35 protein-coding genes and 1 tRNA gene (2 of these 36 running past the window's edge) are annotated in these 57,671 nt (G+C 37.1%); 10 read left to right on the top strand and 26 right to left on the bottom strand.

The window, feature by feature from the left end; genetic code table 11:
• The 5 genes from sov to AC2A1G_RS17680 all read right to left on the bottom strand — a co-directional run.
• Nucleotides 1-1,850 carry the beginning of a T9SS outer membrane translocon Sov/SprA gene (sov, locus tag AC2A1G_RS17700; RefSeq protein ID WP_484048217.1) on the bottom strand. It extends 5,191 nt beyond the left edge of the window, so only the first 1,850 of its 7,041 coding nucleotides appear in the window; the start codon lies at nucleotides 1,848-1,850; its stop codon lies off the left edge, out of view.
• A 6-nt stretch (nucleotides 1,851-1,856) separates the two neighbouring features.
• A complete protein-coding gene (ruvA, locus tag AC2A1G_RS17695) occupies nucleotides 1,857-2,441 on the bottom strand; it encodes a Holliday junction branch migration protein RuvA (protein WP_484048216.1) in 585 nt (194 codons plus the stop codon).
• Between the two features lie 273 nt (nucleotides 2,442-2,714).
• Nucleotides 2,715-5,003 carry an NADP-dependent malic enzyme gene (locus tag AC2A1G_RS17690; RefSeq protein ID WP_484048215.1) on the bottom strand — a complete coding sequence of 763 codons (2,289 nt, stop codon included), beginning with the start codon at nucleotides 5,001-5,003 and terminating at the stop codon, nucleotides 2,715-2,717.
• A 13-nt stretch (nucleotides 5,004-5,016) separates the two neighbouring features.
• Nucleotides 5,017-5,868 (bottom strand): ATPase, encoded by an 852-nt coding sequence (locus AC2A1G_RS17685; RefSeq protein ID WP_484048214.1) that lies wholly within the window; start codon nucleotides 5,866-5,868, stop codon nucleotides 5,017-5,019.
• A gap of 84 nt (nucleotides 5,869-5,952) precedes the next feature.
• Complete coding sequence (locus tag AC2A1G_RS17680; protein ID WP_484048213.1) at nucleotides 5,953-6,216, bottom strand: hypothetical protein; 264 nt, start codon at nucleotides 6,214-6,216, stop codon at nucleotides 5,953-5,955.
• A gap of 233 nt (nucleotides 6,217-6,449) precedes the next feature.
• On the opposite strand from AC2A1G_RS17680, the gene AC2A1G_RS17675 reads away from it, so the two are divergent.
• From AC2A1G_RS17675 to AC2A1G_RS17630, 10 genes are all read left to right on the top strand, one after another.
• The gene (locus tag AC2A1G_RS17675; protein ID WP_484048212.1) at nucleotides 6,450-6,908 is read left to right on the top strand and encodes a GtrA family protein; all 459 of its coding nucleotides are present in this window, start codon (nucleotides 6,450-6,452) and stop codon (nucleotides 6,906-6,908) included.
• On the top strand, nucleotides 6,901-7,635 hold the full coding sequence (locus AC2A1G_RS17670; RefSeq protein WP_484048211.1) for a lysophospholipid acyltransferase family protein: 735 nt from the start codon (nucleotides 6,901-6,903) through the stop codon (nucleotides 7,633-7,635). The genes AC2A1G_RS17675 and AC2A1G_RS17670 overlap by 8 nt, the downstream gene beginning before the upstream one ends.
• Before the next feature lie 40 nt (nucleotides 7,636-7,675).
• Nucleotides 7,676-9,439, top strand: coding sequence for an MFS transporter (locus AC2A1G_RS17665; RefSeq protein WP_484048210.1), 1,764 nt, complete (start codon nucleotides 7,676-7,678; stop codon nucleotides 9,437-9,439).
• Between the two features lie 3 nt (nucleotides 9,440-9,442).
• Nucleotides 9,443-10,489, top strand: a complete 1,047-nt coding sequence (locus tag AC2A1G_RS17660) for a DUF3810 domain-containing protein (RefSeq protein ID WP_484048209.1) — start codon at nucleotides 9,443-9,445, stop codon at nucleotides 10,487-10,489.
• Nucleotides 10,490-11,196: 707 nt separating this feature from the next.
• Entirely contained in the window at nucleotides 11,197-12,600 is a 1,404-nt protein-coding gene (locus AC2A1G_RS17655) for a glycoside hydrolase family 28 protein (RefSeq protein WP_484048208.1), read from the top strand.
• Nucleotide 12,601: 1 nt separating this feature from the next.
• Entirely contained in the window at nucleotides 12,602-16,165 is a 3,564-nt protein-coding gene (locus AC2A1G_RS17650) for a DUF4450 domain-containing protein (protein ID WP_484048207.1), read from the top strand.
• A gap of 388 nt (nucleotides 16,166-16,553) precedes the next feature.
• Nucleotides 16,554-18,689, top strand: coding sequence for a hypothetical protein (locus tag AC2A1G_RS17645; protein ID WP_484048206.1), 2,136 nt, complete (start codon nucleotides 16,554-16,556; stop codon nucleotides 18,687-18,689).
• Nucleotides 18,690-19,067: 378 nt separating this feature from the next.
• Entirely contained in the window at nucleotides 19,068-20,114 is a 1,047-nt protein-coding gene (locus AC2A1G_RS17640) for a GntR family transcriptional regulator (protein ID WP_484048205.1), read from the top strand.
• Nucleotides 20,115-20,239: 125 nt separating this feature from the next.
• The gene (locus AC2A1G_RS17635; RefSeq protein WP_484048204.1) at nucleotides 20,240-20,683 is read left to right on the top strand and encodes a nuclear transport factor 2 family protein; all 444 of its coding nucleotides are present in this window, start codon (nucleotides 20,240-20,242) and stop codon (nucleotides 20,681-20,683) included.
• A 138-nt stretch (nucleotides 20,684-20,821) separates the two neighbouring features.
• Complete coding sequence (locus tag AC2A1G_RS17630; RefSeq protein WP_484048203.1) at nucleotides 20,822-21,397, top strand: hypothetical protein; 576 nt, start codon at nucleotides 20,822-20,824, stop codon at nucleotides 21,395-21,397.
• A gap of 20 nt (nucleotides 21,398-21,417) precedes the next feature.
• Here AC2A1G_RS17630 and AC2A1G_RS17625 read toward each other — a convergent pair whose 3' ends face one another.
• From AC2A1G_RS17625 to AC2A1G_RS17525, 21 genes are all read right to left on the bottom strand, one after another.
• Nucleotides 21,418-22,827, bottom strand: coding sequence for a glycoside hydrolase family 140 protein (locus tag AC2A1G_RS17625; protein WP_484048202.1), 1,410 nt, complete (start codon nucleotides 22,825-22,827; stop codon nucleotides 21,418-21,420).
• A gap of 421 nt (nucleotides 22,828-23,248) precedes the next feature.
• A complete protein-coding gene (locus AC2A1G_RS17620) occupies nucleotides 23,249-24,400 on the bottom strand; it encodes an alpha-hydroxy acid oxidase (protein ID WP_484048201.1) in 1,152 nt (383 codons plus the stop codon).
• Nucleotides 24,401-24,521: 121 nt separating this feature from the next.
• Entirely contained in the window at nucleotides 24,522-25,907 is a 1,386-nt protein-coding gene (locus AC2A1G_RS17615; protein ID WP_484048200.1) for an FGGY-family carbohydrate kinase, read from the bottom strand.
• A gap of 343 nt (nucleotides 25,908-26,250) precedes the next feature.
• Nucleotides 26,251-27,528: a sugar isomerase gene (locus AC2A1G_RS17610; protein ID WP_484048199.1), complete on the bottom strand. Its 1,278-nt coding sequence runs from the start codon at nucleotides 27,526-27,528 to the stop codon at nucleotides 26,251-26,253.
• A 241-nt stretch (nucleotides 27,529-27,769) separates the two neighbouring features.
• A complete protein-coding gene (locus AC2A1G_RS17605) occupies nucleotides 27,770-29,872 on the bottom strand; it encodes a bifunctional aldolase/short-chain dehydrogenase (protein WP_484048198.1) in 2,103 nt (700 codons plus the stop codon).
• A gap of 639 nt (nucleotides 29,873-30,511) precedes the next feature.
• Nucleotides 30,512-32,575, bottom strand: a complete 2,064-nt coding sequence (locus AC2A1G_RS17600) for a RagB/SusD family nutrient uptake outer membrane protein (protein WP_484048197.1) — start codon at nucleotides 32,573-32,575, stop codon at nucleotides 30,512-30,514.
• 19 nt (nucleotides 32,576-32,594) lie between these two features.
• Nucleotides 32,595-35,645, bottom strand: coding sequence for a SusC/RagA family TonB-linked outer membrane protein (locus AC2A1G_RS17595; RefSeq protein WP_484048196.1), 3,051 nt, complete (start codon nucleotides 35,643-35,645; stop codon nucleotides 32,595-32,597).
• Nucleotides 35,646-36,083: 438 nt separating this feature from the next.
• Entirely contained in the window at nucleotides 36,084-39,083 is a 3,000-nt protein-coding gene (locus AC2A1G_RS17590; protein ID WP_484048195.1) for a DUF4982 domain-containing protein, read from the bottom strand.
• A gap of 10 nt (nucleotides 39,084-39,093) precedes the next feature.
• The gene (uxuA, locus tag AC2A1G_RS17585; RefSeq protein ID WP_484048194.1) at nucleotides 39,094-40,275 is read right to left on the bottom strand and encodes a mannonate dehydratase; all 1,182 of its coding nucleotides are present in this window, start codon (nucleotides 40,273-40,275) and stop codon (nucleotides 39,094-39,096) included.
• 86 nt (nucleotides 40,276-40,361) lie between these two features.
• A complete protein-coding gene (gene rhaM, locus AC2A1G_RS17580; protein ID WP_484048193.1) occupies nucleotides 40,362-40,676 on the bottom strand; it encodes an L-rhamnose mutarotase in 315 nt (104 codons plus the stop codon).
• Nucleotides 40,676-41,764 carry an L-rhamnose/proton symporter RhaT gene (gene rhaT / locus AC2A1G_RS17575; protein WP_484048192.1) on the bottom strand — a complete coding sequence of 363 codons (1,089 nt, stop codon included), beginning with the start codon at nucleotides 41,762-41,764 and terminating at the stop codon, nucleotides 40,676-40,678. The genes rhaM and rhaT overlap by 1 nt, the downstream gene beginning before the upstream one ends.
• A 642-nt stretch (nucleotides 41,765-42,406) precedes the next feature.
• Nucleotides 42,407-43,564 carry a glycoside hydrolase family 88/105 protein gene (locus AC2A1G_RS17570; RefSeq protein ID WP_484048191.1) on the bottom strand — a complete coding sequence of 386 codons (1,158 nt, stop codon included), beginning with the start codon at nucleotides 43,562-43,564 and terminating at the stop codon, nucleotides 42,407-42,409.
• A gap of 216 nt (nucleotides 43,565-43,780) precedes the next feature.
• Nucleotides 43,781-44,557 (bottom strand): rhamnogalacturonan acetylesterase, encoded by a 777-nt coding sequence (locus AC2A1G_RS17565; RefSeq protein ID WP_484048190.1) that lies wholly within the window; start codon nucleotides 44,555-44,557, stop codon nucleotides 43,781-43,783.
• A gap of 219 nt (nucleotides 44,558-44,776) precedes the next feature.
• Entirely contained in the window at nucleotides 44,777-46,651 is a 1,875-nt protein-coding gene (locus tag AC2A1G_RS17560; RefSeq protein ID WP_484048189.1) for a rhamnogalacturonan lyase, read from the bottom strand.
• 259 nt (nucleotides 46,652-46,910) lie between these two features.
• Nucleotides 46,911-47,714 carry a DUF4350 domain-containing protein gene (locus AC2A1G_RS17555; protein WP_484048188.1) on the bottom strand — a complete coding sequence of 268 codons (804 nt, stop codon included), beginning with the start codon at nucleotides 47,712-47,714 and terminating at the stop codon, nucleotides 46,911-46,913.
• Between the two features lie 8 nt (nucleotides 47,715-47,722).
• Nucleotides 47,723-50,497, bottom strand: a complete 2,775-nt coding sequence (locus AC2A1G_RS17550; RefSeq protein ID WP_484048187.1) for a glycosyl hydrolase — start codon at nucleotides 50,495-50,497, stop codon at nucleotides 47,723-47,725.
• A gap of 363 nt (nucleotides 50,498-50,860) precedes the next feature.
• Complete coding sequence (locus AC2A1G_RS17545) at nucleotides 50,861-52,183, bottom strand: rhamnogalacturonan acetylesterase (protein ID WP_484048186.1); 1,323 nt, start codon at nucleotides 52,181-52,183, stop codon at nucleotides 50,861-50,863.
• A gap of 1 nt (nucleotide 52,184) precedes the next feature.
• Nucleotides 52,185-55,040: a glycoside hydrolase family 2 TIM barrel-domain containing protein gene (locus AC2A1G_RS17540; protein ID WP_484048185.1), complete on the bottom strand. Its 2,856-nt coding sequence runs from the start codon at nucleotides 55,038-55,040 to the stop codon at nucleotides 52,185-52,187.
• On the bottom strand, nucleotides 55,037-56,416 hold the full coding sequence (locus AC2A1G_RS17535; protein ID WP_484048184.1) for a rhamnogalacturonidase: 1,380 nt from the start codon (nucleotides 56,414-56,416) through the stop codon (nucleotides 55,037-55,039). The genes AC2A1G_RS17540 and AC2A1G_RS17535 overlap by 4 nt, the downstream gene beginning before the upstream one ends.
• A 153-nt stretch (nucleotides 56,417-56,569) precedes the next feature.
• Nucleotides 56,570-56,643: transfer RNA gene (locus AC2A1G_RS17530), tRNA-Met, on the bottom strand.
• Between the two features lie 44 nt (nucleotides 56,644-56,687).
• Nucleotides 56,688-57,671 carry the 3' portion of a peroxiredoxin family protein gene (locus tag AC2A1G_RS17525; protein ID WP_484048183.1) on the bottom strand. The gene runs 300 nt beyond the window's last position, so 984 of the gene's 1,284 nt are visible here — the last part of the coding sequence; its start codon lies beyond the right edge, outside the window — the gene reads right to left on this strand; it ends in the stop codon at nucleotides 56,688-56,690.

Below are 57,671 nucleotides of genomic sequence, written 5' to 3'. Positions count from 1 at the left end.
TCTGAAAATACATACTGAGGATCGTTAGTTCCCAAAACCGACTGCATGTGACTACCGAATGGCTGTGCTTTGGTAAAAATCAGTTTCCCGAATTCAGGTCTTACTGTAATTCCGCTTACGAAATCGAAAATACCATCCCCTAAAACACCATTGCTTGACTGTAAATCGCCATTCAGGTTGAGTCTGTCCCAGTTTAATAATTTTAATAAATTGATATCTGCAACAGTTGTCCCCGGCAGATAATTTACCTTACCTCCAGTTTTTGGATCACGGTACAAAACATTTAGGATAAAACCGTCCTGATCCACCTGACCTGCATCCAAAGCGTAGATGTTTTTCATCATCAAATTCCACATTGGAGATGTTGTTCTTACAGAATTATTCGGTTTAAGTAATTTCGTGACTAAAACAGGACTTTCTTCTGAAAATTCGCCGACTTTATATACCTGGCTGCTGCCGTTTAATGTATAGGAATATGATACAGCCAATAACTGTTGCTCATTGAGTTTCTGATTTAATGAAATATAACCTAACTGTGGATGAAAGCTATACTCGTTACTATTAAGTCTTCTTGCTTTTTTATTAAAAATAAATTCCTCATCATTGGCATAAGGTGTAGTACTTCCCGGAAAAGTCTGACCTATTAGTATATCACTGTAGTTATTTGCAGGATCTCTGGGTGCACCCATAGCACCAGTAATTGCCTGATAGAGACCATTTTGAGAATTATCTGGAGTTCCAGACGCGCCTTCTCCCAAATCTCTGATTCCGACTATACTTTTCTGATACGCAAGATTAGAATTTCCCTGATCTAAAACCCAGACTTCCATTCTTGCAATGTTAATTCTTGAGTTGATTTGAGGATAATTTAATAAAGCATTATCATAATTATTAAGAAAATACTGCCCAATATAGTAATGCTGATTTTCTTCGTAATCAATGGCGTTTATTTTAAACGTATTCATCACACCGCCACCCTGTACAACGATGTTTCTTGCTTCACCCTGCTGCTGAGACATCACCACCGTTCCAAAAGTTTTGCCGAGCTGAAATTCAGATTTTATCCCGAAAAGAGACTCTGAACCTCTGATTAAACTGGTAGAAAGCGGCATATTGACATTACCAAACTCTATCCTTTTGATAATCTTGTCTTCACCTCCGGCATTTGGTTTGTTGACGTCATTTAATCCTTTGGTTTGAAGATCTTTCCAGGTTCCTTTTGCCTGCCAAACGAGGTTCATTCTGTTTTCGAAGGCAAAACCACTTTGGGTATCATAATTGGCTTTTAACTGAAGATTTTCACCCACTTTCCCAATTAAACCCAATTGAATTCTCTGATCGATATCGAAAGTAAAACTTGTTCTGTTTTGAGGCAAAATTAATGGATTATCAATTTTTTGATACAAACCTGCGAAATCAAAAGACGCATATCCGGAAGGTATAATTTCAATTTTATTGCTTCCAAAAAGCGTTTCGAAAAGCCTGTTATTGATTGTTAAAGAAGGAATCAAACCTAATCTTTCTGCCTCTGCTTTATCTTTACGGAACATCAGACTGTATCGGTTTGATTTGTCTTTGTAATACTCCTTTGCCTGCTGGGCATCCATGAATTCTTTGTAATCCTGAGGCGACATTGCTACGTATGGCCCGGTAATGGTATTGCCTACCTTAGGATAGACGAAATACATTCCGGTTTTAATGTCGTAATAGGCTTCGTAATAGGTAGGATCTTCTACCTGCCAGTCTTTTTTTATGGTAAAACCTGTGGGTTCTTGTTGCGCAAAAACGCTACCCGAAACCAAGAGGAAAAGTAAGACTGAAAATATATTGAGAAAATTAATCTTTTTCACCAAACGTTAAATGTTTTTTAAAATTTGCTTTACTAGTTCTTCCGTTGTGATCTCTGCATTCTGCTTGATCATGCGGTCTGCGATTTTCTCGCTCATCCTTTTTGGAATTCCCAAAACTTCTAATGCTGATAACGCATCTTCCTTGGTTTTATTATTCACCACAGCTGAAATCTCTTCGCCTTCAACTTTGAATTTCTGAACTTTATCTTTAAGGTCTACGATGATTCTTTCAGCGGTTTTTGCCCCGATACCTTTGGCTTTTTGTATCAAAGCACTGTTGGCAGACAAGATTGCTGTTGCAATTTCTTCAAGATTTAAAGTAGATAAAAGAATGAGTGCTGAAACGGCTCCTACACCATTCACGCTGATGAGGAGATTAAACATTTCCTTCTCTAAACGGGTATGAAACCCAAAAAGCAAATGGGCATCTTCGCGGATAATCTGCTGAATAAATAGAAAAGATTCTTTGTTGTGAACCAGTTTTTGGGAAGTCATCAAGCTTATGCCGACATAATACCCCACGCCCTGCACATTGAGTACGGCATAGGTGGGACTAAGTTCCTGAACGGCTCCCTGTAAAGAAAATATCATTATCAATTTTTATAACTCCCAAATATAGTAAATTAAACTAAGTAATAAATTCATTTAACACACGAATGACATTTAACTTTTTTTGTCATCACAACGGCAATAATTTAGGTTAAAAACGAAAAACTCCAAAATAAATTTGAAAAATTAAAAACCTTAGAAAACAAAAAGGCGAGCAGAATTCTATAAATTCTGTTCGCCTTTTTTATTACGCTTACTGATAGGATTTCATCCTATCCTTTATTAAATCGTTCCTTTGGGACTTTTAAATGACCTTTATTTTTTGCTTTCTCTTCTTTGTGCATCTAAAACTGCAACCGTCGCAAGATTCACAATTTCGTCTACGCTTGAACGCATCTGCAGAACATGAACCGGTTGTTTCAGTCCCATCAAAATTGGTCCGATTACCTGAGCAACCTTCATTCCTCTTATAATTTTATAAGAAAGGTTTGCAGATTCAAGATTTGGGAATACAAATGTATTTGCAGGTGTAGTTCCTAATTTTGAGAACGGATAATCACTTAAATGATCAGAATTCATAGCAAAATCCGGCTGAATCTCTCCATCAACAATCATTTTCGGGAATTTCTCATGGAGAATACTTACTGCTTTTGCTACTTTTTTGGAAGTATCAGAAATTGCCGCAAAGTTTTCGAAACCTAACATCGCAATTCTAGGTTCGATAGCAAAGTGTTTTACGGTGTGCTCTGCCATTTTAGCAATATTTACCAAATCTTCAGCCGTAGGATTTTGATTGATTGACGTATCTGCGAAGAAAATAGGTTTCTTTTCAGATAAGATCATCATCATTGCCGCAACTTTATCAACTCCTTTTTCTTTTTCAATTACTTCTAAAACCGGTCTGAGTGTAGAAACATAGTTTTTAGAAAAGCCAATAATCAATCCATCAGTATCTCCATGCTTGAGCATCAAAGGACCAAAATAATCTCTTTGGCGAACATATCTTTTCGCTTTGTACTCGTTCATCCCTTTTCTCTGACGAAGTTTCCAAAGTGTTTCTCTGTATTTTTTTCTGTTTTCTTTCTGGTCGTCATCACTAGGATCGATAATCGGAACATCAATATTGATTCCGAATTTTTCCATCTGTTCTTTCACATATTTTTTGTCTCCCAAAAGAATAGGATGAGCAATTCCTTCTTCGTATAAAATCTGTGCAGCTTTCAGAACATTGTATTCCTCAGCATTTCCTAAAGTAATTCTCTTAGGATTTGCTTTTGCACGGTTTTGCATCATTCTCACCAACTTCTCATCTCTTCCCATTCTGTCGAGAAGCTGAGTTTCGTATTCGTCGAAATCTGTTATCGTTTTTCTGGCAATTCCGCTGTCAATTGCTGCCTTTGCAACGGCGCTTGACACTTTTGTAATTAATCTGTTATCAAAAGGTTTCGGAATAAAATATTCTCTTCCAAACTGTAAATTCTGAACATTGTAAGCTAAAATCACCGCTTCCGGAACTGGTTCTTTTGCCAAATCAGCAATCGCATGAACGGCAGCCAGCTTCATTTCTTCATTAATTCCTTTTGCCTGCACATCCAAAGCTCCACGGAAAATATACGGAAAACCAAGAACGTTGTTTACCTGGTTAGGATAATCACTTCTTCCCGTTGCCATAATCACGTCTTTTCTAGTAGAAAGAGCCAAATCATAAGCAATTTCAGGATCCGGATTGGATAATGCGAATACAATCGGGTTTTCATTCATGCTCAACAACATTTCCGGAGTCATTACATTTCCTTTAGATAAACCGATGAACACATCTGAACCCTTGCAGGCATCTTCTAAAGTTTCAATATCAGTTTGAGCAATAAAATCTAATTTTTCAGGCGTCAGGTTTTCTCTTTTGTGATTGATAACGCCTTTACTGTCGCACATCAAGACATTTTCTCTTTTTAAACCAAGAGAAATATAAAGATTCGTACATGCAACAGCAGCAGCTCCAGCTCCATTGACCACCATTTTTACCTCATCTATATTTTTGTTGGCAATCTGAAGTGAATTAATCAATGCTGCAGCAGAAATAATCGCTGTTCCGTGCTGATCGTCATGCATCAAAGGAATATCTAATTCTTCTTTTAGTTTCTGTTCGATATAAAAAGCCTCAGGAGCTTTGATGTCTTCTAGGTTGATTCCTCCGAAAGTTGGAGCAATACCTTTTACAATCTGAATAAATTTATCCGGGTCTTTTTCGTCAATTTCAATATCAAAAACATTGATGTCTGCGAAAATTTTAAATAAAAGACCTTTCCCTTCCATCACAGGTTTTGAAGCTTCAGCACCAATATCTCCCAAACCAAGAACTGCTGTTCCATTTGAAATTACAGCAACCAAATTTCCTTTTCCTGTGTAGTCATACACTGTTTCCGGCTTATCGTGAATCTCCATACACGGCACGGCAACACCCGGAGAATATGCCAAAGACAAATCTCTCTGCGATGAGTGAGGTTTTGAAGGGATAACTTCAATTTTTCCTTTGGGTTCAGCTTTATGATAATCTAGCGCGGCTTGATTGAAATTTTTTTCGTCGCGTTGGGTTTTACTTGACATAGAATTTTCTTTTTTAGAGTATATATTTAATGTGGTAATCAACCAGACTTTCGATTGGTTTCTGTACAATGTGCCCCACATTCAAATTGAGTTCTGACGCAGCAGAACGTAAAATATTTTCGTAGTAATAAGCAATAGAGCCTATGAAATTGATTTCGGCATTATGTGATTCTTCATAAGGAAGAACCTGGTAATCGAAGAAATTTTTCATTTCTTCCAAAACCATAGCCTGAAAATAAGGATGATCTTTTCTTTCGACAACAAATTTGTTGAAATCTGCCAGATAGGCGTTGGGTCTTGTTTTGTGATACATGTTTTGCAATGCTTCATCAATTGTCAACCCATAAATTTCTTTGAATTCTGAATGTAAATCCGGAGGAAGTTTCTGCATGAAGAATCTTCGCACCAATTGTTTTCCGATGGCACTTCCGCTCCCTTCGTCGCCCATGAGATAACCTAAGGAAGGAAGTTTTATCTTTAAATTTTCTCCGTCAAAATAACATGAGTTTGATCCTGTCCCCAAGATACAGACAATGGTTGGTTTACCATTATAAGCAGCATAAGCAGCAGCATAAAGGTCTTCTTTTACAATAATCTGTGCATGGGTAAAAACTTTACCAATTTCCTGCTCAATGGTTTCGCAGTTTTTTCTCACACCACAACCAGAACCGTAGAAAAAAATCTTGGTAATTGAATTTTTAAGTGATGTCAAACTGTGATTTTTCTCAATCTCTGGTACAATGAGTTCTTTGCTGATAAAATTGGGATTGAAACCAATGGTTTCGGACTTTAAGAAAACATTTTTGAATTCATCTAAGATTACCCAGTCAGATTTAGTAGAACCACTATCAACAATAGCAACCATATTTTACAATTTCATTTAAAGATGCTAAAGTATGAATTTATCTTGAAAAAGTAGGGTAAAGAACGATGACATTATTCACAAAAATTAAGGATGTGCCTCATTTTGCGAAGTATTATATTGATGTAGCCAATCTTCAATTTCGTCTTCGAGATAAGAAGTCTGAAGGATCATCGCATCAAGGAAATCATCTGGTACTGCCTGACCTTCTGAATTTTCTAAATCCCAAAGATCATCTGACATATTTTCATACTCAGAATACACTCTTTTGAAGCGTGAGCTTTGTCTTTCTAAATCTTCAATTTTCTTTTGCTGAAGCTGAAATTTTCTGTATTTGTTTTGACGTTCCATACAAATATTTTATTGTTTGATGTGAATTTAGTTGAGTGAATTATGCTGTAAACAAGCACTACAAGATAGATAAAACTCCAATCCCAAAAGATTGAAAATTAAATAAATACCAGGTATCGATTCTTCAGTTCTGAAAATTAAATTTAGAAATAATTTTCAATGGAGAAAAAAAATTAACAACTTTTTTTACTGTTTAACATATAGTTATAACTTTGCAGCAATTGATCAATTTGATGAAAGATATCCTAATAAGGCAGAAACAGGTACTTTTTTTTATTATTGCAGGTGGCCTGAGTGCAATTGTAGAAATAGGAAGTTTTAAGATTTTCAGTTCTTACTTACCTCAGCTTTTTGCAGAAGAGACAAATTTCCATGGAATACATTTTCCCTTAAGTAATATTTTTTCAACCTCATGCGGGATTATTACCAATTACTTTCTGAGCATCTGGTTTGTATTTGAGCGAGGGAAACATTCTAAAAAAAGAGAGTTTGTCTACTTTATGGCGGTTTCCGTGATTTCCACATTATTCAGTCTTATTTTCTTTCAGATATTCTATAGTTTTGTATTCAAAGATAATATCGATTTGATTGTTTATACTTTAAGTCCGGAAATATTAAGTAAAATATCTGCGATTCTTCTGGTTTCGATTCTGAATTATTCCGTTAAGAAAAAAGTAATATTTAATGGATAAACTTAAAAAGATTCTCAATTATCTCTGGCGTGGCTGGCTGATTATTCTTGCGTTTGTTTTAACGATAATTTTCGGAATTCCTGTTTACATTTTTTCTTATAATCAGAAACATTATAAATATGCTTATAAATTTATCCGATTTTGGTGCTACGGAATTTTCTACGGAATGGGTCTTCGCTACGAACTCATCAATCTGACAGACAAAAAAATTGATAAAAACCAGCAGTATGTTGTGATATCAAACCATACTTCAATTATGGATATCATGCTTCCGTGTATTTTATTTCCAGATCATCCGCTTTGCTATGTCGGAAAAAAAGAACTGGAAAAAATTCCGATTTTCGGAACAATCTACAGAAGAATCTGCGTCATGGTAGACCGCAGCAGCGCCAGAAGCCGTGCCGACGTTTACAGAAGATGCGCCGAAAAGATGGAAGAAGGCAACAGCATTGTTCTTTTTCCGGAAGGTGGTGTTCCCGATGACACTTCAGTGGTTTTAGATGAATTTAAAGACGGTGCGTTCACACTCTCATCAAAACACAACTCTCCGATTGCTGTTTTCACTTTTGTAGGTTTAAAAGAAATTTTTCCTTTCGACAACTCAAAAGGGCATCCAGGAAAAGTAAAAGTATATTTTAATGACATCCTCGAGCCGACTACCACTCCTAAAGATTTAAAATTGTCTGCTTTTGAGACAATAAAAAAAACGCTTGCGGAATACAGTTAATTGCATAAATAAATTATATTTGTGTAATTAAAAAAACAAAATGGATTCAAACCCGCAACAGACCAAATGGTCTCAATTTCTCTCACTCATTGTAGTGTTCTTTTTCTGGGGCTTCGTAGCCGCAAGTAATGATATCCTAATTCCCGTATTCAAAAAATGGTTTGTACTTTCACAGGTGCAAAGCCAATTGGTAGCCTGGGCATTTTACGTGGCTTATTTTGTAGGTTCGGTAATATTTTTCCTTGTTTCAATTAAAAGTGATATCCTTCAAAAATTCGGTTATAAAAAAACATTGGCAGTTGGGCTTGTACTTTCTGCTTTAGGTGCATTCTTATTTGTACCAGCTGCTGCCTCAGCTAATTTCTGGTTTTTCCTTACGGCTTTGTTTATAGTAGGACTTGGTTTCTCTGTTCAGCAGATTGTTGCCAATCCTTTAGCCATTAAAATGGGCAGCCCACAGACAGGAGCTCACCGTTTAACACTTGCCGGAGGAATCAACTCTTTGGGAACCACCATCGGACCTATCCTTGTAGGTATTGCCCTTTTCGGTATGGGTAATGATAAAGAAACTACACCATCTGACAAAGAACTATCTAAAATTGAAATCGTTAAAAACGAGTATATCACTCACAGAGACGAACTTGTAAAGAACATCACATCTCTGAAGCAGGATTCAAAAGATGATCCTACAACTGTAGCAACAGCTGTAAGCACTGTTCAGCAGAATGTAGATGCTTTAGATACAGAAATCAACCAAATGAACAATCTTGCTACAGCAAGCGATTTGCAGGTAGACGATTTTTCTGATAAACTTGGGAAAATTAAAGAAAAAACTTCCGCAATCAACTATCCTATTGAGTTTGTAAAGGAAAACCTGAAACTGGTAAAAGGTCCGTTTATTGTCTTAGGAATTGCCTTTATTTTAGTCGCGGTATTTATGCTTTTCTCTAAAATTGAAGATCCTGCGAAGGATGAGGAAGAAACTATTGAAGAAGGAAGTTCAAAATTCAGCATTTTCAATTATCCACAATTGTATTTGGGAATGCTTGCCATCTTCATTTACGTTGGTGTTGAAGTTTCTATTATATCAAATCTTCCAGCCTTGCTTCACACTAAAGAATTTGGCGGCGTTTTGGAACACAATATCGCTCCTTTTGTTTCTCTGTACTGGGGAAGTCTGATGATTGGAAGATGGAACGGTAGTATCAATGTTTTCAATTTTTCTAAAACTACGGTTAACATTTTAAAATTTGTCGTTCCATTTGTAGCATTTGCAATTATTATTGTTGCGAATACGCTCAGCGGAAAAGACGTTTCTTCGTTCTACATCTACGGATTCTGGATTTTAGCTTTCATTGTTATGAGTTTCGTGGGCGGAAAAACTGCAGGAAAAACCCTGATGATTTTCGGAATTGCCGGTATATTAATGATGTTAATCGGTTTGGTATATCCTGATAAAGAAATGGCAAAATATTTCTTCATTTCAGGTGGTCTTTTCTGTTCCATCATGTGGCCTTCAATTTTTGACCTTGCCATTGCTGGATTGGGTAAAAACACAGGTAAAGCTTCATCTTTCCTGGTAATGATGATTTTAGGCGGTGGTATCATCCCATTGCTTCAAGGTTATATTTGTGACTTCGACAAAGTAAATAAGGAAGGAATTTTCGGAATTACATGGACACATTTCTCTTATGTAATCCCGGTTTTATGTTTCGTATATCTGGCATTCTACGGATTTATCACCCCAAGAATCCTGAAAAAACAAGGTATCGAAATGGGCGAATCCACTTCAGCAGGTCATTAAAACATGAGTATTTTACTACATAAAAAAAGATTTTGGGCAGGTATTTTACTTGCCCAATTTGTTTTGTTCTTTATATTTTCAAAATTTGGATTTTGGATTGTCTTTTTTGAAAAACTGTATGACTTTCAGAAAAACATTCACATCAGAATATTTAGTTGGATTCCTTTTTCAGCAGGTGATGTATTTTATATTTTAACAGGAGTTTTCTTAATTTTTCAATTGATTCAAATTTTTAGAAAAAACCTGAGAAAAAAGGCTCTTCTCCGGATTTTAATATTTTTAAACATCATCTACTTCAGTTATCAGATTTTCTGGGGAATGATGTATTTTCAGACTCCTATCATCAAAAAAATATCGTCTAAAGAGAAACCAAATATCGAAAAAGCAAAAATTTTAGCTTTGAAATATCTGGATAAATGCATTGCGACAAGACAGCAGACCAAAGAAGATAAAAATGGCGTTTTTATTATTTCAAATCGAAATACATTGATTGCTGAAATTATAAATCAGGAACAGGCAATCCCTAAACTAATAAGTTCAAAAAAAACACTGTCAACAATATCGGTAAAAAACAGTTTATTTAGTGAAATTATGAGCTACACCGGAATTTCTGGTTACTATAATCCGTTTACTGCCGAGAGTCAGTTTAATTCAAATCTTCCCAATTCTATAATCCCTTTTACGATTGCTCATGAAACTTCTCACCAGCAAGGCTTTGCCCGTGAGCAGGAAGCCAATTTCATCGCCTACTTAAAGGGAATCAATTCTAAAAACATAGAATTGCGTTACAGCACAGAATTTTTTACACTGAAAAGTTTATTGAGATACATTAATAGTGAAGATTCTGCCTTCGTAGAAAATATTATCAAAAACTATTCTTTGGGAATGAAACGAGACCGTGCTTACGAAAGAAACTTTATGATAAGCCATGAAAGCAAACTTGAAGATTTTTTTGGTTTCACCAATGATCTTTTCCTGAAAAGCAACCGCCAAGAAGGCTCAGTTACTTATTCTTACTTCGTAGATCTTCTTCTGAATTATGAAAAATAAAAAAAAGAACCGTATCAGGCGATACGATTCTAAAAACACAAATGATGAAAAAAAATTTATTACCTTGACTTGTTCCCTCATTCAAGGTGATGTAAAAGTACAACAATATTTTAATTTCCAAAATACCTACCACCTTTTTTTACAAACTTTAGTACAAATTTAACAAATAAGGCGTCGTAATTTACGCATTATCACAATAATAAGAATTAACAGTACATTAATAAAACTGCTTAATAATTATAATAATTACTTTAAATCTAATATACATTGCTTCAAAATGAATACAATATCCTTTATTAATTATTAAAAAAATCAACTATTAAAAACATTCAGAATGTTAAATTTTGTTAAATTCAAATCTTTTCTTTGTTTTCAGATAATCAAAAACACTTAACAAAGTACCATAAATAAAGACATTTCCATAAAAAAAAGAGCTCATAAAATTTTAAATTTCCCGCTAATTCATCTTGATAAATCACTTTTTTTCATGAAAAACAAGAGGAAAGGCTCTTCAAGAAATTATTTTATAATTATAATGTGTTATATGAAAACCTTTAAAAATTGCGAGAATTAAAATCAAAATAGTATTAAATTTTCCTCACAACACAATCATTTTGCAAAGTACCGACAGTGCAGGATAATTTTTCTTCGCATTAATATTAGTTTGCAATACAAGAAATTGTTTTAAAATTTGAATCTAAATCATTATGAAAAAATATATTCTAGTTCTATTCGCTTTGGCGTTGTCAGTTTCAGCATCGGCGCAATACAAACCGTGGACTTCCGCAAAACAGCCTTTAAAAGAAATCAAAGCTTTAAAGAAGCAAATCAAAAAACCGGAATTCAGAAAAGTTGATTATTTAATTACAGATTTCGGAGCAGTTGGAGACGGAAAAACGAAAAACACGGAAGCTTTCAAAAAAGCGATTGAAAAGTGTAGCGCTGAAGGTGGCGGAAGAGTTGTTGTTCCGAATGGCATTTTCTTAACGGGAGCAATTTATTTGGAATCTAATGTTAATCTTCATTTAACCGACGGTTCAACAATTTTATTCAGTCAGGACAGCAACGACTACCCCATCGTTTTCACGCGTTGGGAGGGTATGGAATGTATGAATTATTCCTCTTTGATTTACGCTTATGAGGAAGAAAATATCGCCGTTACCGGAAAAGGTACTTTGGATGGAAATTCAGATTTGGATAACTGGTGGTTTTGGTGCGGTGCTACAAAATATGGCTACAACGCATCCCGTCCGGGAAGACAAAATCCTGCGAGAGCGAAACTTCATGAATATATGGCCAACAGAACGCCTGCAAGAGAAAGAATTTTTGGGGACGGATGGTATTTAAGACCGAATTTCGTACAGCCTTACAAGTCTAAAAACTTTTATATGGCGGATGTTTTGGTGAAAAATTCTCCAATGTGGAATTTGAATCCTGTTTTGTGTGAAAATGTTTTAATTGAAAGGGTAAAAGTAATCAGCCACGGACCAAATAACGATGGTTTCGACCCTGAAGCGTGTAAAAATGTCTGGATTAAAGATTCCTATTTCGACACAGGAGACGACTGTATCGCCATCAAATCCGGAAGAGACGAGGACGGAAGAGATATCGGAAGACCAGCCGAAAACCACATCATCGAAAACTGCGAAATGAAAGACGGTCACGGCGGTGTTGTAATCGGAAGTGAAATTGCAGGTGGAGCAAAAAACATTTACGCCATCGGAAACGTGATGGACAGTAAGAATCTTGACCGTGCTTTAAGAATTAAAACCAGTTCAAGCCGTGGCGGAACCATTGAAAACGTATTTTTCTACAATACAAAAGTAGGCGCATACAAAGAAGCGGCAGTGCGTTTCAATATGCATTATGAAAAGCCAGGAAATCACATCCCGACCATCAGAAATATCTGGGTTGAAAATTTAACTGTTGACAAAGGTGGAAAGTATGCCGTATTTTCTGACGCCTACGAATCTTCTCCGGTAACGGATTTCACAATGATTAATGCTAAAATGGTTGGCGTTCAGATTCCTTACAAAGTAGATTATTTAAAAAATGTGACTTTAAAGAACGTAACCGTTAACGGACAGCCATTAACTGAGTTAAAACCATAAAATGCGAAGAAAAACCATTTTCGCCGGACTTCTTGTCTTGTCGGCATTTTCACATTCGTTTTCCCAGTCGAAACACTGGCATAATAACGAGCGTGAACTGCATTACAAAGAAGACATAGGCGATTTTTTATTGGTCAACGGAAAGTACAGATTCAATCGTGCTTTGTACGGAGATAATCGTGCATCGAGAGTTGAAGCCGGAGATTTACCGGAATTTGCGTTGTATCTTCCGGGAATGGGTGGGAATCTTCAATTTGTTATTCAGAAGGGAAATTCAATTAAACAATTAATAAAGGCTGATAAAATTGAAACACGTTACCGACCGGGAACGATGCTGTATGAAATCAAAGACCCGATTTTGGGTAACGGAAGTTTAAAACTAACTGTTTTAGCACAGGCTAAGGAAGAGGGTTTGGTTTTAAAAATGGAAACTTTCAATATAGATTCATCAACAAAAATCTATGCAGTTTTCGGAGGTGCGAGCGGAACGACTTTCAGCAGAAATGGTGACATTGGTGCAGACCCGGAATCCGGATTTTATCTGTTGCCTGAATATTGTCTGAATAATCAATTTCAGATTAATAAAAATCAGTTTCAGCTTAATTATTTAAATAAGAAAAAGGAAAGTCAAACGGTCAGCGGAAGTTTTTCAAATGTCGGTTCTTTACAGCAAACCGATGCGACGACTTTAGAAAAACTGTCTGAGTTTAATCAAAATAAAACGGACAAATCTCCGATTGTTTACGCTTCTTATTCTTCACAAAAACAACCTGTTTATATTCAGGTTGCCAAAGGAAAATCAGATAAAATTTTTTCGGATGAAGATTTAAAAAACATATTTAATGAAGCTGAAAAAGTTCGTTTGACATTAACGAACAGAATTCAGCTAAAAACTCCGGATGCGGATTTGAATAATTTCGGAGCCAATTTAGCCGTTGCAGCCGACGGAATTTGGGAAAGTCCGACATTCCTTCACGGTGCAGTGGCGTGGAGAATGCGGTTGAATGCGTGGCGTGGCGCTTACACAGCCGATGCTTTAAGCTGGCACGACAGGGCAAAAGAACATTTTGAAAGTTATGCGAATTCACAGGTTTTAAAACCGGATTTTGCACCCGTTGAAATGGATACGATGCGTCATCTTGCCCGTCACGAAGAGAAAATGGGAACTTCTGTTTTTTCAAGCGGATATATTTCCAGAAATCCGAATGACAATACAAAATCGCATCATTACGATATGAATCTGGTGTTTTTTGACCAGATGTTTTCGCATTTCAATTACACGGGAGACAAAGAATTTCTCAAAAAAATGTGGCCAACGATGGTTCGCCATATGGATTGGGAAAAGCGAAATTTCAAGCGTGGTGATTTGTACGATGCCTATGCTGCCATTTGGGCGAGCGATGCGCTTCAATATTCGGGTGGAAAAGTGACGCATACTTCAGCTTATAATTACAGAGCCAACCGTGAGATGGCGAAACTGGCGAAAATAATCGGTGAAAATCCGCAACCTTACGAACAGGAAGCTGATGCAATTTTAAAAGCAATGAAAAATCAGCTTTGGATAAAAGACAAAGGTTATTTCGCTGAATATAAAGATGCTTTGGGCAATCAAATCGTTCACGACAAACCGGGAATCTGGTCTATTTATCACGTTTCGGATGCTTTTATCTTGAATGAATTTGAAGATTATCAGAATTTACAATACATTACTAATCACACACCTAAAATTCCGATTACGGTAAAAGGTGCGGACAATAAAGACTATTTTACCTTAGCGACGACCAACTGGCAACCGTACGACTGGTCGATAAACAATGTGGCTTTGGCGGAAAATTTACAGACTGCTTTGGCATATTGGCAGGCTGGAAGAAATGAGGATGCGTACCAACTTTGGAAAGGAAATCTGGTTGAATCGATGTATTACGGTATCAGTCCGGGGAATTTTGAACAGCTTTCTCATTACGATGCTTTTCGTGGAGAATTGTACCGAGATTTTGCTGACCCAATTGGGGTGGCTTCAAGAACTTTGACGGAAGGACTTTTCGGAGTTTATCCGAAATTACTGGAAAATAAAATCAGCATCAAACCTGGTTTCCCGAAAGACTGGAATTCTGCAGAATTGAAACTTCCGGACTGGGATTATCAATTTAAAAGAAATTCAAAGAAAACTGAATATTTTTTCACTTCAAAATATCAGAATCCTGTTTCGTTAGAAATGCAGATTCCTGTTAATTATTCCAACATCAAGTCGGTGAAAGTGAATGGTAAAAAAGTGGATTGGAAAATTAAACCGAATTCTATTTTGCAACCTTTTGTTCAGTTTGAAACGCTGAAAGGAAATGATTTTAAAATAGAAATCAGTTATTCCGGAGAAGAAATCAAAAATGAGCAAACCAATTATATCAATTATATTTCTGAAAATCTTCAGTTGACTTTTGATTCAAAAAAGAAAATTAAAGATATTCTCGACCCTCAAGAATTAATTAAAAATCGAAATGGAAATCAATTTAACTTGGTTCAGGAAGAAAGAAAAGGAACTTTCTTCGTTCAGGTCGAGCAAAATGGAACAAGTTGGTGGCAGCCTGTGAATGTTGATATCCATTTTCCTTTAGAAACAAAATGGGTGAATAAGAAACTACAGATTCAGTCAAAATCAGCAAATCCAATCAATGGAAAACTTTCTGTCAATGGTTTAAATAAAACTTTTTCTATTCAAAAAAATCAAAGTTCAACCATTGAAATTCCTACAAATTATTTAAGCAAAGGAACAAATTCTATCACGCTTGATTATAACGGAATTAAACAAAATATTGAAATTACCGATTGGGAAATTGAAAATCAAGGTCAGTTCAACATTATTTCATTAGCATCAAAATACAATGAAAAAGTCACTGAGATTTTCAATCAGAAATACCTTTCTCCGAGACTGGAAGTTCCGACTTTACAGCTTCCGTGGCAGGGAATCGGAAATTGGTGTTATCCGTTAATCACCGCGCAAATTGATGACAGTGGATTGATGAATAAAAGAAAAAACAATAAAGTTGAGTTTCTTGGAGTTCCATTTTTGATTGATAAAACAGATAAAAACATTGCGTTTGTAAGTCAGTGGGATAACTATTCAGATTCTCTTGAAATTCCGGTTTCAGGGAAAGGAAAGAAAATTTATTTTCTGATGGCGGGAACTACCAACCCGATGCAGTCTCAGATTGTGAATGGAAAAATTACAGTTCAGTATGTTGATGGTTCAACTTCAGAATTAGAGTTGAAAAATCCAACAAACTGGTGGCCGATTGAGCAGGATTTGTTTGATGATAATTTTGCGTTTGAAATTCCGGATGACAAAATTCCGTATCGTGTAAAACTAAAGACCGGAGAATTGTATAAAGGTGGAACTTTAGATAAATATTCAAGCATCAAAGGATTTACAGACCGTCAGGTGGATGGTGGTTCTGCTACGATTCTGGATTTGCCGATTGACCCGAACAAAGAATTAAAATCGATAAAACTAACCGCAGTGAGCAACGATGTTGTCATCGGAATGATGAGTGCGACTGTTTTGAAATAGGATTTGATGCCACGAATGCACGAATTAAAATATGTTTAAGATTATATAAAAATAAAATTTTCAAAACATTTTTCTTTTCCCCAACCCTAAAGGGTGGAAAAATGTTTTGAAAATTTCATCAGAATTACTCCCTTTATGGTCGGGGAAATAATTCTGATGAAATTTGGACAGGCTTTAGATAAAATATTCGTGAATTCGTGGCAGATAAAATAAAAATAATTAAATCATTTAACCGCAAAAGCCACAAAAGAACTGTTTGCGATAAAGGATTTCAAAAGTTTGCAAAATGTAGAATTTACCATTAACATTTTGCCGTCTTTTGAATATCTGATTACGCTGGAAAATCTTTTGTCTCTTTTGCGGTAAAGAAAAATTAAATAAATTTAAAATGAAAAAAATTACAATATATCTTGGGATTTTCCTGATGGGATTTTCTTCAGTGAATGCCCAGAAAATCGACCGAAAAAAGGTCGTTCAACGACATAACATTGTCAACACAAAAGCCGATACGCTTTCCACTTTTACGGTTGGAAACGGAAAATTTGCCTACACAGTTGACATTACCGGAATGCAGTCGTTTCCTGAATATTACAAAAACGGTGTTTCTCTCGGAACACAGTCTGAATGGGGTTGGAACAGTTTTCTGAATAAAGAAAATTACAAGTTTGAGGAAACTTTAAAACCTTATGATTTCAATAACGACGGGCGAAAAGCTTTATACTCTGTTCAAATCAAAGAACCGGAAAGAAATAAAGGTGCTGTGGAATATTTCCGTGTGAATCAACACCGTTTGCAATTGGGAAATATCGGGATTGAACTGACGAAAAAAGACGGTCAGAAAGCGAAAATTTCAGATTTAACCAACATCAATCAGAAAATTGATTTGTGGACTGGAATTATCACGAGTGAATTTTCTCTGGAAGGAACTCCGGTAAAGGTCTGGACGGCTTCTTTCCAAAATTCAGATAAAATCGGGGTGAAAATTGAATCTGATTTGGTGGCTAAAGGAAAGCTTAAAGTTTTTGCCAAATATCCACATCCCTCGGGACAGTTTTTGGATGACGCGGCGTTTTACGGAAGAGAAAATGAACATACGACGAAGATTATTTCTTCACAGTCGACGCAGGGTCTGATTCAGCACAAATTACAAAGCACAGAATATTTCACTCAATTCAATTTTACGGAAGGAAAACTTCGTGAGGCAGAAAAACATTATTTCGTTTATGAGCCTTCTTCGAAAAATAAAACCGTTGAATTAAGTGTTGAGTTTTCAGCTAAAAGTCCGAAATCCGCTAGAACATTATTCACTGATGCTGAAAAAGAAAGTGCTTCCGGCTGGAAAAACTTCTGGGAAAGCGGTGCTGCAGTGGATTTTGAAGGAAGTACAGACCCGAGAGCCAATGAGCTGGAGAGAAGAGTTGTCTTGTCAGAATACTTAACTAAAGTTCAGTGTGGAGGAAGCAATCCGCCTCAGGAAACGGGTTTGACCTTCAACAGCTGGTACGGAAAACCGCACACAGAAATGCACTGGTGGCACGGCGTTCACTTTGCACTTTGGGGAAGACCGGAAATTTTGGAGAAGCAACTGGATTATTATTTCAGGTCGTTTGACAAAGCTAAAAAATTAGCCGAAAGACAAGGTTACAAAGGTGTTCGTTGGATTAAAATGTCTGATAACGAAGGCAATGAAAGTCCGTCTTCTGTTGCAGCATTTTTGATTTGGGAACAGCCACACATTATTTATATGACCGAACTTTTGTACCGAAACAGTAAGGACAAAAAAGTACTGGAAAAATACAAAGATTTGATTTTTGCAACGGCAGATTTTATGGCTGATTTTGCGACCTATGATAAAGAGAAAAACCGCTACAACTTAGGTAAGGGAGTGATTCCGGCTCAGGAAGTTTTCCCTGCTAAAGACACTTATAACCCGACTTACGAAGTTGCGTACTGGGATTGGTCACTGAAAATTGCTCAGCAATGGAAAGAAAGATTAGGACAGCCTAGAGATAAAAAGTGGGATGATGTCATCAATAAACTAGCTCCACTTCCTGTTCAGGATGGTGTTTATTTATCGACAGAATCAGCGAAAGATTCTTTCACATTTCCAAAATGGATGACCGACCACCCTGCTGTTTTAGGAGCATTGGGAATGGTTCCGGAATCTCCGAAACTGGATAAAAAAATAATGAAAAACACGTTGGATATCGTTTGGGAAAGATGGAACTGGGAACACACCTGGGGATGGGATTTCCCGATGACAGCGATGAACGCAGCTAGACTGGGACTTCAAAATAAAGCGTTGGATGCTTTGTTTATGAACATTCAAACCAACACCTATCTGAAAAACGGACATAATTTCCAGGACAAACGATTGAGAATTTATCTTCCAGGAAATGGTGGTGTTCTGACCACCGTTGCGATGATGCTGGAGGGTTGGGACAACTCGACCGGAGAATTCCCTGGTTTTCCAAAAGACGGAAGCTGGAAAATAAAAGCAGAAGGTTTTAAGAAAATGCCTTAAAAAATTTCACATTCATATAGTTTCTGAAGTCTGCTCTGAAAAGGGCAGGCTTTTTTTGTGAGAGGGTTTTTGCGTTGTAGGGTTTGGGAGTTTGAGAGAAGTTTTTTTGAGGGGTTGAGTGTTGGAGTGAAAAGTGAAATATGCTAATTCTTTAGGCTTTTGAAAAACTTGAAGGTCGATATGGGAGTTTTGAATATTTAAATAGTTTTTACAAGAAATTTATAAACTATTGATAATTAAGAGTTTTCAACTATCTCCGTTATTAAAAACATTCATCATTCCGTTACTTCAAATTTTTGTATCTTGTTTTCAGCAATTAATCGCTTTTGATTATTGCTTTTATTTTTAACTGAACTGCGTTCCTATCTGTAAAATATCATGGCCGAAACATTAGAAATAAACATCAATGAAAACTCCAGAGTTCCGAAATACAAACAGATTGTAGATTCTATTCTGAACGGAATTGATGGTGGACAAATAAAAATCGGAGAAAAAATTCCTTCAATTAATGAACTCAGCGAGTCCTGCTTTCTCTCCAGAGATACTGTGGAAAAAGCCTACAAAGAGCTTCGCAAAAGGCAGATCATTGAATCTGTGAAAGGGAAAGGCTACTACATTTCCCGAATCAACAAGAACGATATCATCAATATTTTCTTTCTGATCAATAAACCGAGCACGTATAAAATGATGATTTATAATTATTTCGTCAATGCAATCGGTACCAAAGGAAATGTGGAAATGTACATCTACCACTGCGACGAAACGCTTTTCATCAATGCCCTAAAGAAAAACCTTGGCGGATTTGATTATTACGTAGTAATGCCTCATTTCCGTGATGAACAGTCGAAACATACGAGTTCTACGCAGGAAGTTTTGGATATTATCGAACAGATTCCGAAGAATAAACTTTTACTTTTAGATAACACAAAACCTAATATTTCCGGTGAATATGGATCTATTTTTCAGGATTTTGAGCACGATATTTATGAAGCTTTAAAGGAAGGTTTAGATAAAATAAAAAACTACGAAAAAATAATTCTGGTCTATCCCGACAAGTCGATTCATCCCTACCCTTTCCGTATCGTTCGGGGATTTGAGCAGTTTTGCAGAGATTTTAAACTCGACTACGAAATTCTGGATGAAATCTATCCCGACATGGAACTGCAGGACAAAGATATTTTCATCACTATTCGTGAACGTGATTTGGTGAATTTAGTAAAACAAATCCGTCAGAAAAATCTGAAACTGGGTGAAGACATCGGAATTATCTCCTACAACGAAACACCTTTGAAAGAATTGCTGGGAATTACCGTGATTACCACTGATTTTAAGGCAATGGGAGAATCTGCTGCTTACATGATTTTAAAGAATAAAAAGGAGCAGGTGAATAATGTTTTTAAATTTATTCAGAGGGAATCATTATGATTGATGATTGATGATTGATGATTGATGATTGATGAAAATTATGTTTTAATAAAGGAAAGTCCAAATATTTATTGGAAATAACTTGAAATTTTTCACAAAATTTCGACAAAAAATATTTAATTAAAATGATTAGAAGATTAATTTTTGCCGTGAGTTTTTTAGTGGCAATCACTGTTTTCGGACAGAAAAAAAATGATATTCAAGCTATAGCGGATGCAGCAGAAAAACTGAGAGCAGCAATGATCAGCGGAGAAAAATCTGCTTTGGAATCATTAATTGTTCCGGAACTTACTTACGGACATTCGGGAGGTCATATTGATGATGCAAAAGAATTTGTAGAAAAACTGGTCAGTAAAAAATCTGATTTTTTAACGATTGACATTTCTAATCAAAACATACAGATTGTTGGTAATACAGCCATTGTCCGTCACCATTTTTACGCTACGACTGCTGACTTGGGGAAAGCTCCGGGCGATGTGACTTTGGATATTTTGCTGGTTTGGACTAAGGTGAAGAAGGATTGGAAATTGCTGGCGAGGCAGGCAGTGAAGTCGGAAAAGAAAAAGTAAATAATAAAATTTTGATTTATATAAATTCGTGGAGGTAGCTTTGCGAATTTTTTTTTTAATTTAAAAATCATTTACAAAATAAAGAAATGGGAAAACTTTTATTATTTTTCGTTATTATAATTTTTAAACATGAGTTGCATGAGTAAAAAAATTATTTCGCCAAAAGACGATGAAAAAGATTACAATGGAAAATTATATTTCGCAACCTATAATGAAAATGAATATCCTAGAGATACAATTAGAAATGGTCCGAACGACTCGCTTTCGTTATTCGTAAACAAATGGTATTCAAAACATTTGAATTCACTTAAAGAAGTATCTCTTTTTGATAAAAAAAACGAAAATTTAAAAATTATTAGATATACAAATTTAGGAACGTGGTCAAATCCCTTTGTTTATAAAATGGAACTTCAAAATGACCAAACAATTTTAACCTATAGGCAAAGTGATGGATTAGGAGGATATCAAACAGGAAAAATAATAAAAGAGTACACAAAGAAAATCAGTGTAGAAAAATGGAATAAGTTAATTTCAAAAGCAAATGATATTAATTATTGGAATATGAGAACACATGATCCAAATATCGTTTTGGATGGAGAAGAATGGATTTTGGAGATTTTGGTTGATGGTAAATATCATTTAGTTACTAGAAATAGTCCTGAAAATAATAATGATCAAAAATTCGCTGAATTGTGTAAATTACTTACTAATTAGTATAATACAAAAGAGTGAGATTAATTATTCAAATAATTTTTAGAATCATCCACCGCTACAAAAACAAAATCCTTCGCCTCGTCGTTTTCTTTCTCAGGAGTGATCTGTAAAATTTTCTTACCATCTATCTCACCGATATATTTGAATTCACCTGTTCTGGGATTGTACCACCAACATTTTTTCTGCTTTCCGGTGATCTTGGATAAATCGATTTCCATATTTCGACCACTATAATTGTAGACCAATAAATAATCATTTCCGCGTGTGGCAATGAGTCTGTCATGACGTTCGCCAGCGTTTCCTTTGATGATACTTTGGTCGGGAATTCTTTCGAAATAAGGAAATTTCAACATCAGATTTTTTAAATGTTGCATCTGAACAAAACCCGAATCTTCAAGGCAATCATACCAAGGGCGGTTCGCTCCATAAGCCGGAGACAAACCCTTCCTGTAAAACTGCATAATGGAATTGTGACCGTACGTATGCCCAAAAGAACCTGCAAAGACCGACCAATAGGCATATCGTCTTACATCGTTATCTTTCCATCTCGGTTCGCTGGCATCATGCAGTCCTTGCGGAATATCTTCGTAAGACGGTTCTCCATCGATGATGGGTTTCAAAGGTTTCTTGGTAAGCGCCTTTTCTACATATCTCCAGTTGTCTTCTTCGGTATCGGCGATTTTCTTTGCTTCGCCGTCGCCTTTTCGCTGTCCGTATCTTCTGTGACCGCTTTGAAACATGTTGAAGTCTAACCAATCAGCATCATTAAACCAATCAACGGAACTTGTAGCACCAAATGGATGATACGTCATCAGATGGTTTTTATCAACGGACTTTATGCTTTTGGCTAAAGCTTCCCAAACTTCTGTTTTGATGTCGCCTCTTAAATCACCTCCAATAAACCAGATGATATTTGGAGAATCTTTATAACGTTCAGCCAGAAATTTACCGTAACTTTTTGCCTCTTCCACATTCATTTTTCCGCTTTTTACCAAGCCGCCCCAAATGCAGACCATGCCAATGTAAATTCCGTTTTTCTCGGCAGTTTTTACAATATAATCCATGTGATCCCAGTATCCATAAACTCCTTTCTGATTGATGTTTGTGAAATCAAAACCGTCAGTCATCGAAGGTTGCCCATATTTATTGTAAGCCGGAACTGCATTGATCGTTTGTACCTGAACGACATTGTACCCGTTTTTTGCGCATTGGCTTAGATAAAAATCAACTTCATCACGATCGGTACGCTCCGGCAGAAGCCAACCGGTTTCTCCCAACCAGAAAAAAGGTTTTCCGTTTTTGTGCTGTAAATATCTGTTGTTTGAACTGACCTGTAAAGCTCCGTTTGACCATGGTAATTCCTGTTTTTTGTTTTGAGAAAAAGTGAAAACAGAATAAATAATGAGAAGAAGTATGAGGATTTTTTTCATGAGAGTAATTTGGTTTTTTAAATGATTTCGTTTTTGATTATCTTTTTTCTTCATGATGTGACTATACCACAAAAAACACTAAGCATTTCATTAAAAACCAACACTTGTGAACCTTGTGAAAAATCTTTGTGTTCCTTGTGGTAAAAAAAACGCATTCAATAATTTTTCAATCATTACAAAAACTGTTTTTAACGCAAAGATTATTTTTAATATTGCATATTTTTTAAGAAAGCCAAGGCAAATAAAATTTGCTTCGCAAAGCTTGAAAATATTCTTTGAATGTTGATTAAAAATAATATTATAAAACAAAAAAATACAATTCATCGAACTGTATTTTTTATTTCAATTTTTATGAAAGATCATTTGAGTAAAAGCAAAACTAAAAAACTTCCAGCATCCCGCTTCCATCTTCCCGCTTCACCTACTTCACCCTAAAATTCTGCAACTCCTCCGGCGTATCACAACAAACCTGCTCCATCACCTGTCTGAACTGCATTTTAAGCATTTCAATAATATGGTCACCACCTTTGTCACCTAAAGCTCCAACGGCGTACATAAACGTTCTTCCCATAAAGGTAAATTCTGCGCCACAGCTCAAAGCACGGGCAACATCCGGACCGGTTCTTACGCCGCTGTCCATCATGATTTTTATCTGACCTTTGTATTTTTCGCTGATTTCTTTCACTACCGCAATCGTCGATTCTCCTGCATCCAACTGTCTTCCGCCGTGGTTGGAGATGATCATTCCGTCGAAACCTAAACGCACCGCTTCTGCTGCGTCTTCATCGGAAGCGACGCCTTTGATGACCAGTTTTCCTTTCCATTTATCACGGATGGCTTTGATTCTGTCTGAATTTAATCTTCCTGAAAAAGTAGAGTTCATAAACTGACCCAGCTGCTTCACGTTCATGTTTTTGTCCATGTATTTTTCCATGGTTTTAAAACTTGGAACGCCGTGTTTCAAAATTTCAAGACACCATTCAGGTCTTGCCAAAGCTTGGGAAACATTTCTGAAATTCAGTTGCGGCGGCATTGCCAAACCGTTTCTGATTTCTTTTGCTCTGTAACCGAAAGTAGGAACATCAGACAAAACGCATAACACGTCATAACCAGAAGCTTCGCAACGATCCAAAATATCGTCACGCAACCATTCTTCTTTCGGATGATAAAGTTGATACCAAGCTTTTCCTTCCGTCAGTTCTGCAATTCTTTCGATGCTGCTGGTCGTTACCGTACTTAAAATGAAAGGAATATTATGCTTAAAAGCTGCTTTTGCTAAAATTTCCGGAGCATTCGGCCACATCAATCCTTGTAAACCAACGGGGGAAATTCCAAAAGGGGCAGAATATTTTACACCGAATAATTCCGTTTCCATATTGGCTTCCGTGTAATTGTTGTTCAGATATTGCGGACGAAGCAGAACATCGCGCAATTCACTTGTATTTCTGTCGCGGTTGATATTTTCGTTACAGCCGCCATCCAGATATTCGAATGCGAAACGGGGCATTTTCTTTTTTGCTTTTTCGATCAGCAATTCTAGAGAAGCGTAATTGGTATCAAATGGAAATGCCATAAATGTTGGATGTTTGATGTTGGGTGATGGAGGTTTGATGTTTGATGTTTGATGTTGAAAACTTAATGTTTATCAATATTCATTTAACTTCCAGCATCAGACTTCCAGCTTCCAGCAGATTTTAATAATTTAAAATTAAAGGTTGAAGCACTTTCATCTGATAATGCTGCTGTAAAAAAGTTTCGTCTATTTTTTTGTTTGAAATCACCATCGATGCTCCCAAAGCCGAGCCCAGCGGAGAATGCGTAGACATCACGTTGTAATGCTGGAAATGGTGAGACATCAGTTTCATAAAGACATCATTGTCTGTAAAACCTCCATCAATATAAATATTTTTAATTTCTGAATTTCCGATGGCGTTGGTAATGGTATGAATCTGCAGATCCATCAGCTCAATCATCAACTGATGATACGCTTCTTCAAAGGTTGCGAATGAATTTAAATCGGTTGCGGTAATCATTTTTCGTTTCAGAATAATCCCTTCAAAACGGAAGTAGATGTTTTTATTTTTCATTAAACGCAAATACAATTCCTGATCGAACTGCACTTCTCGGTGGAAACCGTATTCTTTTCCGTAGTAAGCACACAGTTTTTCAACCTGAATTTTGTATTCATTCCCCATGAAAAAACGGGATGCTTTCACACGTTTCCCATCGATTCTCATGTAGTTCAGACAGTTGTTTTCGATGTCTTCATCCGTTAAACTTTCATCGTTGAATGGATTCAGAGAAATACTCCACGTTCCGGTTGAAAGCAATAAAAACGGTTCTTTTTTACTTAAAATATAGGGTAAAAGCGCTGAAGAACTGTCGTGAATTCCAACGCCGATTTTAATTTTTTTGTTTCTGTAAGAGGTGTTGATGCTCGCAGAAGTCGGAACAATTGGTCCTAATAAAGCATCGATTCCTTCTTCGTAAACCCAGTCGTGGTAGTCTGCTTTGTCGTAATCCCACAAGTTGGTATGACAACCGATCGATGTAAATTCCGAAACACAGATTCCTGTAAATAAATACGATAAATACTGAGGTAAGTGAAGGCTGTAACGGATTTTTTTAAAAACTTCCGGATGTTTGTATTTTAACCAGAACAACTGCAGTCCGGAATTCAGCATTCCAGTTTGTGGAGATGCAGTTTCGCGGGCAATTTTCAGTTTGCTGCCATGTTTTTCGTAAAATAAATCAAGAATATCCTGATCCATCGGTTTGGTGTAGTTGTACAAAGGCGTCAGCACATTTCCTTTCTGATCGAGGTGCACAAAACTTGCTCCGTAAGTAGAAAAATTGATAGCTTTTACTTCGTAATTTTCATCATCCAAAATGGAGTTAAAATTATCTTTAATCCAGTTTTGTAATGCCGGAAGATCTTCTGTGGGATAACCGTCTTCGTCAGTCGTCAACGGTAATTCTGTATATTCACGCACAACTTCTTTGTAATTTTTATCAAACAGAAAGAATTTTTTATTGGTTTTTCCAATATCAAATACGATGGTTACCTTTTTTTTGGACATTCCTGAGATGAATTTAATGATTTATTATAAATGGGAATTAGTTTTTTCAAAATGTGATTTAGAATCTGTTTAAAATTCTTTTTTAACGCAAAGAGGGCAAAGATTTTTTTAACTTTTCCTGTATATTTTTCGTTCGTCCCGAAGTTTCGGGATTCTACTCAGCAAGGAAATACGGATGTATAATTCTCTAACAGTTTAAGCTTTCAGCAAAATTTAAATTTCAAAAACCATTAAGAAGTGTTTAGAGAATAGAACCTAAACACTCTTAACGGTAATAATTAAGGATACATATAATTAAACTTTCGATTGCACCTGAAAGTAATTATTAAAATTAAAATGGATCTTACAATCCTGTTGCTTTTGCCCAGCCTCTTTCAGAAATCAAGGTTTCTCTTACCTTTAAACTTCTGTAAGCAGCGATCGGGTCTAAAGCTGCGCCAGTCTGCAGTCTTGCCGCCTTCAACAACGGACGGACGTCTGTTCTGTAAGCGTTCTGCAAAATATCCTGAGCTGCAACAACATCGTTATTCAACTGTGCTTCTTTTAAAGCTTTCTGATCCACCAAAAGTGCCTGAGCATAAGCAATTAAAATCGCTTCCAGAGACTGCAATAAGTCTTCCAAAGGATCTTTGATGTTGTGACTGGCGTCGATCATCCAGGCCGGATAAGGATTATTTTTATTATTCTCCATTCCGTACACCAACTCGTTGAAGATCAGGAACAAAGCGTAAGGTTTGATAGAACCTACCGTCAAATCATCATCACCGTACTTGCTGTCGTTGAAGTGAAAACCACCCAATTTACCTTTATACATCAAGGTTGCAACGATTTGTTCAATATTGGTATTCGGTAAATGATGACCCAAATCAACCAAAGTGTAAGCCCTCTCTCCACAAGCGTTTGCCAGCATAAAAGACGTTCCCCAATCCTGAATGGTTGTTGAGTAGAAATTCGGTTCGTAAGGTTTGTACTCAATGAATAATTTCCAGTCTTCCGGCATTCCTTCGTAGACTTCCTTTAAACTTTTCTCAGTATTTGATAAAGCCGTCTGGAAATTTAACTGTCCCGGAAAACTTGCTCCGTCTGCCAACCAAACGGTTAAGCTTTTTGAATCTAATTCTTTCCCGATTCTGATGACTTCTTTGTTGTGTTCAACTGCGTAAGCTCTTGAATCTTCGTTTACAGAATTTAAAGAACCAAATTTGTATGAATGTTTTGCATCCGGCTGATCCTGAAATGTGTTTGAATTCATTGCGTCAAAGATCAATCCGTGAGATGCTGCACTTTCTTTCAAAGCACTTACATCACTTGGAATATCCCATGGAATGTGAAGTGAAACCGCTCCGGCAGAATGAGTCAGTGCGTGAAGCAAACCAACATCATCTAATTTCTGTTCCAAAACTGCTGGTTCGCCACCATAAGAAAATCTTCCGAAACGCGTTCCACCTGCACCTAAAGCCCAACTTGGAATTGCCACCTGAAAATCGGCGATTTTGTTAACGATTTCAGCAACGTTTGAACCTGATTTTGTTAATTTATCTGATAAATATGCGAAGTCTGAATTGAAATTTTCAACTTCATTTTTATTGTGTTGTTCAATGATATCTTTTCCTATAATCATGATTTATTTTTAAATTTATTTTTACCACAAAAGCTTTCCTGAAAATTTCTAAGTTTAATGTTTTTCGCATTAAAGTTCAAATAAGTCTCGTCTTTTCAGTTCACAAATTTCGGTAATCCTATTTGATCTTTTCAGAATCCGAATAATATCTCTAATAAACTTTTGTGCCTTTTGACTTCGTCGAAATAATATTCATCGACTGAAAGGAGATAATCTTCGATTTGTGGTTAAATTTTTAATATTATCTCGGGAACGCATTTGCCATTCCTCCGTCTACATTGATGATATTTCCTGTACTTTTATCTAAAATCGCAACGCAAGCAAAAACTCCGTTGGCGATGTCTTCAGGAAGAATAATTTCGTTCAAAAGGTTTCTTTTTGCGTAGAAAGCAGGTAATTCTTCAACAGAAATTCCGTTTGCTTTTGCACGGCCTTCGGCCCATTCTCCTTCCCAGATTTTGCTTCCCACGATTACGCCGTCAGGATTTACAACGTTTACTCTGATTTTATCTGCTGCCAATTCTGCTGCCAATAATCTTGTCATGTGCTGTTGCGCTGCTTTTGCAGTTCCGTAAGCTACGTTGTTTGGTCCTGCAACCAAACCATTTTTGCTTGCAATGTTGACAATGTCTCCGCCTAAGTTTTGCTTTTTCAAGATTTCAGTTCCGAATTTTGACATCAAAAACTGTCCTTTCACCAAAACATTTTCCAAAAGATCCCAGTCTTTCAGGGTTGTTTCTTCTAAAGATTTTGAAATCGCCAAACCTGCAGAATGCACGATAATATCTACTCCTCCGAATGCCAAAACTGTTTCTTTGAATGCTTTTGCAATCGCTTCATCACTCGTTACATCACACTGAACGGCAATCGCCTGATCTTTATTGTACTTTGAAGTTGCAGATTCTACTGCTTCTGTATTTAAATCTGTATAAACTACAACAGCACCCTCAGCAACCATTTTGTCTGCAATTGCCTGTCCGATTCCTCCTCCGGCTCCGGTTACGATGGCAATTTTTCTTGACAATGGTTTTTCTTTCGGCATTCTCTGCAATTTCGCTTCTTCCAATAACCAATATTCGATATCGAAAGCTTCCTGTCTTGGCAATGCTGTGTATTCTGTAATTGCTTCTGCCCCACGCATAACGTTGATTGCATTTACGTAAAATTCACTTGCAACACGTGTTGTCTGCTTATCTTTTGAGAAACTGAACATTCCCACTCCAGGATAAATGATGATCACCGGATTCGGATCACGCATTGCCGGGCTGTTTGGATGCTTACAAGTTTCGTAATATTCTTTGTATTCCTGTCTGTATTGCTCGAAAAGTGGATTTAATTTTTCTAAAATCGCTTTAGAATCAGACAAATCTTCGTTTTTATCTAAAGTCAATACTAACGGTTGAATTTTAGTTCTTAAGAAGTGATCCGGGCAAGAAGTTCCAAGTGGAGCCAATCTTTCCAAATCATTAGAGTTGATATACTCCAAAACAACATTGCTGTCTGTGAAATGACCTACCATTCTGTTTTCAGAAGAAGCTAAACCTCTTAATAAAGGCATTAACTGAGCTGCTTTTTCTTTACGCTCTTCAGCAGGAAGTGACTCTACTTTTTGTCCGCCAAAAACCTGACCTTTTTCTTCGATTTTTTTAGCGATGTATTCAGAAGCCATTTCGATAACTTCTAAACTGTTGATGTAAGATTCGTAAGAAGTATCTCCCCAAGTAAATAAACCGTGGCTACCTAAAACTATTCCTCTGATTCCAGGATTATCATTCAGGCATTTTTCTAACTGAAGACCTAAATCGAATCCCGGTTTTTGCCAAGGAACCCATCCCATAGTGTCTCCCCAGATTTCTTTGGTCACGGCTTCGCTGTCTTTTGCAGCAGCAACTGCAATTAAAGCATCAGGGTGAAGGTGATCAATATGTTTGAACGGCAATAAACCGTGAAGCGGTGTGTCGATAGAAGGTGCTTTGCTGTCAAGATCATAAATACAGTGGTTGAACAAGCCTACCATTCTGTCTTCGTCTGCTAAACCTTCGTAAACATTTTTAAGGTTTCTCAATCTTTCGGTGTAAAGACCTGCAATACCTGCTCTGTTTAGTGTTCCGATGTCTCCACCTGAACCTTTTACCCACATTACCTCAACTTCTTCGTTGGTAAGAGGATCTTTTTCAATGGTTTTGCAGCTTGTATTACCTCCTCCGTAGTTGGTAATTCTAAGGTCTGCTCCTAATATGTTTGAGCGGTATAAGAATAAAGCCACCTGGTCATCACCAAAAGATGCTGCTTTTTCATCATCCCACAAATAGTCTACGTATTTGAATGTTTTTACTTTTTCCATTGATTTCTTTTTGTTTTCTGAATTTTACCCAAATTTAGCCTCTAATATCCACTGCACTATCCCGTACTATACTGATAATGCTTTGATTTAAAAAAAAATTAACAACGCTGAGGCGGTTTTTAAAAATAGTTTTGATTGTAGGTGATTGAAGTGTTTGATTTTGAACACGGAGGGCACGGAGTTTATTTAAAATTCTTTATGTTTTTAAGGTTCACAAAGCCGTTGACTTATAAAAGACCTCAGAGTTTTTCTGTGCTGTTTTTTTTACTTCAATCAATTGAGAGGTTTGGGTGAAAGTTTGTATTAAGTAATTTTTATTTTGTGATTAGAATTTAAACAAGATTAAAAATAAGGTTGTTTTTTAAGTATAAATCTCTCTGGAAAAGATGATTTTTGACATTTTGACAGTATGAAAAAGGGATGCTAGCGGTATAAGATCGGTATAAGATTCCTATAAGCTTCTCTTATGTTCAAAATAAAATGATGTAAATGGTATTCTGATAGTTTGTCACCATCTTAAACAGATGATAGAATTTACAAGTTGAGATTTATAAAAAACAAAAAGCAGCTTTAAGGATAATTTCTTATCAGCGAAAAGCTGCTTTGTTAAAATATTAAAATTGCTTAATTGTTTTGTTTTTAGTACCCAGGAAGCTGCGTTAAGTTCGGGTTGTCAATCATTGGGTGACCTGCAGCTTGGTTTGCGAACGGAAGCAATTCTGTTTTATTCGGTACAAAACCATAGAATAAACCATCGCCACCACCTTCGATCCAGTTTGGATAGGTTCCGCCATTTTCTGCTGAACCTGTTGGCTTGGTATAAATGATTGCTCCAATCTGAAGAACGTTAAAACCATTTGTAAATCCTACAGCCTTTCTTGCGTTTCCATTGAAAGTACTCGTGTACGCTTCAAACATTCTTGTAGGATACCATTTATCATCAGTCGTAGACGTTTGTCCGTTTGCTGCTGCAATACCTTTAAGCGTAGTCTGAAAAGCTGCATAGTTTGCAGAGCTCGTAGGGACAGCTGACGCAGCGGCAATCTGCGTAGGGTCTGTTAAATCAATATAGGTAACCGCCAAGAAAGGATCTCCATAAGCCTGGGCATCTTTACGGTATTTATAAAGACGAAGTGCAGGTGTATTGGCATAAGGTCCTGTTTTGTTTGAAAGATTTTTCATCGCCTGTCTTGTCGCTAAAATTTCACTTTCAAGTTTGTTCATTCTGATTAAATCTGTACGAAGATTGAACTCTCCGGCAAATTCCCATTTTCTTTCCTGAACCAAAGCCTGATCAAAAGCAGCCTGCCCAGAAGGAATCGCCATAGAGCCGATGCCTGCACGGTTTCTTACCTGCTGTAGCGCTGCAATACCTGCTGCTGTAGGACCATTATTTAAATAATTCTGTGTTTCTGCATACATCAAAAGTACATCTGCATATCTGATCAAAGGTACATTCAGGTTACGTGAATCTGCTGCCTGAGGCTCTACACACCAAGAAATTCTGAATTTCCCAGGCATAATACATGAGAAAGTAGTTCCTACATCAACCCAAGTATCAGTAGCTGCACCACCATTCAAGAAATAAATACTGTATGCAGTACAAGACACATCTCTTCTGGTATCTCCCGGAGCAAATGACAGATAGTAAGTTGGCAATAAGAACTGTAATGCCTTACGGGAACCAAACACCCCACCACGGCTACCCGGATGTGCATACACTCCAAATCCTCCATTGGTATTAGGACCGTACTGAGCAATCTGGAACATCACTTCCTGATTCAGTGTGCTTAAATTTCTTCTGCAGAAGTTGTACCACAGGCTTTCAAAACCGCTTTTACCTGCTGAAGCCTGCATCAAAGAGTTTTGACCTCCAGTGATAACAGCTGCACAGGCATCATTTGCAATCTGATACAGTTGCTGCACTCTTGCATTATCGGGACGACGGGACATTGTACCCGGCGTAGAAGTATTTAAAGGCCAACGAAGAGAATATCCACCTGCATATAAAGCAATTCTTGCCAATAAAGCATTGGCTGCAGGTCTTGTTAATCTTTCTGTGGTAGGGTAACCAGCCTGACCTAAAGTAGGCATTGCCGGAATAGATTGCTGAAGATCTGCGATGATGCGGTCATAAATCTCGTCACGTGATGCACGTTTCGGGTATAAAGTACTCGGGTCGTTCGGATCCAACTCTTCAAGAGGCAACCAAACAGCAGGAACATCTCCATAGACTCTTATTAAGTTATAGTAGCAATATGCTCTGATTGCTTTAGCCTCCGCAATTAAGGCATCCCGTCTGGCACTAGCTTCCATTGTTGACAATCTGCTGATAGCGATGTTGGTTCTTTCAATAGACTGATACATGGTAGAGTAGATACCCGTAAGTGTATTTGGCGTAAAAGCGTCGTATTTGTAATTACAGATATTGTATTTTGAATTGTTGGTAGAGCCATCTTCAGCTGAGTGCATTACGGTATCACCTGCCCCCATCTGATAATACATTTCAGTAGGCACCAAAGCTCTGTAGCACCCCTGTATAAACATATCTGCAGTTGGCAAATCTTTAAATACCGATTCGGTATCTATAGCGGTATAGGAAGGCTGATCGAGAAAATCTTCACTACAAGAATTAATGAATAGAGTGGCAATCACCAAAGAAGGGATAACCAGCAAGCTTTTTACAAAAGTATATTTTTTCATGATGTTAAAAATTAAATAATTAGAATGTTAAATTGATTCCCAAAACATAACTTTTTGATCTCGGATAAGCGGAATTATCAAAGCCCGGTGTCACAGCAACCCCACTTGCAGAAGAAACCTCAGGATCATATCCCGAATATCCTGTAATGGTTGCCAAGTTATTCAAAGTTAAGTAAATACGAGCATTCGACAATCCTACATTTTGTAAAAACTGTTTCTCGAAGCTATATCCTAATGTAACCTGTGCGATTCTTAGATAAGAACCATCTTCCACGTAATATGATGACGGATAAGTAATATTCTGAGAATTGGCATTGCTTAAGCTCCATGTACGTGAACCCTCGTCTGGATTTAATTCTTTCAGTCTCTGTATATTATTGGTAATCTGCCCTGTATTAGGATCGATTAAACGATAGTAATTGTTTCCAAACTCTCCCGGAACGTTTTGGTAAAGCGCATACGGGCTTAAACTGTGCTTGGTAGCATTGTAGATATCGCCCCCAACACTGAACTTCATAAATACCGCAAGGTCAAAACCTTTGTAAGAGAAATTGTTTTGGAAACCCCCGAAGAAATCCGGCGTACCGTTTCCGATTTTCTGCAGTTTTCTGGTAAACTGATCACCTGCTTCATTGTCAGCAGCAAATTTCATATCACCAGGTCTTGCGGTACCTGTAGCTGGTTTTACAACACCTGGTTTCAAAGCTCCAAAAGAACCATCAGTATTCACAAGGAAGTCATCTGTTGTATACACCCCCTGATAAACATACCCGTACATATCTCCCAACCGCTCACCCACTGTAGCGTAATAGGTAACAACACCAGTTCTGTTTCCACCTACAGAGAATGTTTTATTGGGCTGGTTTTTCTCAAGTGATAATACTTCAGATCTATTTGAAGAGAAATTCAAATCGGTAGTCCATCTGAAACCTGCATTTTTAAAGTTGACTGTATTTAAAGTAAATTCCATCCCACGGTTGGTCATTGATCCGATATTCTCAACTCGTCTTGAATACCCTGATGACACGGGATACACGCTGTTTAAAAGCATTCCCACTACCTTGTTATCATATAATTCGGCAGTTAATTTAATTCGGTTGTTGAATAACGCCAAATCCAATCCTAAGTTAGAGTTTTGAGACTCTTCCCAGCTTGCGTTTGGATTCCCAAGGTTGGTTCCCGGCACGTAAGCAGGATTTCCCGGCGTGTTGTTGATTGGATAATCTGTCTGTACAATGTTGGTGAAAAATATATTGCTATCAACATCATTGTTTCCTGTAACCCCGTATTCATATCTGAATTTCACATCATTGATCACATTAGAAATCTTAGAGTTTTGCCAGAAATTTTCCTGCGACAGTCTCCAAGCTACAGCAGCCGAAGGGAACAAACCCCATTTTCTCCCAATTCCAAATTTGGAAGAACCATCATAACGAAGGGTACCTGTTACCAAATAACGGTCGTCATAAGTATAATTTACTCTGCCGAAATAAGAAAGTAAAGTGTTTGGAGTACCTCTGCCAGCAGATTTATCCTGCACCGTGGCATTTCTAATATCATCCAGACCAGAATTCGCAATAGGGAATTTTATCAGCCTCATGCTGTTGCTTTCAGACTGAGAATAGACAGCTTCCTGCCCTGCTAAAGCGCTTACTCTGTGCTTTTCGCCAAAAGTTTTGGTATAATTTACGGTATTGGTAATCTGATATCTGTACGACTCACTGTTTCCGATACTCCCATTGATTCCCGTATTTACCGGATCTGTGAGGAATGCCCTTGAGTTTTGATCTGAAAAAGATGTAGATTTACTGTTGCTCCATTGATACTGCCCTGCAGTTCTGAAAGTAAAGTTTTTAAGGAAATCAATTTCCAATCCCATATTAGCCAAAAACGTTCTTGAGCGGTTGTTTGAAGTAGATGCATTGGTTTCTACAAATGGGTTTTCGGTATCATATCCGGAATCTAAACTTGAAAAATCCGGAAAAGTCTGTGTATTGTACAGCTCATCATCTGTAAAGAGTGTACCTCCCGTAATTGGCTGAAGAAGGATTTTTTTGATCCCACTATACGCACCCCCTCCATTGGTAGAGTTTGAAGTAAACATGGTGCTGAAATCAACTCTGAAGCCTTTTTTCAACTCTGAATTGATATTGGCCCGTAATGAGTTTCTCGTCTCGCTGTAGTTTTGAAGCAAACCATCCTGCTTGTTGTAGTTGTAGCTTACAAAAGCCTGGGTTTTTTCGTTTCCTGTAGAGAAGTTTACGTTATGGTTTTGCGTCATCCCTGTACCTCCCAACATTTTTTCCTGCCAGTCTAACGCACTTGCATTTCCGTAACGGTTTGAAATTCTGTTGAAAACTCCATTATAGAAACCAGGCGTATCGGTACCTAAGCTGTTGTCGAAAACATTACTCCACTGCGTGGTTTTACCTTGCAGCTGAGCCATTTCGTACTGATATTTTACAAACTGCTCAGAGTTCGAAATCATGTCTATTCTCTTCGAAAGCATGTCAAATGCCATGAAAGAATTGTAATTAATTACTGTTCTCCCTTTTTTCCCGCTCTTCGTTTTAATGATGATGATACCGTTTGACCCACGTGCACCATAGATGGCGATTGCTGATGGCCCTTTCAGAATGTCGATACTTTCGATATCATTCGGGTTAATTACGTTCAATGCATTATCAAGCTGGAAACCATCTACAATATATAAAGGAGTAGTACCGGAAGTGATTGATGCTCCACCACGGATGGTTACGTTGGCACCGGCACCGGGAGCACCGCCTGATGTCACGATATTTAAACCTGCTGCTCTACCCTGCAAAGCCTGCAAAGCATTCATTGCGGGAGTAGCTGCCAATTCTTTTGCAGAAACCGAAGCTACAGAACCTGTAAGGTCAGATTTTTTCACCTTTCCATATCCTATCACCACAACTTCTTCGATGTCTTTGGTACGGTCTGTTTTTACAGAATCATTTGCTTTCTGCTGTGCAAACATAAAACCAGACGCCAGCAAAAACAGCGGAGCGATAAGCGGCTTAAAATTTTTGTGTTTAACTTTGATTGACATATATTAATTTTTATTTACATTGAATTATGTTTGAAAAGTACATTCTTACAAATGTTTTAGCATCCTGCCATATCCTGCATTATAAAATTCATAATTTTTCTTAATAATTTATATATTATTCTATTTAAAAATGAAATTATTATCAATCTAAACATCAAATATCAAAAAATATTTAAATTTACAAAACCAACACCTAAACTGATATTTATCATGTTTCCATCAAAATATTTTCAAATAATGGCATAAGACTTGATGAAAAAGGCAACTAAAAAATTTAGTTGCCCCTCAATAGCTAAATTGAACTCTAAAAAATATGTTAACTGAATATGAAATTACTTTAAATTTTAATTTAAAATATACTCCTCAATTCTACTTCTAAATCTACCTGTATAATACATATAGAGCATCCTGCGGTATACTGTATATTCATCAGTTTTGTCAGCGCTTGTAGAACTCTAATTCTACAATACCGAGTGAGCCTTTGGTTTTATTCTGCTGAATTTCTTTTTTCCCTGTAATTTCAACCAAGCCTCCATACTGATCTTTGTCACTGCTGCTGCCCAACAACTCAATTCTCAACGTTTTCCCCTGTACGGGAGTTTTAAACGGAATAGAAATATAGCCCAAACTTTTCTCAGTATCTCCACGGAAAACCTCTTTACCATCGATGAGTATCCTGATTGGATAACTTTTGTTTCTCCAGCCTGTAAGTTTCATTTCTACTTCGGTAAGCACTGCATTTTCTTCTAAAAAATAGGTAATGAATGCTTTAGAAATATCACCGTCACTTTCCCACTGGCTGAGCTCATTGTCATCAAAACTCAACTGTGCTTTGTCTGGATTACTTCCTGCTTCGGCTTTCACAATTGCCACCGGCTTTCTTGTTTGTTTACAAGAGGGCGACTCCGGCGTTTTGCCTCGTGAAAGATTAACGGGTTGAAAATCTTTGGTAAAATACTCTGACAAGCCGTCTTTTTCTTTTATTTTGACTGAAGTAAATTTAATTTCATCCGAAATCAACCCTTCAGATTTTGCTTTCAAAACAATTTCTCCTTCTTGAAGTGTCGAGCGGATCAACATACGATTGACGCCCTGTTCTACAGGTATTTTCTGTGACAGAATGTAATTATCTTTTCCTTTGGCAATACCTCCACGCCATTCTGCAGGCCCTGCTAATTCGAAAGAGACAAGTTGGTCTGATAAAGGACAACGGTTATTTTCGGCATCAAGAACTTCAACTTCTACCAAAACAAGATCTGCGGCATCTGCTTTAAATCCATCTGCAGCATTCCATTTTTTCAGTTTGATAGAATGTGGTTTGCCAGCTGTTTGAATTTTGTCACGGCTCAATTCCTTATTTTGATTGTCGTAGCTGACGGCTTCAATTTTTCCGGGCTGGAATTTGATATTCTTAAAAGTAAACCAAAATCCATCCGATTTTTCACCAAAGCCATACGATTTTCCATTAATGAAAAGTTCTACCTTATCGCCACTTGAAACCACAAAAATATCTTTTTGAGTATTCTCAGGATAATTCCAGTGTCCTACAATATGTGTTCTGTAATTTTCAACATCTACCCAGCCGTCCCACATCACCTGATGGGCAAAAAAACCGTCTTTCGGAATCCGCATCGCATCCACTTCGCCGCTTCTTCTGTAATTTTCAACGCCACGGTAATGCGTATTGGTATCAGAAAAAATAATGTTGACACCACCTGAGCTTACACGATTTCCTGTTCCGGGACGAACTCTGTAATAATCATACCATCTGGTTACAGTTTCTTTGGTAAATGAGTCCTGATTTCTGTTGTAGACTTCAGCATCTTTGCGCTGTTCAACTTTGTTGGTAACGGTTGACCGGTAAATAGAATTTCCTTCTCCGTCTTTATGATAAGGATATGAATAGCCATCCCAATATTTTCTGAGCGCTTCGTCTCTGCAATATTCTGTTGCCCACATAGGAATATCAGCGGATTTGTTGATGTAAAGCATTTCACCGCCATATTCTGCAGTTTCGCTGTCGAGCATTTCACGTGAACCAATGGCTCTTCCACCACATGGATCGTATTGGTCGCGAATGGCCTTCATCTCAGCCATATGTTCTTCCGAAATAGATTCGTTTCCGGATTCGTAAAAGACAATACTCGGATTGTTTCTGTTGTAAATGATTGCATCACGCATCAGCATGGTTCTCTGTTGCCAGCGTCTGTCTGAGACATCTTTTTCAGCATCTCCTGCGGGCATTGCCTGCATCAAGCCTACCCTGTCGCAACTTTCTATATCCTGTTTCCATGGCGTCACGTGCATCCAGCGAACGAGATTGGCATTACTTTCTACCATTAATTTATTGGAAAAATCACTCAGCCAAGCCGGAACAGACATCCCAATCGCTGGCCATTCATTGCTGGTACGTTGAGCATACCCTTTCAACTGAATCACTCGGTCATTGAGGTAAACCATTCCTTTTTCAAATTTCGTTTTTCGAAATCCTGTTTTGGTCTGTACCCGGTCAACTAATTTATTATTGACGTATAAATCTGTGTAAACAGTATATAAATAGCCATAACCCCAGCTCCAAAATTCCAAATCACTGACCTTAGCTTCTGCTTTTAAAATCGTTTTTTGTCCTGGTAAAATTTTGGTTTCAGTACCTTTTATGGTCTTGATGACTTTACCTTTTTGGTCTTTAATGACTGTTTCAAATCTGACATCCTTAAGTTCAGAAAACTCATTAAATACTTCAGATTCTGCATGAATAACTGCATATTTATTTTTAATATCAAAATCTTTCGCATAGATATAAGTTCCAATAGTTCCGAGATTGGAGTAAAGCGGAAGCGTCTGATAAACTTTTTCTTTGATATATAAATTGACGTTTTTAGGTATTCCCCCGTAATTTGCGTTGAAATTTTTGTCATTCCACTGGTAGCCTTGTCCGGTGGCTTTTTCTTTATACTTCCAGGAATTATCTATCCGGGCAGAAAAAACATTGTCTTCATTTCCAAATTTTACGAATTCAGAAATATCCAGACCAAAAGCCATGACGCCATTTTCATGAATTCCAACCGATTGTCCGTTGATAAAGAATTCTCCTCCGAAACGAATGCCTTCAAACTCTAAGAAAATCTTTTTACCTTTTGCCTGTTTTGGAAGCTTAAAATGCTTTCTGTACCAGACAATAGACGTTGAAAGACTGTCAATCGCTACCTTAAAGGCTTCATCTTCATTGAATGCGTGCGGAAGCGTTACTTTTTTCCAGTTTTCATCTTTGAACGAAATTGATTTTCCGTCATTCACATCGCCCACATTCAGTAACCATTGACTGTTGAAATTATATTTTTGAATTTCTGGGTCAAATTTTATTTGTGCGGAAAGCCGTGAAGATAAACCCAAAATCATTAATAATAAGATTGAGACTTTGATTGAAAAGTATTTCATGTCGGTGAAGTTATTTAATTAAACTATTGCGGATTCCCAGTTCCAAACCACGCAATTCTGCCAAACCACGAAGTCTGCCGATGGCACTGTAACCAGGATTCGATTTTTTCGCCAAATCATCCAGCATTTGATGTCCGTGATCCGGCCGCATCGGTAATTGGTAATCAGTTCTTCCGGAAATCAGTCTTTTTTGCTGCTCATTCAGCAATGCTTTTACGACGCCGTACATATCGACATCACCAGCCAAATGATCGGCTTCAAAGAAATTTCCCTCTTCGTCTCTTTTTGTCGATCGAAGATGAATGAAATTGATTTTATTGCCTAATCTCTCAATCATTCCTACCAAATCATTATCTGGCCGAACGCCGAAAGAGCCTGTGCAGAAACACAAGCCGTTGTAAATAGAATCGACAATCTGAAGGATTTCTAAAGCATCGGATTCTGTACTGACGATTCTTGGTAAACCTAATATCGGGAAAGGTGGATCATCGGGATGAATCGCCATTAACACTTGGTTTTCTGCTGCTATAGGAATAATTTCTTTTAAAAATGATTTTAAATTTTCTCGTAATCCATGCTCTCCAATTTCTGAGTATTCATCAATCAAATCATTGAACTTATCCAATTGATAACCTTCTTCGGCACCGGGAAGTCCGGCAATGATGTTGTTTGAAAGTTGGGTTTTGTAAGCTTCAGACATTTGTCCGAATAACGCTTGGGCTTTCTCTATCTGCTCTGAACTGTAATCGCTCTCTGCATTTTTCCGTTTTAAGATAAACAGTTCGAAAACTGCAAATTCCAGTTGGTCAAAACGAAGCGCTTTGCTGCCGTCGGGAAGTTCAAATTCCAGATCGGTGCGTGTCCAGTCCAGAATCGGCATAAAATTATAGCAAACCGTAGTGATGCCACACTGCGCCAAATTCCGAATGGACTGCTTATAATTTTCTATATAAAGTTGATAATCGCCTTTTCTTTTTTTGATGTCCTCATGAACGGGAACACTTTCTACGACCTCCCAGGTAAGTCCGCTCTCTTCAATGATTTTTTTTCTTTTCTGAATCTCATCCACACTCCAGATCTCGCCGTTCGGAATATGATGCAATGCTGTAACGATGCCCGTTGCACCCGCCATTTTGATGTACGAAAGTGAAACAGGATCCTGTGGGCCAAACCATCTCCAGGTTTGTGTCATCCCTAAAATTTTATGATCAAATGGCTCCATTCTGAAATTCAGATGATGACTATCCCTTTACACAAATCAAAGTCATCAGATAATAATTATTTTAAATAAAAAACTTCCATCAGAGGAATACTTACCGGAGAATTGTCTTCATTGGTCTGCATTAAATCTTTCATGTAATCCCACCACTTTTGCATCACTGGCTGAAGCGGAATCTGTTGATATTTAATTTCATCAGCACAATCTAAAACGCCAAATAAAACATTTGTTTCTTCATCTAAAAAAATAGAATAATTCTCTACACCAGCATTTTTCAAGAGTTGTTTTATTTCTGGCCAGGTTTCCTCATGACGCTTTTTATATTCATTCTCTGAACCTTTGTTGAGGAACATTTTGAAGGCTTTTCTGCTCATTATCTTAATGAATTCCCGTATCCGACAATTAAAATAGAAACAAACATCACCAACATTCCTAAAGAAATCGTAGTAATCGTTTTTTTGGAAACACCTTTCCATTCCTTAATAATAACACCCCAAAGATTGGCAATTAAAATAATGAATGCCATGTGTAAAATCCACGAGCTTGGACCGTTACCCATTTTGCTTTCTCCCATTCCGTAGAAGAAAAACTGTAAAAACCACATCGTACCTGCCAAAGCACAGAAGATGATATTTTTTACAACAGGAACATTCTTTTTGCTATAATCTGAGTAAGATTTATTTTTAAATGAAAGATAAAGACAACCAATAAGATTTGATAACATTCCTCCCCAAAGAACGACAACGTAAGTCACATTATTCTGGAAAAGAAATTCTCCCTGATTCGGGTTGGCTACTTTCCAAGCTTCGTTAGCAACGTGTGCCATTGGTTTTCCTGCCTCCAAACCAAAATTGAAACATGCACTTAAAACTCCCGAAATAATCGCAACGATTAATCCCAAACCAAATTTATATTCTGTCTTAACTTCCATTCCATGAGGGTCGATGGCATCCGTCTGAAGTTCTTTATCTTTCATCACACCGGCTTTTCCGCTGATGATAATTCCGACAACGCAAACTAAAAGTCCTAAAAGAACCATTTTTCCCCAATCGCTTGAGAACATTAAACCAATATTATCTTTTCCGTCTTGCGGATTAAATTCATAATAAATAGAAGGCAAAAGCGAACCGATAACCATCGTCAATCCTAACATAATACTGCTTCCCAAAGCGACACCTAAGTAACGAACGCCTAAACCATACATAAAACCTCCGATTCCCCAAAGTGCTCCAAATAAAAATGTAAATCCTATGATAGACGAAGATTCATTCTGAATAATTTCCCAAAAATTAGGGATGGTAAGAAATGCAGCCAAAGGTGGAACGATAATCCATGAAAATATACCACCGATCAACCAAAAAGTTTCCCATTGCCAACCTTTTACTTTTTTGTAAGGCATATAAAAACTGCCCGAAGCAAAGCCTCCGAGAAAGTGAAAAATCACTCCTAATAGTGCATTCATAATTTATTCTAATTGATTGATGTTGAAAATTACCAAGATGAAACCGATTGCGCATCTTGTAGTGTCATGCTTAAATTTTTGATAAAATAAGAATTTTTGTAATGTCTCAAAAAGATCATATAAAGCCTTATTTTAATGACACTTACAAAGATTAACGATTAGTTTCAGAGCTAAAATATTTCCCGAAACATAGAGCCATAATAATGATTTGAGCTTATCATACTAAAAATGTTATGAAATTGAGTTTCCCAGAAATGAAAATTACTTTAAATTATTTATTACGCTACGCCCGCAAAGCTAAAGTTTTGAGTGTTTCATTTTTCCGTTCGCAAGGGCGCTCTGCTCAGCAAATGACAGCTGAAAACACAATAGTACTATTTTCTCATTTAAATTTACTGGAAATAGATTGCTTCGGAGTTCCACTGTGTGTGGTATCATTTTCTACTACACAGATATTTTTCCTCCGGAGCATCTAACAAAGAGATAAATTCAAACATGATACAGTATAAAATAATTGTTTGGAAAAACTTTGGAGACTTCACAAAAAAACCTGATGAATCAAAAATCCATCAGGTCAAACTATTTTAAAAACCGAGCAATCACACTTGGTTCCTTTTACTTTTTACTTGGCTCTTAAAAATCTTATTTTAACTTGTAAACCTCACTCGCTGCCAAAAGGAAACATCCCAATCCGTAATCTTCAAAATCAGGAACCTTGTCAACTGCCAAAGGCTGTCCATCTTTAGGCTCTTTTCCTGTTCCCTGAACCCATCCTAAAAATCCGTTCGGTTGAACTGAGTCTTTCACCATTGCATTCCAGGCTTTAACCAAAACCGGTAAATACGTTTTCTTATCAATCAAACCTTTATTGATTCCGTACGCCATTCCATAAACGAAAAGTGCAGTTCCTGTGGTTTCTTTTCCTCCGAAATTATTAGGATCGTGCAAACTTACATTCCAAAAACCGTCCTGTCTCTGAAGCGGAACCAGAGCAGCCAACATATCTTTATAATCTTTAAGATATTCTTTGTAATGGGCATCAGATTTTGGAGTGTCATCTAATGTTTTTGCTAAAGCAGCTACTACCCAACCGTTTCCACGGCTCCAATAGCAATCTTCGCCATTCGGTTCTTTGTAAGGCGGAACAAAATCTTTATCTCTCCACCAGATTTTGTCTTGCTGGTTGTAAAGTCCGTTTCCACCGTGTTTGTATTTTGTGTAAGCGTACATTTCGTAATTTCTGTCGAAATATTTTTGTTCGCCAGTGATTCTACCCAATTTCGTAAAAATCGGCATCGACATTTGAAGCGCATCAATCCACCACCAGTCGTCTACTTTTTTTGTAGCAATCATGCTGTCCATCGCAGCTTTTACGTTTTTAATTCTTTCAGGATTCTTTCTGCCGTCGATTTCGTAAAGATCAAGATAGGTTTGTCCGCAAGCCTGATGATCGGCATTTCTTGTATACGTTCCACGTTGTAAATCCCAATTATGATTGTTTGCCCAAGACATCGCATAATCATAATATTCCTTTTTCTTATCTACAGAATACAAAGCCATCAAACCTTCATAATACACGGCTCTTGTCCAAAGATTACTTGGCCAAACTTTTTTACCAACAATATCTTTTTTGGTATCGGGCCATTTATTCATAAAATATTGGTTGGTGCGCTGAGCGACTTCCAAGACTTCCTTTTTATTGGGAAGAACAACCTTAGCATTTTTCTGCTTTTGAGCCGTACAAGAGGAAAATCCTCCGATGATTACAGCAAAAAAACCTGCTGTTAATAGTTTTCTCATAAGTATATATTTATTTTCTTTTATTGTTATTTTTTTAAACGCTAGGTTCGCTAAGTTTTTGTCATCTAAATCCTGCATATTTTTGCGTTCGCAAGGGCACTCTGTTCAGCAAATGATAGCTGAAGCCATCGCTGAGTGAAACGCCTTTGCAACCGGAAATCTTTTCACAAATGTTAAAAACTTCCTTGCGAACTTTGTGTTTAGAATATTGATTTTTTACTTTAAATAATTCCTAAGTTCACATTTTTTTAAATCTTTGATGCCTTTTGCGACCAACTCTGCATTTACAATTGCACCTTCTTTATTGGTGTGCGTATGATCTTTCGGGAAATAGGCTTTTACTTTTTCGGCTCCCATCTTTTCATATTTTTTGATGACCATTGTATTTAAATCTAAAAAATAAGCTCCGGTTTGCTGAGCAACTTCTTTCGCCCAAACACCATACTGGTCTTTTTCAATTTTGCCTTTTTCGTTAAATTTATTTCTTGGAATCGGCGAAACAATAATTGGAATTGCACCTTTAGATTTCGCTTCATTCGCATATTTTCTCATGTAATGTCCAAAAGTGTAAACCGTTTCACTGACTTTTCTGATTGGATTATAGATATCTTTTGACTCTTCTCCGATACCTTTAATTGTTCCTCTTGCTCTTAAAGTATCTGCCAGTTCGCCACCATCATTATGACCAAACTGCATCAAAACATAATCGCCTTTTTTAATGGTTTTCATAATCGAATCCCATCTTCCTTCCGTTAAAAAAGTTCTGCTGCTTCGTCCACCTTTTGCATGATTTTGAATTTCAATTTTATCGATATTAAAATATAAATTCATAAAACTTCCCCAACCCCAAAGTGAATCGGCACCTTTACCGGAACCGTTTTGTACGGTGGAATCTCCGATGATGTAAAGAACAGGTTTATCATTGAATTTCTGAAATGAAACAGCTAAAAAAGCTATTGATACGATGATTGGAAGGATATATTTTGTTTTCATAATTTTTATAATATTTTTTGAACACGGAGCTCACTAAGTTTTAATTTAAAGTCTCTCGTTTTGTTTCACAAAGCCGCTATCGCTTGTAAAAGTTTGTACCGAAAATCTTTGATTTTAGAAACTTATGTGCTCTTTCATAAGTCGAATCACAAACTTAAAAATAACTAATGTGTCCAAAATATTTTGTGACTTTGTGGTTAAAATACTTCCCTGTTAAATCTATCTTTTTATGGTTACAACATTAGGTTTTGGCATTTCTTTAATCGATTCGTCCAAATAGTAATCGGTGTGCGGAGGCTGATTATACCCTACATTTTGCCAAACAATGCTCAAACGATATTGCGGATTGTGCATCAAGGTGTACAATCTGTGTTTCGTTGGAATGGTCGTTGAAAAAATTCTCAATTCCTGATTATCGGCACTTCTGTACATCACTTCTTCCCGCCAGTCTCCAAATAAATCAGCAACCAAAGACGGATTTTTTTTCGTTCCGTTATTGGATTCACACTGAAAATTCTTAGCATCAAGAATCACATTGATTTTCTCTTTTTTCCAGTCCCATTTCGAGATGACAGTTCCATCTAAAATTTCGCTTAAGAAATCACCATCCCAGTAAATCCCCATATTCGCAGGTGGATTTTTACTGCTGATTTTTTTTCCTTTCGTGTTGTAAACTCCTTTCAGTCCGGCTCCGGCAGCCCAAGATTCCGAACCTTCGTGACGAGGGTCGATATTTAATGACAAGCCTCTTCCAGGACCTTGAAATTTACCAGCTTCACTATAAACTGTGGACGGTAATTTCCATAAAACTTTTCCGGTTTTTCCATCTCTGAAATGTGCTCCCGCATCATCAAACCTCTCCTGAATATCAAAAATTTCCAATCCCGGATTGGATGGGTCCAAGTCTCCGACGTGCAACGCATCGCCGTGACCGAAACCTGTACTGTTCAAAACTTTTCCATCGTCATCCACAGTCATCGCTCCGAAAACAATTTCGTCTTTTCCATCATTGTCGACATCTGCAATCGTCAAATTATGATTTCCTTGACCACGGTATTTTTTATTTTCTTCTGAACTTTCGGTATCAAAAAGCCAACGAAGACTGAGTTTTCTATCTTTAAAATCCCAAGCTGCAATCGCAGTTTTGGTGTAATACCCTCTCGACATGATCACACTCGGAGTTTTTCCGTCGAGATAAGCAACAGCTCCCAAAAATCGGTCGATGCGGTTTCCTTTGGCATCGCCCCAAGTTTCGGTCATTTCTTCGTTAGTCGGGTTTAAACTTCCTGTAAATCTTGGAACCTGATAATTTACGGTATTAATTTCCGCTCCGGTTTGTCCGTCAAAAACGGTCAGAAATTCCGGTCCGGAAAGAATCATTCCATTTTCGTTGACGTAATTTTTGGTCGGGTCGCCAATATATTTTCCTTTTCCGTCTTTGCTTCCGTCTGCAGTTTTCATCACGATTTCCGCTTTGCCGTCCTGGTCTAAATCATAAACCAAAAACTGGGTGTAATGCGCGCCTTCCCTAATGTTTTTGCCTAAATTAATTTCCCACAAAAACTGTCCGTTCAGTTTATAAGCCTGAATAATTGGCGGGTCTGTCTCTCCTTTTTGACTGTTGTCTTTTGACCTACCAACTTGATGAAGAATAATTTCGTATTCACCGTCTCCGTCCAAATCGGCAACTGAAGCATCATTTGGAGTGTAACCTTCGGGGGTTTTCAACGGAATTGAAAAATAAGGTGTTTGATTTGCTGTATATTTTGCAAAATCTTGGTCAACGTACTGACTTTGGGTGTTTGATTTTACGAAGTAGGTGTAATTCTTCTCTTTGTCAGCAGTTTTATCTAAAAAATTAGTTTCGTTGAGTAAGGGTTTTTCGTTCAGTTTTTTGGTCTGGTTGTTTTCTGTGCGATACAAATCGAAATGGGTATTCTGAGCTTCCGTTCCCAGCAATCGCCAACTTACAAAAACGCCTGATTCTGCAGGAATCGCAACGATTCCTCTTTTCAGGTATTCCATCTGTCTTTGGGCAAAGAATGTTTGCGAAAGAAAAATGGCGGATGTAATGAAGATACTTTTGATTTTCATAAATCTTGTTTTTTATAAGTTTTGGCTAAAGCCGGATTTGAATCTCATATTTAAATGATATAAAATTCTATTTCTGTCTATCTAAACCTTATAGGTTTTAAAAACCTATAAGGTTTGTCCATTCGAATCTCTCGCAGCCCGACCTGAGTGGAGCTCTTTTTGTCGCAGTAAAGCGGAGACAAAAAAGCGGGAACGGAGGGCGGAAATAGCTGCCCAAATCATTTTGACAATTTAAGTTCAACCGATTGCACAATTTATTTTATTTAGTAGAAACCTGCTTCAATAACCACTTCACCCATTCTTCAGTTCCCTGATAATTGGTAAAATCTGCTGGTAATTTTTTGCCATCAATATACTCGTTGTAACACCACGGGTCGCCCAATGCGAATACAGTTCCTTTGCCCATTTTTGCGATGGCTGCGATATTTTTGCCTTCTGCAGAGAGCAATTCTTTCGCCGGACTTTTCACGGAAATTGTCGCCACTTCTTTCATATATAATTTTTGCTCAGAAAAAATTTCGTTTCCTGCTGGAACCATCACCTTGCCCTGCTCAAATTCTCTTTTCTGAACTCGGTTGTAGCTATCTTCGTTGAAATGAATGCCAAATTTTTCTGCCAAATGATTCAAATGTTCAAACTCGGAATTGCCCTTATCGTTGCTCAATAAAACCAAAACGCCACCTTTTTCAACCCATTTTACGAGGTTTTTAATGGATTTCGCATCGATTAAATTGGCTTTTCCACCGTATGCTTCTTTGTCGATATCAGCATCAACGATGATGTAGATATTGGCTTTTTTCAAATCATTTTTTGACGGAGCTGTAGTTAAAGTACCGATTTCTGCGCCTTGTTTCTGGAAGATTTCTCCCAACAGAGAAAATCCGCCGTTAGACGTGTCGTTCCAGGTATAATGCCAAGATTCAAGGACTTTAGTTTCTTTATTTTCCTTTTTTTCGTTGTTGAAAAAATTGTCTAAAACAACTTTCGGTTTGTTCTGAGCATTGGAAAAACCAAATGTAAATAAGGCTCCTAATGCTATCGTTTTTACTAATTTATTATTCATTGTAAATTTTATTTTGAGAAATATACAGGAATTATTTGAATTTCACCATCCAAACCTGAAGGTTGCACTTTCCAGTTGGATGCATCAAATGGCTTATAGTTAATATTCACAAAGTTAATTTCGTGATAATTTCGCCACTGGATTTTATTTTGGTCCATATACCGGATTCGGTTGGCCATAAGATTACTCACTTCGATTGTAATTGTGTTTTTACCTTTTTTCAAATGTTTTCCAATGTTGATTTCAAACGGGTTGCTCCAGACAATTCCGGCCTCTTTTCCGTTGACAATCACTGTTGCACTTTCGTAGAGTTTATCGAACTTTAAAAGATAATCGTCGGCTTTATTTTTCTTTAAATTAAAAGTCGTTGTGTAAGCTCCAGTTCCCGAAAAGCTTTGCGTTTGAGCGTCTTCTGTGAAATTCGTCCAAGGTTGAAGTTTCGTCAAAGTTCTTGATTTCGGAAGTTCCGGACCGCCTTCTTTGAAAGATAATTGCCAAGGTTGATTTAATACAATCGGCGCTTCTGTTTTTTGAACATATTTCCATTTTGCAAGAGAATTATCAGCCGTTTCAGAAGCTTTTATAATTAAAGATTCACCGGATTTCAACTGAATTTTCACTGAATTATTTAGAGCTTCGGCAATTCCATAATCCCCATTTTCAGGATTCATCAAAGCAACCTGTTTCCCAACAAAATTCAACGGAATATTCTGATTGATTTCCTTTGAAGTGTGATTGACGATGTAATAATACTTTCCACCATCAAACTTTCTTCTCACGAATTTCAGTCCGGTGTCGGTCAGTTTTTCTCTTTCAATTTTTAAATATTCCAAGCCTTTTTCAACTTCTGAAGTCAGGATAATTTTTCCTTTTCCGAATGTTGCCGATTTCACATTTCCATTTTGCTGAAAAGAAATTGATTTCCATAAAGACTGCAATTCCGTCTTTCTTTTGTCCGCTTCAAAATATCCCGGAATATTTTTCGGCTCGTTCTGAAATATGATGGATGCGCCGTTTTGAGCTAAATTTAAAATATTTTTTAAGGTAGATTCCGGCAAATAATTCAATTGAGGAATGATTAAAACTTTGTAAGAACCACCCTCTTTTGAAACCTGAATATTTTGATTATCCGACTTCGCTTCACTAATCATTTTGTCGGAAACCATATCCAGAGAATATCCGGATTTGCCTAATTTATCGAGGTTTTTATAGAACTCCGTAGGCTGTAACCACTTTTCAATATTGTGAATTTTAAACGCAACGTCTTTCCCTTTCGGACTCGCCCATTGGTCATAAACCGGCCAGTAAATCAACAGTTCGTTATCTGATTTTCCGCTCTGCAAAACACTTTGCGTGCGTGCAACATAAGAATTGAGCCCACCCAACTGTGGCCACAAACTGTTCTCGGGCACAAAATTGGTCGATGCATAAAACAGCCATCCCGGAAATTTCACATCCGCCGGCGTGTAGGTCGTTCCGTGGTAAAAAACGTGATTGATTCCCGACAAAAAAACCTGCTCCACTTCCGGTTTTGCTTGTGACCACGAGGTTTTAAAATGCTCTGTCAACCACGTAAAAGTTTCATTCGAAATCAATTTCTTGCCCATCACATTGGCTGCCGACGAAGGAAACTTCAACATATTAATATCGGGAACATCCGATTTTTGAATGTCAGCGCTGTCTCTTTTCAAACCTAAAATATCAAACGGCGTACTTCCAAAAGTTTCAGATTCGGGAATATCGACCGCTGCATACAAATCCAGTAAATTCCCCGGCGAACCGTGTGCCTGATTGGTATTTTTAGAATTTTTGGAATGTGCCCAATTGGTAAAATCTTTGGTAAAACGATTTAAAATCAAGTCGCTCAACGTTTCTCTGTAATCCGATTTTATTCTCGCAGCGATTTCGTTTTCCTCATTGCCCACCAAATATTTGATGAACGGACTTAAATCATAGCCCCGTCTTTTCTGAAATTCTTCTTTAAAATCCGGCGTCCAGTCGGCATTATAAACTTCATAACTGTCGTTGAAAAAAGAACGAATCCCGTAATTTGAATTTCCAAAAGCTTTATCAAAAGTTTTCAGATAATCTTTTGTTGCAGTGGGCGAAAAATGGTCTAAAGTAAAGCCTTCGCCGCCTGGAGCCGCACGTTTTACCTTCTGTAAAGTTTTACCAACAAAAACGGCGTAGATTGTCCACTTTCCTGATGTCGGTTTCCAATTTAAAGTTCCGTCAGCATTGATTTTATCGGTTAAAACAGTTGCCTCATTTTTGTCATTGTAAGCGGTTACAATATCTAATTTTATGGTTTTTAAATTTTTCTGCTTTTCGTCTTTGAGAACAATTTTTTCTGAGAATTTTTCATTCGGTTGAATCTCATACGTCTGAACAATCATTTTGGTCGCCGCATCATTCTCATTGACTTGAGGCCCGCCAATAGGCCAACCTGTTCCCACAGACATATCGACGCCCATATCCAGACTCTTTGCTTTGCTGGTCGTGAACTGCAACATTTTCATCCATTCCGGAGAAAGGTAATTGAGGTAAGTATTTTCGAAACCTTTTGCACCGTAAATCGGAACAATTTCAACTCCTCCGAAACCAGCTTTATTTAGGGTAGTAAGTTGTTTGTCTAAACCTTTTTCGTCAACGGCACTTCCCATCCACCACCAACGGGTCCACGGTTTTGCGGTCTCGGTAACTGTTGGCCACGGGTTTTGTGCGGAGAGATTTCCGAAGGCAAAACAGAGAAGACTTATACTGACAATATTTTTAATTTTCATTATTTAACATTTTAATATAACCGTACTTAATTTAACCACAAAAGTCACAAAAGATTTTGGACACATTAGTTATTTTTAAGTGTGTGATTCGGCTTTTTAGAAGAACAAATTAGTTTTGAAAATCATAGATTTTCTTCTATGGCTGAATCACGATTTCGCCCTTTCAGGGCTTGCTCACATTCTTATCATCTTATCATTGGGCTTCACCCAATGCTATTGAAAGTCGTCCTTTCAGGACTTTAAAATTTCATCAAAATTATTTCCCCGACCCTAAAGGGAGTAATTTTGATAAAATTTTCAAAGGAATTTTGCTCCCTTTAGGGTTGGGGCAAACAAAATTTCTTTTCTAATCACTCTTACTTTTTAATTTCCATCAGGCTTTAAAGATTCCATAAAAACAGATTCCGGCCAATGGAAGTCTTCAACTTTATCAGGTTTATTTGGATTAAAATTTTTATAATTTTTTGAAACAAATTTCTTCAAAGGTAAGTGTTGGTCTACGATAGATTTTACCACACATTTTGCCAATTCATACGCTCCGTAAGGATTAAAATGTGTATCGTCTGCCAATGCATTTGGTTGGTTTGGGTAAGAATTTGCGGTATAATGAACAAATGCCTTCTTCGCCTCCTCCGGTCCCATCGCTTCGAATAGGGTTTTGCTTAATGCATTTAAATCAATCAAATAAATCTTTTCTTCTTTTGCAATTTCTCGCATCGCATCAGGAAAATCGTCTAAAGTGTTGACAATTGTATTGTTTTCATCAAAAACTCTGCGGTTCATTGAAGTGACCAAAACCGGAATTGCACCTAGTTCTTTGGCTTTCGAAATCCATTCTTTTAATCGTTTTCTGTAACCAGATTTTGTACTGTTGCCCGCTTTCTGGTCGTTGTGCCCAAACTGAATGAAAAGATAATCACCTTTCCTTATTTTGTTCCAGATTTTATCGATTCGGTGGCGGTCTTCGAAGGCTTTCAAAGTTTCACCGCTTTCGGCATAATTGGCAATCACGACTTCGTTCGGAACAAAAAAATACGGCAACATCTGTCCCCACGACGCCCACGGTTCGTACTGTGCATCCACAACCGTGGAATCTCCTGTCAGATAAATAGTTTTAGCGGTTTTGTTGGGTTGAATGATTACCGAACAAACTTTAGGAGCTTTGTCATTGAATTCAATTGTCAGCAAATTGTCCCAATGCAGATATTTTCTTTCTCTTGGCTTAAGTTTTACGATTCCGATTTGAGTTCCATCGTGATTTCGGATAATGCTGTCTTTGATGTGAACTGTGATTTGTTTTTCGATAATTTCACCCTTTTTTGTTTTGATGTCATTCAGCATCAATCGGCGGTTTTCGACGCGTACGGTTGTTTCGGATGTTCCTTTTGAATCACCAAGATTTAATGTAATATTGTAATTTCCTTCAGGAATTGCAACTGAAAAATAAAAAGGTTTTTCGCTGGTAATAAAATCTCCCGTCAAAGCATTTCCGCCGTTGTCAACAAATTTTAGACCTGAAACATCCATAAATCCATAGCCTATTTTCTTGTCAAATTTTGAGGTCGAATTGATTGGAATGAAACCTTTTTCCACTCTGCTTCCGCCAAAATCAAATTTGAAAGTGGTTTGCTGTGCAAATATTGTTGCGCAGAAAAGGACGGTTAAAAGTGAAATCCAATTCTTCATCTTAATCTGTTAAAATATTTTCTTTCGGCATTGTAAACTGTTTATTTTCGTCGCCCAAATCCGGCAGACCAAAATAGAAGTACAAGGTTCTTTTGAATGTTCCGTTCAGATGATTCGGTTCACTTTCCGGGCCTAAAGTCGAAGTGTCATTATTAATATTAAACGCCAAAGCAGTTCCCAAAGGCGGAATTGCATCGAGGAAAGAAATGTTTCCTGCAGGCAGTTTCGGATAACCTTCTGCTCCGTAAATTCCATAAAAATCAAAAAGTCTGACGAACATTTTTTCTTCTTTCGTACCGACCGTTATTTTTCCTTCTGCTGTATTCAGTTGCAACCAAGAAACATCATCGAAATAGCCTTTAAATTCAGGATAAATCCACGGCGATTGTCCGGTTCTTGTTGAGTTTTTCAAATTCTGCCAAACATTATAAGTCTGTCCTTGCAAACGATTTTTCCAAACGTGATAAGGGCCTTTTCCGAGCCATTTTGCATTGATGACATAATTTTCAGAATAATCGAAACTTACGCCCGAAAGCTGATAATCTCCCGACAAAGAATATTCATAATTCAATTCTAAAATTCCGTTAGGATTGAGTTTCCAGATGATTTTATTTCCGTTTTCATAATTGACTTCAATCAGTTGATTTTGTCCTTCTGCAAAGGATTTTACTGATGATAATTCCATTGTTCCGTTTACGAAAACAGGCCCGTTTCTGAAAGTCAATTTCTTGCCTTTTTTGTCGACAATAACTGACTTTAACAATCCATCTTTCTTTCCAAACGAAAATTCTTTTTCGTCTGATTTTAAAATAAATAATGAATCATTTTCAATCACTGAAACAGGAAATTCTTTGATTAAAGATTTCGAAAACTGTATGGAAATATCATCGTTCGATTTTATTTTCCAAGTCCAAGTATAAATTTCTTTTCCGAACGAATCGGTTGCTATAAGATATAACGCATCATTTTCCTTCCAGTTTTCTGGTAATCTCAGATTTAACTGGCCTTTTTCTGTAGGTTTAATATTTGGTAATGAAATTTTTCTCATTTTAATCAAATCAAATCCATTTTCAGAATCAAAAGCTGTATTAAATTTCATTAATTTCCATTTGAACTGCAACTCATTAATATTCGTAAAATGATATCGGTTTTCAACAGGAATTATTCCATTAAAATCATTCGGCAACGTTTTCAAATCAATTTTTACAGGACTGTAAATTTCCCGTATTGCATAAAAACTTCCTTCTTTTTCACGATGCGGACCGACCACGCCATCGGGAGCGTTAATCGCATTCACATCAAGCTGATTATTAAAATCTGTTCGCACCAAACCTTCATCTACAAATGCCCAGAGAAAACCGCCCGCACCTTTTTTTGAATTCCAGTGAAGTTCCCAGTAATCTGCCAAAGAAGTTCCGCCACCGCCGTCATCCTGAGCGTGCAAAAACTCGGTCGGCATATAAATATTTTCTCCTTCAAGGATATTTTTTGTGCTGTAATAATCTTCGTAATGGTTACAATCGATTCCGTTGAAAGCGTTTCCTGGCTTGTGATGTGCGTGAATGACAGGACGATTTGACAAATCGTATTTTGCATATTCTGCATCCAAATCAAAATTATGTCCGCCTTCGTTTCCATTGCTCCAGAAAATAATGGAAGGATGATTTGCATCTCTTGTAACCATTTCTTTCACGAGCTTTTTGCCAACTTCAGTGCTGTATTTTTTTTGCCAACCCGCCAATTCATCCAAAACATACAAGCCCAGCGAATCGCAAATTTGCAGAAACGATTTATTCGGTGGATAATGAGCACAGCGAACGGCATTCATATTCATTTCCTTAATGAGCTGAACGTCCATCAAATCGATGTTTTTATTCACAGCTCTTCCGGTTTCAGGCCACCAAACGTGACGGTTGATGCCTTTCATTTTGATTTTGGTTCCGTTGACGTAAATTCCGTCGCCTTTTTTGATTTCAATCGTTCTGAAACCGAATTTTTCCTCGGATTCGAAGATGTTTTTTCTGTTTTTATTTAAACTGAATTTGGCTTTGTATAAATTCGGAGTTTCAGCTGTCCAAAGTTTTGGATTTTTAATCGAAAAATGAATTTGTTTTAAAGTATCGCCTTTTTGAATTTGAATCTGAGATTCTCCAACTAAATTATTTTTAACATCAAAAATTTCAACCTTTACATTATTGGCAGAATTAATTTCATTTAAATAAATATTTGACCGAAAAGTTCCGTCTGCTTTGGCATCAATGGCTGTCCAAGAAATATTTTCTTTTGGAGTTGCTTCCAAATAAACGGGTCTGAAAATTCCTCCTAAAACCCAGTAATCAGCGAGACGTTCTGCATTATTAACGGATTTGTCGGCAGACATTTTGGAAACCTTGACTTCAAGAATATTTTCTTTTCCTAAAATTAATTTATCCGAAATATCATATTTAAATTCATAAAAAGCACCCTGATGAATTGCTCCGGCCAACTTGCCGTTGATTTTCACTTCGGTGTCCGTCATCGAACCTTCAAAAACGATGTTGATTGATTTTCCCTTCCACGAATTAGGAACTGAAAATTTATGTTTATATAAACCTGTTTCGTCGTTAAATTTAAAATTTTTGCCGTAGGTAACGTAGTCTCTTCCGTAATTGTACGAGCCAAATCCCTGCTGTTCCCATTGTGAAGGAACCTGAATTTTGTCCCAGCTTCCTGATTTTCGTCCGCCGGTTATCCAAAAATCCCATTCTTTCGTGTGCTCAGAATCTGTCCCGCTCAGGAATTGGATTTCCTTAGATTGAGAATGCAGAAACTGTGAGCAAAAGCATAGAAGAACGAATATTTTGGAATAAAAACTCATTTAGCAGAAATATCGGAATCGTCTTTTTTGTCGTAAGATTGCGTGAGAGAAGCAACCTGCTCCACTTTAAGATTCTTTTGTTTCAAGTTCTGAATGTTTTTCAAATTTTCCATTTCAGGTTTTAATGCTTTGATTTTAAAATTTTCGAAAGTGAAATCCTTTAAATCAAACAAATCTGATTTTTCAATGGAGAAAGCCGTTTCACAACTTAAATCAATATTTTTGACAGTGATATTATTCGCTAAACCTTTTTTCGGCCTCGCTTCACCTTTTAAATCAAAAAACTGATTCCAGCCTTTTACATAAATGAAGGTTTTTACGTTTCCTGTAATATTGTCAACAGTTAAATATTCATAATGTTGAGGCGTGTCGGGACGCATTTTTAGGTGTAATAACCTTGAAGCATCTTTCACGGTAGAATTTCTTAGAATGACGTTATAATTATGAATTGATTCGCTTCCACAAGTCAGAACAGAATGGCAGAATCCAAACGTATTATCTTCAATCAAAATATTTCTGTTTTCACCATTGTTTGGGTCTATATCAGCTTTTGGACCTTTTCCACCTTTTAAAGCAATCGCGTCGTCATTCACTGACATATAGCAATTTTTAATTAAGAAATTGGTGCACGCATCGATGTCTACAGCGTCTGTACTTGGAGCTTTTACCGGTTCTTTCGGTGCTAAAATCGTAAGATTTAATAATTTAACAAAATGAGATTTGTAATAATGCGTGCTCCAGAACGGCGAATTTTTAACAGTAATTCCTTCAATCTGAATGTTTTTTGAATTGGAAACATAGATGATTCTAGGTCTCATTTCATCCATATTGGTGCATTTAGGATTCCATTCTCTTCTTTTCCAGAATGATTTCCAGAATCTTAATCCGTTTCCATCGAGCGTTCCTTTTCCGGAAATTGTGAAACCGTCTAATCCATCAGCATTAATTAAAGCTGGAAAATATTTCACGGTCTGACCTTCCATTCTTGTTGTCACGACAGGAAAATCATTGATATCATCGCTTCCTTTTAGTTTTGCTCCGTTTTCTAAGTGTAAATGTGTTCCCTGTTTGAAGAAAACTGAACTGATTAAAAATGTTCCTTTAGGTACAATGACAACTCCGCCTCCATTTTTCGCAGCCAAATCAATGACAGCCTGAAGTTCTTTGGTCTGAAGAATCGTGCTGTCATTCTTTACGCCGTTGGCTGTCAGGATGTATTTTTTGCCTAATTTATTAATATCTGTTGGTTTATTTTCTTTAAACCATTTTGGGATTGCAGCTCCGTCTGGGAACCTGTCCTGACTTTTCACCTTTGATGAAATTGAAAGCAGGATGAATAGTGAAACTAGAATTGAATATTTATTTGAAAAACTCATAACCGATATTTACTTTGACTTAATTTTTCTGTGCATTAAAGCTAGTAAATAAAAGTATACATTTTAAGAGCTTACAGCATCCTGCTCTTTCATGTCGGCAAAAATTAATGAGATTTTATAAAAAAAGAAATCCCCTTGATGAAGGGGATGTTGTAGCGAAGACGGGAATTGAACCCGTGACCTCAGGGTTATGAATCCTGCGCTCTAACCAACTGAGCTACCTCGCCGTTTTGGTGGTGCAAATATAGAAAATATTTACAAACCTCCAAAATTATTTTAGCTTTAAATATTCTAAAACATCACCTACATGGTCTGGCTTACTGATAATCTTGTTATTAGCATCCAAAATAAAATAAGTTGGCGTTGCATGAATATTATATTTTTCGGCAAAACTACTGTTCCATCCTTTCAATTCCGAATCGTTGATCCAAGGAAAAGCGGCTATTTTTTTTGTGTAAGCATCTTTGTCGGTATCCAAAGAAAGACCTATTATTTCTATATTTTTAGCTTTCATCTCCTGATACTTTGGTAGTAACTGAGGAAGTTCGCTTTCACAATGTGAGCAAGTGGAAGACCAGAAAACAATCACTTTTTTGTCTGCCTTTACATCAGCTAAAGATTTCGCTTTTGTATTTGTTACCGAGTGGAAATTGTGGTTTGGAAAAGTAGCACCTAATTCAACATCAGCATTCGTTTTTAATGTTGTAGCTAAGCGATCAGTGATGGTACACTTCAGATTTTTTGCTTGTGTGAGGTATTTAGTTTTAAATTCCTTCATGTCATAAGCATCAAAAATATCGATTAACTCAGAAAGAACGGTTTGCCCTCTCGGCGTCTCAACTTTTAGAGTTTCCAAAAGTTTATCTACTGAAGCAGTGACATTGTTATTCCCACCAACATTTAGATAAGAAACCAAAACTGGTCTTAACAAAGAAGACGTTTCAAGCATATCATTTGACTTGTCAATGAAATTAACAATATCATCTTGCTTGATATTTCTGGAATTTTCAGCAACCAAGAATTTATTGTAATTAGCATTGTAGTAGCTGATGAAAGGGTGTGTAGAAAAATCAGATGCCGATTTATTTGAAAGTTTTGCAATCTCAGCATCCAAAGCTTTTCCGAAATCACTTGCACCTTTGTAATATTCTTTAATTTGGATTAATGCAGGAAGAATCAATTCTTTTTTCTGTGAACCTTCCTGAATGGAATTCATCAAAGAATTGGCTTCATCCAGATAAACGATATTTTTCAC

The sequence above is a fragment of the Chryseobacterium sp. HNCC26DJ240 genome (assembly GCF_057180485.1).
This window is presented reverse-complemented; position numbering and strand designations above follow the sequence as displayed.

Coding starts and splice junctions, on each gene's coding strand:
- AC2A1G_RS17550 (WP_484048187.1), bottom strand. CDS start 50,497: ATGAAAATTAAAAATATTGTCAGTATAAGTCTTCTCTGTTTTGCCTTC.
- AC2A1G_RS17565 (WP_484048190.1), bottom strand. CDS start 44,557: ATGAAAACAAAATATATCCTTCCAATCATCGTATCAATAGCTTTTTTA.
- rhaM (WP_484048193.1), bottom strand. CDS start 40,676: ATGAGCAGAAAAGCCTTCAAAATGTTCCTCAACAAAGGTTCAGAGAAT.
- AC2A1G_RS17645 (WP_484048206.1), top strand. CDS start 16,554: ATGAAAAAAATTACAATATATCTTGGGATTTTCCTGATGGGATTTTCT.
- AC2A1G_RS17625 (WP_484048202.1), bottom strand. CDS start 22,827: ATGAAAAAAATCCTCATACTTCTTCTCATTATTTATTCTGTTTTCACT.
- AC2A1G_RS17690 (WP_484048215.1), bottom strand. CDS start 5,003: ATGTCAAGTAAAACCCAACGCGACGAAAAAAATTTCAATCAAGCCGCG.
- AC2A1G_RS17640 (WP_484048205.1), top strand. CDS start 19,068: ATGGCCGAAACATTAGAAATAAACATCAATGAAAACTCCAGAGTTCCG.
- AC2A1G_RS17650 (WP_484048207.1), top strand. CDS start 12,602: ATGCGAAGAAAAACCATTTTCGCCGGACTTCTTGTCTTGTCGGCATTT.
- AC2A1G_RS17655 (WP_484048208.1), top strand. CDS start 11,197: ATGAAAAAATATATTCTAGTTCTATTCGCTTTGGCGTTGTCAGTTTCA.
- AC2A1G_RS17545 (WP_484048186.1), bottom strand. CDS start 52,183: ATGAAGAATTGGATTTCACTTTTAACCGTCCTTTTCTGCGCAACAATA.
- AC2A1G_RS17615 (WP_484048200.1), bottom strand. CDS start 25,907: ATGTCCAAAAAAAAGGTAACCATCGTATTTGATATTGGAAAAACCAAT.
- AC2A1G_RS17555 (WP_484048188.1), bottom strand. CDS start 47,714: ATGAATAATAAATTAGTAAAAACGATAGCATTAGGAGCCTTATTTACA.
- AC2A1G_RS17605 (WP_484048198.1), bottom strand. CDS start 29,872: ATGGAAAAAGTAAAAACATTCAAATACGTAGACTATTTGTGGGATGAT.
- AC2A1G_RS17540 (WP_484048185.1), bottom strand. CDS start 55,040: ATGAGTTTTTATTCCAAAATATTCGTTCTTCTATGCTTTTGCTCACAG.
- AC2A1G_RS17595 (WP_484048196.1), bottom strand. CDS start 35,645: ATGTCAATCAAAGTTAAACACAAAAATTTTAAGCCGCTTATCGCTCCG.
- AC2A1G_RS17535 (WP_484048184.1), bottom strand. CDS start 56,416: ATGAGTTTTTCAAATAAATATTCAATTCTAGTTTCACTATTCATCCTG.
- ruvA (WP_484048216.1), bottom strand. CDS start 2,441: ATGATATTTTCTTTACAGGGAGCCGTTCAGGAACTTAGTCCCACCTAT.
- AC2A1G_RS17560 (WP_484048189.1), bottom strand. CDS start 46,651: ATGAAAATCAAAAGTATCTTCATTACATCCGCCATTTTTCTTTCGCAA.
- AC2A1G_RS17590 (WP_484048195.1), bottom strand. CDS start 39,083: ATGAAATACTTTTCAATCAAAGTCTCAATCTTATTATTAATGATTTTG.
- AC2A1G_RS17600 (WP_484048197.1), bottom strand. CDS start 32,575: ATGAAAAAATATACTTTTGTAAAAAGCTTGCTGGTTATCCCTTCTTTG.
- rhaT (WP_484048192.1), bottom strand. CDS start 41,764: ATGAATGCACTATTAGGAGTGATTTTTCACTTTCTCGGAGGCTTTGCT.
- AC2A1G_RS17630 (WP_484048203.1), top strand. CDS start 20,822: ATGAGTAAAAAAATTATTTCGCCAAAAGACGATGAAAAAGATTACAAT.
- AC2A1G_RS17670 (WP_484048211.1), top strand. CDS start 6,901: ATGGATAAACTTAAAAAGATTCTCAATTATCTCTGGCGTGGCTGGCTG.
- AC2A1G_RS17570 (WP_484048191.1), bottom strand. CDS start 43,564: ATGAGAAAACTATTAACAGCAGGTTTTTTTGCTGTAATCATCGGAGGA.
- AC2A1G_RS17635 (WP_484048204.1), top strand. CDS start 20,240: ATGATTAGAAGATTAATTTTTGCCGTGAGTTTTTTAGTGGCAATCACT.
- AC2A1G_RS17660 (WP_484048209.1), top strand. CDS start 9,443: ATGAGTATTTTACTACATAAAAAAAGATTTTGGGCAGGTATTTTACTT.
- AC2A1G_RS17610 (WP_484048199.1), bottom strand. CDS start 27,528: ATGATTATAGGAAAAGATATCATTGAACAACACAATAAAAATGAAGTT.
- AC2A1G_RS17675 (WP_484048212.1), top strand. CDS start 6,450: ATGAAAGATATCCTAATAAGGCAGAAACAGGTACTTTTTTTTATTATT.
- AC2A1G_RS17620 (WP_484048201.1), bottom strand. CDS start 24,400: ATGGCATTTCCATTTGATACCAATTACGCTTCTCTAGAATTGCTGATC.
- uxuA (WP_484048194.1), bottom strand. CDS start 40,275: ATGACACAAACCTGGAGATGGTTTGGCCCACAGGATCCTGTTTCACTT.
- AC2A1G_RS17685 (WP_484048214.1), bottom strand. CDS start 5,868: ATGGTTGCTATTGTTGATAGTGGTTCTACTAAATCTGACTGGGTAATC.
- AC2A1G_RS17665 (WP_484048210.1), top strand. CDS start 7,676: ATGGATTCAAACCCGCAACAGACCAAATGGTCTCAATTTCTCTCACTC.
- AC2A1G_RS17680 (WP_484048213.1), bottom strand. CDS start 6,216: ATGGAACGTCAAAACAAATACAGAAAATTTCAGCTTCAGCAAAAGAAA.